Annotated in this window: 50 protein-coding genes and 1 pseudogene (1 of these 51 cut by a window edge); 19 read left to right on the plus strand and 32 right to left on the minus strand. The window is 64.3% G+C overall.

The genetic code is table 11. From position 1 onward, the window contains the following. Window positions 1–5: 5 nt before the first annotated feature. On the minus strand, window positions 6–1688 hold the full coding sequence (locus D1Y85_RS09015; protein ID WP_124150789.1) for a long-chain fatty acid--CoA ligase: 1683 nt from the start codon (window positions 1686–1688) through the stop codon (window positions 6–8). A 141-nt stretch (window positions 1689–1829) separates the two neighbouring features. Continuing rightward, the gene (locus D1Y85_RS09020; RefSeq protein ID WP_124150702.1) at window positions 1830–2021 is read right to left on the minus strand and encodes a hypothetical protein; all 192 of its coding nucleotides are present in this window, start codon (window positions 2019–2021) and stop codon (window positions 1830–1832) included. Window positions 2022–2524: 503 nt separating this feature from the next. On the opposite strand from D1Y85_RS09020, the gene D1Y85_RS09025 reads away from it, so the two are divergent. The 3 genes from D1Y85_RS09025 (at window position 2525) to D1Y85_RS09035 (ending at window position 6772) form a co-directional block, all read left to right on the plus strand. Then, window positions 2525–3745, plus strand: coding sequence for an MFS transporter (locus D1Y85_RS09025; protein ID WP_124150703.1), 1221 nt, complete (start codon window positions 2525–2527; stop codon window positions 3743–3745). Window positions 3746–3988: 243 nt separating this feature from the next. Continuing rightward, complete coding sequence (locus D1Y85_RS09030) at window positions 3989–5749, plus strand: AMP-binding protein (RefSeq protein WP_124150704.1); 1761 nt, start codon at window positions 3989–3991, stop codon at window positions 5747–5749. 114 nt (window positions 5750–5863) lie between these two features. Next, window positions 5864–6772 carry a DUF1571 domain-containing protein gene (locus D1Y85_RS09035; RefSeq protein ID WP_124150705.1) on the plus strand — a complete coding sequence of 303 codons (909 nt, stop codon included), beginning with the start codon at window positions 5864–5866 and terminating at the stop codon, window positions 6770–6772. On the opposite strand, the gene D1Y85_RS09040 is transcribed toward D1Y85_RS09035, so the two are convergent. Genes D1Y85_RS09040 through D1Y85_RS26980 form a run of 5 tightly spaced genes read right to left on the minus strand, consistent with a single transcriptional unit; the run spans window position 6735 to window position 10331 of the window. Beyond that, window positions 6735–7112, minus strand: coding sequence for a hypothetical protein (locus D1Y85_RS09040; protein ID WP_124150706.1), 378 nt, complete (start codon window positions 7110–7112; stop codon window positions 6735–6737). The genes D1Y85_RS09035 and D1Y85_RS09040 overlap by 38 nt on opposite strands. A gap of 14 nt (window positions 7113–7126) precedes the next feature. Next, window positions 7127–8770, minus strand: a complete 1644-nt coding sequence (locus D1Y85_RS09045; RefSeq protein WP_246024828.1) for an FAD-binding oxidoreductase — start codon at window positions 8768–8770, stop codon at window positions 7127–7129. Next, complete coding sequence (locus D1Y85_RS09050; protein ID WP_246024829.1) at window positions 8764–9639, minus strand: anti-sigma factor family protein; 876 nt, start codon at window positions 9637–9639, stop codon at window positions 8764–8766. The genes D1Y85_RS09045 and D1Y85_RS09050 overlap by 7 nt, the downstream gene beginning before the upstream one ends. Beyond that, the gene (locus D1Y85_RS09055; RefSeq protein ID WP_124150707.1) at window positions 9636–10175 is read right to left on the minus strand and encodes a sigma-70 family RNA polymerase sigma factor; all 540 of its coding nucleotides are present in this window, start codon (window positions 10173–10175) and stop codon (window positions 9636–9638) included. Before D1Y85_RS09055 ends, D1Y85_RS09050 begins: the two co-directional genes overlap by 4 nt. A 12-nt stretch (window positions 10176–10187) precedes the next feature. After that, window positions 10188–10331, minus strand: a complete 144-nt coding sequence (locus D1Y85_RS26980) for a hypothetical protein (protein WP_185218936.1) — start codon at window positions 10329–10331, stop codon at window positions 10188–10190. A 542-nt stretch (window positions 10332–10873) separates the two neighbouring features. Here D1Y85_RS26980 and hfq point away from each other — a divergent pair. Both hfq and D1Y85_RS09065 read left to right on the plus strand, forming a co-directional pair. Further along, on the plus strand, window positions 10874–11338 hold the full coding sequence (gene hfq, locus D1Y85_RS09060) for an RNA chaperone Hfq (RefSeq protein WP_124150708.1): 465 nt from the start codon (window positions 10874–10876) through the stop codon (window positions 11336–11338). 224 nt (window positions 11339–11562) lie between these two features. Further along, entirely contained in the window at window positions 11563–11742 is a 180-nt protein-coding gene (locus D1Y85_RS09065) for a hypothetical protein (RefSeq protein WP_124150709.1), read from the plus strand. A 443-nt stretch (window positions 11743–12185) separates the two neighbouring features. On the opposite strand, the gene D1Y85_RS09070 is transcribed toward D1Y85_RS09065, so the two are convergent. Continuing rightward, window positions 12186–12947 (minus strand): DUF2968 domain-containing protein, encoded by a 762-nt coding sequence (locus tag D1Y85_RS09070; RefSeq protein WP_124150710.1) that lies wholly within the window; start codon window positions 12945–12947, stop codon window positions 12186–12188. Between the two features lie 1144 nt (window positions 12948–14091). On the opposite strand from D1Y85_RS09070, the gene D1Y85_RS09075 reads away from it, so the two are divergent. After that, the gene (locus tag D1Y85_RS09075) at window positions 14092–14577 is read left to right on the plus strand and encodes a DUF2147 domain-containing protein (RefSeq protein WP_124150711.1); all 486 of its coding nucleotides are present in this window, start codon (window positions 14092–14094) and stop codon (window positions 14575–14577) included. A 106-nt stretch (window positions 14578–14683) separates the two neighbouring features. On the opposite strand, the gene D1Y85_RS09080 is transcribed toward D1Y85_RS09075, so the two are convergent. The 6 genes from D1Y85_RS09080 to typA all read right to left on the minus strand — a co-directional run bounded on the left by D1Y85_RS09080 (window position 14684) and on the right by typA (window position 24502). Beyond that, window positions 14684–15136, minus strand: coding sequence for a transposase (locus D1Y85_RS09080; protein ID WP_124150712.1), 453 nt, complete (start codon window positions 15134–15136; stop codon window positions 14684–14686). 134 nt (window positions 15137–15270) lie between these two features. Then, window positions 15271–16368 (minus strand): cell division protein ZapE, encoded by a 1098-nt coding sequence (gene zapE, locus D1Y85_RS09085; protein ID WP_124150713.1) that lies wholly within the window; start codon window positions 16366–16368, stop codon window positions 15271–15273. A 141-nt stretch (window positions 16369–16509) separates the two neighbouring features. Next, window positions 16510–17940, minus strand: a complete 1431-nt coding sequence (gene lpdA, locus D1Y85_RS09090; protein WP_124150714.1) for a dihydrolipoyl dehydrogenase — start codon at window positions 17938–17940, stop codon at window positions 16510–16512. A 118-nt stretch (window positions 17941–18058) separates the two neighbouring features. Next, window positions 18059–19324 carry a 2-oxoglutarate dehydrogenase complex dihydrolipoyllysine-residue succinyltransferase gene (gene odhB, locus D1Y85_RS09095; RefSeq protein WP_124150715.1) on the minus strand — a complete coding sequence of 422 codons (1266 nt, stop codon included), beginning with the start codon at window positions 19322–19324 and terminating at the stop codon, window positions 18059–18061. 149 nt (window positions 19325–19473) lie between these two features. Beyond that, window positions 19474–22338, minus strand: coding sequence for a 2-oxoglutarate dehydrogenase E1 component (locus D1Y85_RS09100; protein ID WP_124150716.1), 2865 nt, complete (start codon window positions 22336–22338; stop codon window positions 19474–19476). 337 nt (window positions 22339–22675) lie between these two features. Beyond that, entirely contained in the window at window positions 22676–24502 is a 1827-nt protein-coding gene (gene typA / locus D1Y85_RS09105; protein ID WP_124150717.1) for a translational GTPase TypA, read from the minus strand. Window positions 24503–24967: 465 nt separating this feature from the next. On the opposite strand from typA, the gene D1Y85_RS09110 reads away from it, so the two are divergent. The 4 genes from D1Y85_RS09110 to D1Y85_RS09125 all read left to right on the plus strand — a co-directional run bounded on the left by D1Y85_RS09110 (window position 24968) and on the right by D1Y85_RS09125 (window position 30099). Continuing rightward, window positions 24968–25486 (plus strand): MarR family winged helix-turn-helix transcriptional regulator, encoded by a 519-nt coding sequence (locus D1Y85_RS09110; RefSeq protein ID WP_124150718.1) that lies wholly within the window; start codon window positions 24968–24970, stop codon window positions 25484–25486. 101 nt (window positions 25487–25587) lie between these two features. Continuing rightward, the gene (locus D1Y85_RS09115; RefSeq protein WP_124150792.1) at window positions 25588–27162 is read left to right on the plus strand and encodes an efflux transporter outer membrane subunit; all 1575 of its coding nucleotides are present in this window, start codon (window positions 25588–25590) and stop codon (window positions 27160–27162) included. Between the two features lie 77 nt (window positions 27163–27239). Then, entirely contained in the window at window positions 27240–28505 is a 1266-nt protein-coding gene (locus D1Y85_RS09120) for an EmrA/EmrK family multidrug efflux transporter periplasmic adaptor subunit (protein WP_124150719.1), read from the plus strand. A 28-nt stretch (window positions 28506–28533) separates the two neighbouring features. After that, entirely contained in the window at window positions 28534–30099 is a 1566-nt protein-coding gene (locus D1Y85_RS09125) for a DHA2 family efflux MFS transporter permease subunit (protein WP_124150720.1), read from the plus strand. 100 nt (window positions 30100–30199) lie between these two features. Here the strand turns inward: D1Y85_RS09125 and truB are convergent, their stop codons facing one another. From truB to D1Y85_RS09170, 10 genes are all read right to left on the minus strand, one after another. Further along, complete coding sequence (truB, locus tag D1Y85_RS09130; protein ID WP_124150721.1) at window positions 30200–31162, minus strand: tRNA pseudouridine(55) synthase TruB; 963 nt, start codon at window positions 31160–31162, stop codon at window positions 30200–30202. Window positions 31163–31265: 103 nt separating this feature from the next. Continuing rightward, a complete protein-coding gene (rbfA, locus tag D1Y85_RS09135) occupies window positions 31266–31634 on the minus strand; it encodes a 30S ribosome-binding factor RbfA (protein WP_124150722.1) in 369 nt (122 codons plus the stop codon). A gap of 125 nt (window positions 31635–31759) precedes the next feature. Beyond that, entirely contained in the window at window positions 31760–34729 is a 2970-nt protein-coding gene (gene infB / locus D1Y85_RS09140; RefSeq protein WP_124150723.1) for a translation initiation factor IF-2, read from the minus strand. 170 nt (window positions 34730–34899) lie between these two features. Further along, window positions 34900–36375 (minus strand): transcription termination factor NusA, encoded by a 1476-nt coding sequence (nusA, locus tag D1Y85_RS09145; protein ID WP_124150724.1) that lies wholly within the window; start codon window positions 36373–36375, stop codon window positions 34900–34902. Continuing rightward, a complete protein-coding gene (rimP, locus tag D1Y85_RS09150) occupies window positions 36372–36830 on the minus strand; it encodes a ribosome maturation factor RimP (RefSeq protein WP_028216619.1) in 459 nt (152 codons plus the stop codon). Before rimP ends, nusA begins: the two co-directional genes overlap by 4 nt. Window positions 36831–36835: 5 nt before the next feature. Continuing rightward, a complete protein-coding gene (locus D1Y85_RS26870) occupies window positions 36836–37150 on the minus strand; it encodes a hypothetical protein (protein ID WP_148089144.1) in 315 nt (104 codons plus the stop codon). 235 nt (window positions 37151–37385) lie between these two features. After that, on the minus strand, window positions 37386–39185 hold the full coding sequence (rluB, locus tag D1Y85_RS09155; RefSeq protein WP_124150725.1) for a 23S rRNA pseudouridine(2605) synthase RluB: 1800 nt from the start codon (window positions 39183–39185) through the stop codon (window positions 37386–37388). A 146-nt stretch (window positions 39186–39331) separates the two neighbouring features. Then, window positions 39332–40273, minus strand: a complete 942-nt coding sequence (gene scpB / locus D1Y85_RS09160) for an SMC-Scp complex subunit ScpB (protein WP_246024830.1) — start codon at window positions 40271–40273, stop codon at window positions 39332–39334. A gap of 270 nt (window positions 40274–40543) precedes the next feature. Next, window positions 40544–41761: a pyridoxal phosphate-dependent aminotransferase gene (locus D1Y85_RS09165; protein WP_425466908.1), complete on the minus strand. Its 1218-nt coding sequence runs from the start codon at window positions 41759–41761 to the stop codon at window positions 40544–40546. A 93-nt stretch (window positions 41762–41854) separates the two neighbouring features. Next, window positions 41855–42763: a LysR family transcriptional regulator gene (locus tag D1Y85_RS09170; RefSeq protein WP_124150726.1), complete on the minus strand. Its 909-nt coding sequence runs from the start codon at window positions 42761–42763 to the stop codon at window positions 41855–41857. Window positions 42764–43187: 424 nt separating this feature from the next. Here D1Y85_RS09170 and D1Y85_RS09175 point away from each other — a divergent pair. Next, window positions 43188–43583 (plus strand): annotated as a pseudogene (locus D1Y85_RS09175) (transposase); the annotation flags it as partial. Between the two features lie 803 nt (window positions 43584–44386). On the opposite strand, the gene D1Y85_RS09180 reads toward D1Y85_RS09175, so the two are convergent. Beyond that, entirely contained in the window at window positions 44387–44701 is a 315-nt protein-coding gene (locus D1Y85_RS09180) for a hypothetical protein (protein WP_124150728.1), read from the minus strand. Between the two features lie 292 nt (window positions 44702–44993). On the opposite strand from D1Y85_RS09180, the gene D1Y85_RS09185 reads away from it, so the two are divergent. The 3 genes from D1Y85_RS09185 to D1Y85_RS09195 all read left to right on the plus strand — a co-directional run bounded on the left by D1Y85_RS09185 (window position 44994) and on the right by D1Y85_RS09195 (window position 46575). Beyond that, window positions 44994–45692 (plus strand): YdcF family protein, encoded by a 699-nt coding sequence (locus D1Y85_RS09185; RefSeq protein ID WP_246024838.1) that lies wholly within the window; start codon window positions 44994–44996, stop codon window positions 45690–45692. A 171-nt stretch (window positions 45693–45863) separates the two neighbouring features. Beyond that, entirely contained in the window at window positions 45864–46091 is a 228-nt protein-coding gene (locus D1Y85_RS09190) for a hypothetical protein (protein WP_124150730.1), read from the plus strand. Window positions 46092–46317: 226 nt separating this feature from the next. Beyond that, window positions 46318–46575 (plus strand): DNA-binding protein, encoded by a 258-nt coding sequence (locus D1Y85_RS09195; RefSeq protein ID WP_124150731.1) that lies wholly within the window; start codon window positions 46318–46320, stop codon window positions 46573–46575. 269 nt (window positions 46576–46844) lie between these two features. Here D1Y85_RS09195 and arfB read toward each other — a convergent pair whose 3' ends face one another. Beyond that, a complete protein-coding gene (gene arfB, locus D1Y85_RS09200) occupies window positions 46845–47249 on the minus strand; it encodes an alternative ribosome rescue aminoacyl-tRNA hydrolase ArfB (protein WP_124150732.1) in 405 nt (134 codons plus the stop codon). Window positions 47250–47487: 238 nt separating this feature from the next. On the opposite strand from arfB, the gene D1Y85_RS09205 reads away from it, so the two are divergent. Continuing rightward, entirely contained in the window at window positions 47488–48129 is a 642-nt protein-coding gene (locus D1Y85_RS09205; protein WP_124150794.1) for a VC0807 family protein, read from the plus strand. A 116-nt stretch (window positions 48130–48245) separates the two neighbouring features. Further along, complete coding sequence (locus D1Y85_RS09210; RefSeq protein ID WP_124150733.1) at window positions 48246–50645, plus strand: FUSC family protein; 2400 nt, start codon at window positions 48246–48248, stop codon at window positions 50643–50645. 32 nt (window positions 50646–50677) lie between these two features. Here the strand turns inward: D1Y85_RS09210 and D1Y85_RS09215 are convergent, their stop codons facing one another. Then, on the minus strand, window positions 50678–50872 hold the full coding sequence (locus D1Y85_RS09215; RefSeq protein WP_124150734.1) for a hypothetical protein: 195 nt from the start codon (window positions 50870–50872) through the stop codon (window positions 50678–50680). A gap of 89 nt (window positions 50873–50961) precedes the next feature. Next, window positions 50962–51429 (minus strand): Lrp/AsnC family transcriptional regulator, encoded by a 468-nt coding sequence (locus tag D1Y85_RS09220; RefSeq protein ID WP_124150735.1) that lies wholly within the window; start codon window positions 51427–51429, stop codon window positions 50962–50964. Window positions 51430–51556: 127 nt separating this feature from the next. Between D1Y85_RS09220 and D1Y85_RS09225 the strand changes: the two genes are divergently transcribed. Further along, a complete protein-coding gene (locus tag D1Y85_RS09225; RefSeq protein ID WP_124150736.1) occupies window positions 51557–52240 on the plus strand; it encodes a cysteine dioxygenase family protein in 684 nt (227 codons plus the stop codon). A 34-nt stretch (window positions 52241–52274) separates the two neighbouring features. Here D1Y85_RS09225 and D1Y85_RS09230 read toward each other — a convergent pair whose 3' ends face one another. The 3 genes from D1Y85_RS09230 to D1Y85_RS09240 all read right to left on the minus strand — a co-directional run bounded on the left by D1Y85_RS09230 (window position 52275) and on the right by D1Y85_RS09240 (window position 56205). Continuing rightward, window positions 52275–54635 (minus strand): mechanosensitive ion channel domain-containing protein, encoded by a 2361-nt coding sequence (locus tag D1Y85_RS09230; protein WP_246024831.1) that lies wholly within the window; start codon window positions 54633–54635, stop codon window positions 52275–52277. A 590-nt stretch (window positions 54636–55225) separates the two neighbouring features. Next, window positions 55226–55678 (minus strand): BCAL1086 family glycoprotein, encoded by a 453-nt coding sequence (locus D1Y85_RS09235; protein ID WP_246024832.1) that lies wholly within the window; start codon window positions 55676–55678, stop codon window positions 55226–55228. A gap of 8 nt (window positions 55679–55686) precedes the next feature. Beyond that, the gene (locus D1Y85_RS09240; protein WP_124150738.1) at window positions 55687–56205 is read right to left on the minus strand and encodes a GNAT family N-acetyltransferase; all 519 of its coding nucleotides are present in this window, start codon (window positions 56203–56205) and stop codon (window positions 55687–55689) included. Window positions 56206–56264: 59 nt separating this feature from the next. On the opposite strand from D1Y85_RS09240, the gene D1Y85_RS09245 reads away from it, so the two are divergent. Both D1Y85_RS09245 and D1Y85_RS09250 read left to right on the plus strand, forming a co-directional pair. Further along, the gene (locus D1Y85_RS09245) at window positions 56265–56846 is read left to right on the plus strand and encodes a DJ-1/PfpI family protein (protein ID WP_124150739.1); all 582 of its coding nucleotides are present in this window, start codon (window positions 56265–56267) and stop codon (window positions 56844–56846) included. Window positions 56847–56973: 127 nt separating this feature from the next. Then, window positions 56974–57312 carry a hypothetical protein gene (locus D1Y85_RS09250; RefSeq protein ID WP_124150740.1) on the plus strand — a complete coding sequence of 113 codons (339 nt, stop codon included), beginning with the start codon at window positions 56974–56976 and terminating at the stop codon, window positions 57310–57312. Here the strand turns inward: D1Y85_RS09250 and D1Y85_RS09255 are convergent. Beyond that, window positions 57309–57671, minus strand: the 3' portion of a protein-coding gene (locus D1Y85_RS09255; RefSeq protein ID WP_124150741.1) for a sensor histidine kinase. The gene runs 1428 nt beyond the window's last position; 363 of the gene's 1791 nt are visible here — the last part of the coding sequence; the start codon falls outside the window, past its right edge; the stop codon is at window positions 57309–57311. The two genes, D1Y85_RS09250 and D1Y85_RS09255, sit on opposite strands and share 4 nt — an antisense overlap.

Here is a 57671-nt window from a genome sequence, read left to right on the forward strand (position 1 = left end):
GCGAATCAGGCGCGTGCGAGCGCCTCGTCTTCCTGCAGCTTGCGCCACAGGATCTTGCCGCTGCCCGCCTTTGGAAGCGCATCGACAAACTGCACGATGCGCGGCACCTTATAGGCCGCCATGTTGTCGTGCGCCCATACGATGATGTCGTCCTCGTTCACGCTACCAAGCTGCATTGGATCGATCACGACATAAGCCTTCACGGTCTCGCCGCGCCGTTCATCCTTCGCGCCGATGACGCACACCTCCTTGATCGCCGGATGGCGATACATCAGCGCTTCGACTTCCGCCGGCCACACCTTGTAACCCGATGCGTTGATCATGCGCTTGAGACGGTCGGTCATGAAGTAGTAGCCTTCCTCGTCGCGTCGAACAAGGTCGCCCGTGCGCAGGAAGCGCTTTCCGTCGCGTTCGATGAACGCCTCGCGCGTCGCCTCCGGATTGCGCCAGTAGCCCTGCATCACCTGCGGCGCGTGCATGATCAGTTCGCCCGACTCCCCGTCCGGCACTTCTTCGAGCGTATCGGGGTCGATCACGCGCGCGTCCACATCGAACACCGGAATGCCGAGGCACTGCGGCTTCGCACGCTGCGCCGGGTTGATGTGTGTAGCCGCCATCGTTTCGGACATGCCGTATCCCTCGACGTACTCGAGTCCCGTGAGATCGCGCAGTTTCTTCACGACCGCGTCGGGCATCATCGCACCGCCGCCGCGCATCCACGCGAGACTCGACAGATCGTATTCGCCGATGCGCGGATTCGAAATGAAATCGACCACCATCGTCGCGATCGCCTGCCAGCCGGTGATGCGGTGGTGTCCGATTGCGCGTGCCGCGGCGTCACGGTCCCAGCGCGGCAGGATGACGATGCTCGCGCCTGCGTAGAGCGGACTGTTCATGCCGCCCTGCATGCCGGTGACGTGAAAAAACGGCAACGCGGAAAGCAGTACGGCGTCCTGATTAGTACCAAACCAGTTGCAACCGCCCACCGCCGTGCTCATTACGCTGCGGTGCGTATGCATGCAGCCTTTGGGCTTGCCCGTCGTGCCCGACGTATAGGGCATCACGCACAGGTCGTCCGCGCAAGCGGTCAGCGGACCAGGCGCGCAACGGGCGTCCAGCACGTCGGCCCAGTGAATGACGCCCGGACCGGCGACCTGGCGCGGCGCCGTCACGAACTGAGGCGGCGACGACGACGGCTCGCACTTGAGGTAATCGCCGTAAGTGGCGACCAGCAGATGATGCAGCCCCGCCCCACCACCCTCACTAACTAGCGGCGCAATGCGCGAATACAGATCCTGAGCCACAAACGCAGTCGTTGCGCCGCTGTCTTCGACGTAATGCGACAGTTCGTCGGACAGGTTCATCGGATTCACGGGCACGACCACGGCATTGGCGCGCAGGATGCCGTAATACGCGATCACCCATTGCGGACTGTTCTGCATGTAGAGCAGCACACGATCGCCTGCCTTCACCCCGCAGTGCTGTTGCAGATACCCCGCGACGCGTTCGGCCTCGTCCTTGAATTGCGCGAACGTGACGGGCGTGTCGTAGAAATAGATAAAGGGTTTGTCCGGAAAGCGGGCCGCAGAAACTTCGGCGTTATGGAACAGATTCGTGGCCGGAATCGTGAGGTGCGGCGAGAGATGTCGCGGCCAGTGTGGCGACGGCAACCGCGCCCGGGCGTGCATCCCAGCTTGCGAAGCGGATTGTGCTGACGTGGACATGACGGACTCCGTCCCGGTGAACGCGCGCCACAGTCACGGCGCGCCAGTGGTGCAATCGGTGCATGCGCCATGTTCGGCGCAACGCACCCCGGCCGCGATGTTACGTCAAACGATGCACGCGCCGCCATCGACAGCCAGGTACTGGCCGGTGACATCGCGCGAAGCGGCGCTTGCGAGGAACGCGACGCGGGAACCCATCTCGCCCAGCACCTCAGCCAGCTTCAGCGCACGGCCGCGCGAGCCGCCTGTGACGAGCGGCACCTGATCGCCCAATTCGAACATGTCCCTGATGTGCATGCTTCGTTCCCCCTGAACTTCTCTGCCGCGCGCGGAACGCGCGGATGTGGTTCCACAGATTTCTCGCGATGGCGACCGATTCTAGCGACGCCCTTCCATGACGTAAACAAGGAGAAGCACGATCGTTCGCCCACCACGGCCGGTACTGCCGACCACTGGCGGCAATGGTTTGCCAGTCCTCGCACGGTTGCGATCGCGGCCCGAATGCCTTCAAAAACACGATCCAGTAGCATGAAGCGACGAGGTGCAGTTTGCGAACATGCTGATGCTGAACGCGTTAATTTATGCCTTCTTTTTAATTACATATTAATTACTATAAAAGCCTGATTACTTTCACGATGAAAGAAATCGCCCAGGGATTAGCCCGAAGTTACCCCCGACAACCATGCAAATGTTTAATCCCGGGCGTACACTCGGCGCAACCTCGTAGCGCGGGACATACGGGTTGTACGCGATAAGGCCGCAAAAGACGGCGTTGCATTCGAATATCAGGAGAACAACATATGAGCTGGACGCGGGAACAGAAAAACGTCACGATCGCCGCCTATCTCGGCTGGACGCTTGATGCATTCGATTTCTTTCTAACGGTTTTCGTTCTAAAAGATATTGCCGCCGAATTCGGCACGAAAATTCCGCAAGTTGCATTCGCGATCACGCTCACGCTGGCCATGCGCCCGATTGGCGCGCTGATCTTCGGCCGCCTCGCCGACAAGTACGGCCGCCGCCCCACGCTGATGGTGAACATCGCGTGTTACTCGGTGCTCGAAGCGCTGACTGGCTTCTCGCCGAACCTCATGACTTTCCTCGTCCTGCGCGCGCTCTTCGGCATCGCGATGGGCGGCGAATGGGGCGTAGGCTCCGCGCTCACGATGGAAACCATCCCGCCGAAATCGCGCGGCGTGGTGTCGGGCCTCCTGCAGGCCGGCTATCCGAGCGGCTTTCTGCTCGCCTCGATCGTGTTCGGCCTGCTGTTCCAGTACGTAGGCTGGCGCGGCATGTTCTTCATCGGCGTGGCGCCTGCGCTGCTCGTGCTCTATATCCGCTCCAGTGTGCCGGAATCGCCCGCATTCAAGGAGATGGCAAAGCGCGCGCGTCCGAGCCTGATCACGACGCTCAAGCACAATCTCGGGCTTTCGATCTACGCGATCGTGCTGATGACCTGCTTCAACTTCTTCTCGCACGGCACGCAGGATCTGTATCCGACGTTCCTGCGCGAGCAGCACCACTTCGATCCGCATACGGTCTCGATCATCACCATCGTGCTGAATCTCGGCGCGATCGTGGGTGGTCTCTTCTTCGGGTCGTTGTCGGAGAGGATCGGCCGCCGCAAGGCGATCACGATCGCCGCCCTCATCGCGCTGCCGGTGCTGCCGCTGTGGGCGTTCTCGACTGGCCCGGTCCTGCTCGCGGCCGGCGCGTTCCTCATGCAGATTTCCGTGCAAGGCGCCTGGGGCGTGATCCCGGTGCACCTGAATGAAATTTCGCCCGATGAAGTTCGCGCAACGTTCCCAGGCCTCGTCTACCAGCTCGGCAACCTGTTCGCGGCGGTCAACGCGACGATGCAGGCATCATTCGCCGCTTCGCATGACGACAACTACGGCCTCGCGATGGCCGCCGTGGCCGGTACCGTGGCGGTCATCATCGCGGTGATGATCCAGTTCAGCCGCGAGCGCCGCGGCGTCGACATGACGCAGTCGGCCAAGGAAGTGTCGAGCGTCGCCTGATCGCCCCTGCATAGAGCGGCGCCGCGCTGCTCTACGGCGACATGAGGCCGCGCCGGACCTGGGTCCGCGCGGCCTTTGCTTTTGGACGCGACATGCGGCACGCTTACCCGCCTGGCCGCTGCATGGCACGATCCGGACTGACGAATGGCAATTCGTCGGGGGAAAACCCGCTGCCCTTCACGCGACACTCCGTGCATGATGAGCGCGCCACATACTCAAAATAATCCGCCAGGGAGAGACCTCATGACCGACACGCCCCGCCCCCTCTCGACAGTCTGCGCGACCGCGACCGCAGCGCCCGACACCGACGGCACCTGGTACGCGTCGTATCCCGCGCATGTTCCCCGCGAAGTCGACGTGCATCAATACGCCTCGCTCGCCCAGTTTTTCGACGACTGCACGGCACGCTTTCGCGAGCGCGTCGCCTACGTGAGCGCCGGCTCGCCGATGACCTACGCCGCGCTCGCGCGCAAGGCGACCGCGTTCGCATCGTGGCTGCAGGGTGCGGGCGTGAAGCCGGGCGATCGCGTCGCGATCATGCTACCCAATACGCTCCAGTATCCCGTCGCGCTCTTCGGGGCCCTCAAGGCGGGCGCCGTCGTGGTGAACGTGAATCCGCTCTACACCGCGCGCGAACTCACCCATCAGCTGAAGGACAGCGGCGCGCAAACGATCGTCGTGTTCGAGAACTTTGCGAAGACGCTGCAAACCGCACTGCCCGGTACGCAAGTGAAGAACATAGTCGTGACGGCGCTCGGCGATCTGCTCGGCGAGGGCCTGAATCTCAAGGGCCACTTCATCAATTTCATGCTACGGCACGTTGCGAAGCTCGTGCCTGCGTATAGCCTGCCGCACGCATTGAAGCTCGTCGACGTGCTCGCACAAGGCGCGCGGCGCCCCGTCGCGCCCGTCAACGTCAAATCCGGCGATCTCGCGTTCCTGCAGTACACGGGTGGCACGACGGGCGTCGCGAAGGGTGCGATGCTCACGCACGGCAATATCGTTGCGAACCTGCTGCAGGCGAAGGCATGGACCGCGGGCCAGCTCGGCGCCGACCAGGAAACCGTCCTCACGCCGCTGCCGCTCTATCACATCTATTCGCTGACCGTGAACGCGATGATCTTCATGGCGCTCGGCGGCCGCAACATCCTGATCGCGAATCCGCGCGACATCAAACGCGTGATGAAGACGATCCGCCACGAGAAGTTCAGCTGCATCTCGGCTGTGAACACGCTCTACAACGCGCTGCTCGATAACGAAGAGTTCCGCCAGCGCGACTTCTCCGGCCTCAAGCTGGCGATGGCGGGCGGCATGGCCACGCAGCGCGCCATTGCGGAGCGATTCAAGGCCGTGACCGGCACACCGATCTCCGAGGGCTACGGCCTGACCGAATGCTCGCCGATCGTGACGATGAATCCTGTCGACGTCAATCAGGTGCACGATTTCGACGGGACGATCGGCCTGCCCGCGCCCTCGACACAAGTGCGCTTTCGCAAGGACGACGGCACGTGGGCGAACATCGGCGAGGCCGGTGAACTCTGCGTTAAGGGTCCGCAGGTCATGCAGGGCTACTGGAACCGCCCCGACGAAACCGCCAAGGTCCTCGACGCCGACGGCTGGCTCGCGACCGGCGACATCGGCGTGATGGATGCGCAAGGCTATGTGCGGCTCATCGACCGCAAGAAGGACATGATCCTCGTATCGGGCTTCAACGTGTATCCGAACGAGATCGAGGACGTCATCGCCGCGCATCCGGGCGTGAGCGAAGTGGCGGCAATCGGCGTGCCCGATCCGGTGCAGGGCGAGCGCATCAAAGTGTTCGTCGTGCGCCGCGACCCGACGCTCACCGAGGACGCGCTCATCCACTACTGCCGCGAGCAGCTCACGGGTTACAAGGTCCCGCGTCTCGTCGAGTTCCGCGATGCGCTGCCGCAATCGAACATCGGCAAGATCCTGCGCCGCGAGTTGCGCAACGAAGAAATCGGGAAGAAAGCGCCGGCCTGATACGTTCATACCGTGTTGCTGCCGCGCTTACGCCGACGCGCGCGTTGACGTAGCGCAGGCGCCGCTTTGCGGCACCTGCCGGCAAGGTCTGACGAATTCGTGGAGCGTGCGCCGATGAGGTTCCGCACAACGCCGCCAGCCTGTCTCCTGACCCTCTGCGCCGCGCTCGCCCTGGTTTGCGCAAGCGCGCAGTCACTTCCTGCGGCGGACGCCGACGACGCGCCCGCCACAGCGCAAGCCGACCAATCCACTGCCGACGTCGCGCACCTGCCGCTCGACGAGCAGGTTCGCTGGCTGCAGCACACCGCGCAGAACGGTGCGCTCGCGAAGCTCGACGACGCACAGCTCGTCACTCTCTTCTCTTCCCTCGATCCGCGTGCGCTGCCGCGCTACATCGCGGCGGGCCCGCACGGCTACGCGTCGTGCGAGTTCGTGATGCTGCGCAGGGAACGTATCCACGGTCGCTGGCCGGCCGCGCCCGATCACATGCTCGTGCGGATCGCGCACGATCCGCTGCGCATCTACGCAAAATGGCTGCCCGACGGCGCCCACGCGGGCCAGGAGGTGCTCTACGACGCCACGCGTCGCGGTGACGAGATGTACGGCCACCCCGGTGGGTTTTTCGGCATGGTGTCGATGTGGGCGCGACTCGACGGCTCGTTCGCGCATGCGCAGTCGCGCCATCGGTTGACCGATCTCGGCACCGAATTCATCGCGCACCGCTTTGTCGATGAAAACACGCGCCTCGAACAGGCCGGCCTCGTGCGGCCGGCGCAGATCGACGTGAAAACGGTGGATGGCGTGCGCGTCGTCGCGTTCACCTGGGAGGCGCCGCGCGGCGTGAACGGGTTCTACGCGAGCAAGGAGACGCTCGGGCTCGACCTGCGCCATCCGTGGTTCCGCACTGCGCAGTCATACGACAGCGAAGGCCGGCTCTTCGAAGAAGTCGTGTTCGAGCAGATGGAGCCGAAGTCCTTCGACGCCCTCACGTTCGACTCGAAGAACCCGGACTACCGCTTCTAGCCTGGGCATCGAGCGCCAGCACGACGGCACCGCGTGATGCCGCGAACCGCGTCAGCACGAATTGATCGGAGGGCCGCAGCGCGGTGATCATCGGCGTGAGCGGCCCGGCGCGGCGCGCGAGCTTTGCGTGCCAGAGCGTGCCGATGTCGTCGGTGGCTGGCCACGCTGCGATGCCTGCGCGTGCCGCGTAGCCAGCGAGCACCCGACCGGATGCCAGCGCCGGATCGAAAACCGCGACGCGCGCGCTCGCGCGCACCGCAACCGTTCGCGCAAACGGAACGTTGCACGCGGCGCCGAGCAGCGTGCCCCCGGTCTCGCACAGGAATGTCCGCCGATCCATCGCGCCCTCCCCGCTCAGGTGTAGCCGCGCTCGTGCCGCCACACCGCCGGCCACACGCCCTGCTTGCCCGGCGACAGCACGCCCTGGGGATCGAGTGCGTCCTTGAGCGTCTCTGCAAGACGCAGCAATGCGCCATCGTTGAAGCTGTATTGTGCTGCCGCGAAGTCCATGTACAGCAGATGCGACCGGTACACGCCATAACCGGCCGCACGCGCGTCGCTCATCAGTGCGCGCAGCAAGTCGCCCGCGCGCTCGGCATCCGCGCGTCTTTCGCGTGCAAAGATCACCGCGAAAACATGATGCAGATGCCGGCCCGCTGCTGTGAAACCGCCGTAATAGTCGAAGCCGTATTCGGCCGCGCGCGTCTTTACGAGCATGTACTGACGCATGGCGTCGCGGCCGTCGGCTGGACACAGCGGCGAAAAGTCGACATGTGCGCCCTGGCCACCCAGCCAGTCGAGCATGCGAAAAGCGCTCATCGTGGGGATGCCCGCCAGATTGCGGTCGGCACCGCCTTGGGGTTCGTCATAGGGCTTGTCGTTGTGCTCGTCGCTCCGCTTGTCGCCCGTTACATAGCGCGTGGCAGTGACGCGCGCACCCGGCACCGCCGCGAACGCGCGCTCGACCACGCGCCGCTCGGCGTCGATCACTTCCGGCGCGCCGTAAAGGCCGAAGTGCAGATTCCAGCGTCCGATCCCCAGATCGCGCTGCATCGCCGACACGACAGGCTCGGGCATCGGCCCTGCGCCGTCGAACCAGCGCGTACGCAGCGCGATGCCGGCCGCGCGCCGGATCGCGCCTTCGATCGCCGCATGATTGCGGATCGTGCCGTCGAGCTGCAGCACGCGCAGCGTATCGACGAGCGCGGCCAGATCCGCTTCGTTCGGCACCTGCACCTCGCCGAGCAGATACGCCTGCGGCGCGGGCATCAGCCAGACGCCCATCTTCGTGACGACGCCGTAGTTCGACTGGGTGAAGAGCGCGTCAAAAGCGGGGCCGTAGCCAGGTCGGTAGAGCTGCCATGCTGTGCCGGTATCGATCGCGCCCATGCCGGTGCGCACGAGATCACCGTTCGCGAGCACGATCTCCATGCCGCACTGCGTCGAAGCGTGATCGCCGTAAGGTGTGGTGCCGAAACCGCGTTCGAGCGAATTGCCGATCACACTGCCCCACCCGGCCGCGGGCGGATCGACCCACAGCCGGTAGCCGCCATCGCGCAGATGCGCATACAGATCGAAGTAGCTGACGCCCGGTTCGACGAGCGCATAAGCGAGCCGTTCGTCGACATGGAGAATCCGGTTCATTCGCTGCAGGTCCAGCACGACCGAACCTGATAAACGCGGCGCCGCGCCGCCGTAGGCAAAGTTGCGCCCCGTCGAGACCGTCCAGAGCGGCACGCGCATTTCGTTCGCGACTCGCAGGATCGCGCGGATTTCGTCGACGTTCGCTGGCAACAGCGCAGCAGACGGCGCGAACGCGCGCGGATTGGCCGCCGGCATGAACGGATCGAGATACAGTTCTAGCGCCGCGCCACCGCGACACACATTGGGCGCGCTGACGATCGCTTCGAATGCCGCCAGTGCGCGCTCGAAGTGCGACTCGCTCATGCCTGGCGGCAAAACGCGCGCGGCATCGCCCATCGTGCCGCCCGTCACCATTGCGACCGATCGCCGCCCAGCGCGCCGCAGACTTCGTATGCGATGGTGCGCAAGTGGCCCTCTGTGGGCGGGCCGGACAGCGCATAGCCCATGCGGTCGGTGGTCCAGTAGAACGTGCGCCGATTGCCGTCGCTCAGGAGGCGCACCTTACTGGTGTCCTTACCCGACGAGCCGACGTACAGCGTAAGACGCTCGCCCGCATCGTTCTCGTACATGAACTGCGCCGCCGGCCCTGAGGCGCCGGGCAGCAGCCGTCCACCGACGAGCGCGTACCCGTACTCCTGCAGCGACGGAACCGAAAGTGGCTTGCCAAGCCGCTTCGACAGCCACGCGACGAGATGCGCCTCATCGGCCGCACCCACTTCGACCGGATGGCGCTGCTCCGGCGTGTAGACCGCGTAGGCGACGTCCGCGCGGCGTGCGAAGGTGTCAGGCTCGCCAGTCGCAAAGACGCTGCCCACGCCCGAGTCACCCGAACCGCCGCGCGGCACAAACACGGTCGCCGCGAGTGCGACGCCGGCGCCCGCCAGACACCACGCGGCCGCCATGCCAAAGCGCCACCACCACGGGTCGCGATGCCGGAGCACGAGATACGGCGACGGCGCCGGGTCCTCGCCGCTCGTACGGCAAAGCGCCTGCAACGCCGACTTCTGCGCGCAATACGCGAAAACACGGCTTGCGGCGAGAGGATCGCTCGCGAGCCTTGCGTGCAACACCGTTTCGTCAACCGGCGGCAGCTCGCCGTCCACGAACGCCGAAAGCGTGACGAGATCGGCGTCAGTCCTGTCTTCAGGCAGCACGCCGCCTGCACCATCGGCCGCCGTGTGCCCGGCACGATCGCGATTCTTTTGGCTATCGTCGTGATTCATCGCGTTGTCCCCACCACCCTGAGCGATGCGGTACGCCGTCCAGGATCCTGGCCGAGCAGCACCCGCAGATGTTCGCGCGCGCGAGAAAGGCGCGACATCACGGTGCCGGACGGCACGCCCAGCACCGCCGACGCTTCTTGATAACTCAATTCCTCGACGCACACGAGCAGCAACACCTCACGCTGTGCGACGGGAAGCAGATAAAGCGCGCGCTGGAGATCGCGCAATTCCAGTCCGTCGACCTCGCCGCGCGGCGCCTCGAGCGTGCGCCATGGCGCGCTTTCGTCATCGACCGTGATCTCACGACGCCCGCGCAACTGGTCGATGTAAAGGTGACGCAGGATCGTCAACAACCACGCGCGCAGATTGCTGTCGGGCCGAAACGAATTCCAGCGCGACAGCGCGCGTTCCGCCGCGTCCTGTACGAGGTCGTCGGCCCACGCGACGTCGCCAGTCAGCGAGCGCGCATAGCGCCGCAGTGGCGCGAGCTGCGCCACGACTTGCGCCTCGAACTCCCGCGTCGGGGGGCGGGGCACGCCATCCGCCCGTCAGTAGCCGCCGCTACCCGAGCTGCCGCCCGAACTGCCGGCGGACGAACTGCCGCCCGAATTCATGTCGCTGCACGCGGTCATTCCTGTCGAGGAGACAGCAGCCAGAGCCACCAACACCAGAAATTTGCGAAACCACTTCATCGTCACCTCCTGTGCAGGATGAGGATGCGCCCCGCCGAGTCGTCCCGAAAATCTTGCAAAGCGCGCGCCCAGGCGTTCCAGGCGCCGACACCGATATAAACGTGTCGATGGGGTTGGTTATTCCCGGCGTGTGCTGCGCACTTGCCCTCTTGCACATCATGCGGTTCTGCGTATTAACGGTGCGATCGGGTCCATCGTTCGTGTGCGGCGGCGCACGGAAACAATGGGGTACGACCGACGAGAATCGCGTGTACCCCAAAATGAAGGCTGTGCGTCGGAAACGCACCCGAATCGGTCGAGCACAGGCCGCCGCTTTGCACTACGCTGTTAGGGCATGTGCCGCGAATGCGGCGTACTGACACAGAGTGGGTGCGGTGTCCGGTACTACCGGACACCTGAGGCGCCCGAGGCAGGTCGAGTCGGTATAGTCCAGCAATGGCCAATATTCACGCACGCGCGTCTCGCCGACACAGGGTAGAATCCCTCGCGAGCAAACGTTTCCAACTGAATGCGGCATCGAGCCGCCAGGTCTAATTTCGTCCATGCCTTCCGCAGAATCACATCCTCAAAACGACTTCATGAATGCCGCGCGCAAGGAACGCAAGCGCGTCGAAATCTATCTGGTCAACGGTATCCGCCTGACCGGATGCATTGAGTCGTTCGATCAGTACCTCGTGATGCTGCGCACGCCTGTCGGCCTGCAAGGCATCTACAAGCGTGCCATCTCCACGATCCAGCTCGACACCGGCACGCGGCCGGGTCCGCGTCCAGCGCGCCCGGCGCACGCTGGCGAGCACACAACCCGCGGGGCCCACGGGATCCACGGCGGCCACGGACCGCGCGAGTCCCGCGAGCCGAGAGAACCGCGTGAATCGTGGCCCGCGCCCGCGCAGTCGGGCGATCGCCCTTCGCAGGATGGCCCGGTGGTCGTCACGCGCCGCCGCCGGCTCTACGGCTCCGTCAATAACGGTGGCAATAACGGCGGCGACGGTTCCGGCAACACCTGAGCTACGCACGCAGTACCCGCGCGCTTGTGCTGCGCCCGGTAACGCGCTCGCGGCCAGGGCGCGGCGGCGTCATGCACGCCGCGCTTGCCCGAGGGGGCATGGTTGCCGCGCACGGTTCCTCTTTCCACATCGGGCCTTGGTGTCGCTGCAGTCCGCAGCAGCCAGTGCTCACGTTCGCCCGTTGCGATATGCTGGGACGCGTGATCCCCGCAACGGAGAACATCATGAGCGCGTCGAAAACTCCCCCCAGGCAGCCACCCGTTGACCCGCTCGACGAGGCGCTCGAGGAAACCTTCCCTGCCAGCGATCCAATCGCGGTCGATCCCCCGCCTCAAAAGCGAGCGCAAGCCGCCGACGCAAAGAAAAAAGGACGGGAAGCCGGCCACCACGGCGGCAAGCATTGATCCACACGAGATTCACCGCCGCCTTCGAGGTGGGGGCGGGTTCGCCTGCGTTCATTTTCCGACCAGTGGCATAGCCTGACGACCTGCTTGCGACAGGTGCGCTCACGACTACTTTGCTGATCGCGATGGTGACTTGGGAAGGTCTGCCAGGCCAACGCGCGGTTCACGCGTGCCGCTGAGTGCGCAGCGGACGATAAACGATACCGGCAGCGAATGATGGAAAGCGCCGGGACGTGGCGGCACGAGCCCCTGAAGCAGAGGAAAAGGGACAGGACCGCCAAGGGCTGCGATTATTTGACGCAACCGCAAAAAAACAACACAACGGCGTCGCAGCAGAGCGCCCGCGTGTGGCGAAGTCAGACCGGCGGCGCATCGGCGACGCCCGCCAGCCTTGTCACTTCGACAGTTTCACGCCGCTGCGCGCTGCTGCGGCAGCACGATGCTTACTGCGTCGGCAAGCCGCCTTCGACCTGACGTTGCAGTTCCCGCACCTGACGCTGCACGTCGCGCAACTGACCCTGCGCCGCCGTCTTCTGGGCCTGCAGTGCATTCGCCTGGTCGCGCGTCTGCTTCTGCTGGTCCATCACGAGCGCCTGCTGCTGACGCGCAATCGTGAGGTCGGCCTGGAGCCGGTTAGCGTGGTCCTGAGTCAGAGCAATCATGCGCTGCGTGAACGCCTTCTGCGCTTCCAGGCGGATCCGGCGGATCTCCACGTCAGCAAGCTGTTGGCTTTTCGCCGCGAAATCGCGGTAGATGGCTTCGGCGCGTGTTTCGTCGCTCGTCTTGATGACGCGCCAGAACATCTTGTTCTGGAAGAGCGTGACGTAGTACGTCATTTCCTTGCCATAAAACAGCAGGCTTGCACCGTACGAGCCGTTGTAGGTCGTGCGTAGCTCATTGAGTTCCGACCCGCGGAGCATCTGCTGAAGCTCGGCCACATTCCCCGCCGCGTTTTGCTGCGCTTCGTCCGGCGTGAGCACGGTCGCCTGGCTCGGCGCTGCCGTTTGTGCAGCCGCCGATGCCGCGTCGGCCGGCTGAGCCGCCACGGTCACCGAAGCCGCGTTCGTCGCGTCGGCACCTTGGGTTTCTTGCTGGGTGGTCGGTCCAGCGGATTGCGGTATCGGCTGCGCACAGCCCGCCTGAGTACCCCCGAACAGCACCATTACCGCCAGTGCTGCCTGTCGAACTCTCCGGTTGTAGTCCATTTAGTTCCTGCTTTGAACAGTTCTAGTTTTGGCAAAACCATCTAATTATTACTCACTTTCCTAGGTTTCGGGATCTCCATTGCAAATTTGATGCTTGTGTATCGTTTCTCACAACACTTCGCAGCCAATACCAGGAAACCGAGCCGCGTTTTCCCTCAGACGGCTGCACTGATCCGGTGCGGCGAGCAGGCGGCTGCGCCAGGGCAGGTTCGGGTAGGCAGCAGCGAGTTTGCCACGTCCCCGACGCCCATCGCGGCGCGCCCTCGCCGATACGCACCGCGAGATTGTGCAACTCGCGAAAATTGCCTGGGGAAATCCATGGCAGATACCGAATGACGACTTACCGAATGGGGAGCGGGAACGCGGCGACACCCGCCCCGCGATTGCGACGAACGGCCACAGCAACGTGGCGACCGTAAACCGTGTAAACGCCCCGGTCAGGCTCTCCGTGTCGGTCCGCGTTCTCCGTGCGCGGCACATTTGCCTCCCCATTGGCGACGGCGTTGATCGCGTCGGCTGGTGCGTACGTGGACCGGGCTTGCGTGACAAGCACGACTCGATCACGGTCTGCACCTGATGCGCGAATAACTGAAGGACGAAAATCGAAACGATTTTGCGCAGTTCTGCGCATGTAAAGGCCGGCGGCAGGACGTGCGGATGCCCGGAGGGACTTCCCACAAGGCGCGGTTCACATCATGTGTGGAAAGACCGTGTCCCAAGCGGAAAGTCCGCAGGAGAACGCGGCAAGCACTGGCAGACGGTGCTACTAACCAACCTGAGGATCTTGACTCCGTTAATAATCAGGATGCCTACGTACATCACGCAGTCGCGTTCGACGCCCTGGCATCGACTGTACGCGCCCAACGGCTTTCAGCGATACGCGAACGTACAGTGGGGCCAGATTCACACGGCAAGCATTAGCGGGACAAAAGCGCGCCAGGATGCACTGGTCGAGCCCACACGCGACCGCGGCCCTCTCATACCGGACACCCCGAACCCGACGCGCACAGCGCAACTAGAGTCCCCCCTCTCCAACGACCGGAATGCTTTCGCGTATGCTCCCTAAACCGGCGTGCGCATGTGGCTCAACACGCGCGGTCTGCACACAATCACGAACGACAACACAAACAGTGGAGGACGACACATGAACCGGAGCAACGGACGCACCGCTGCATTCGCCGCGCGCGCGGCAACCCGGCTGGCGCTCGCGGGCGCCCTGCTCGGCGGCGCGATCGCCGCGCAAGCACAAAGCACTACGCCTGTCGGCGTGTGGCACACCATCGACGATCAAACGGGCAAGCCGAAGGCAGTCGTCCAGATCAGCGATGACGGCAACGGCCAGCTCAACGGCAAGGTCATCAATGGACTCGACCCCACCTCAAAGCCGGACCGCAAGTGCACGGCATGCACGGATGAGCGCAAGGATCAGCCGATTATCGGCATGACGATCATCGACGGGATGAAGAAGACCGGCGACGGCTGGGACGACGGACACATCCTGGACCCGGAAAACGGCAAGGTGTATCGCTGCAAGATGCACCTTGAGGACAGTGGCAAAAAGCTCGTCGTGCGCGGCTATCTGGGCATTTCACTGCTCGGCCGATCACAGACTTGGACGCGCGAGCAATAAAAGGACTGCCGGCGCGAATGGGGCGAAGCGGGTACGCAGCACATCTTCAGCAACCCGCCGACACCCGCGCCGGCACGCTGACAAAAATCCGGACTCAGGCGCGCACTCAGGCAGTGTGACGGAACAGCGTGCGCGGGTACGCGAACGGCTGCGGCACGGCAGGCGGAACGCTGCCATACAGCGGACTCGTTGGCTGCGACACAGACTGCTGCTCGTTGCGCGCTTCCTTTTCCTCGCCGCTCAGATGCTTGCGCATGCGCGTTTCGATTGAATCGCAAAGCGCAACGCCTTCTTCGCCGAACAGTTCGATCATGACGCGCTTGAGCACGCCGTCGTCATACCATGCCTTGAACCGGCGATGGCAGGTTTGGTACGAGGGGTAGCGGCGCGGCATGGCTGACCAGGTGGCGCCGCTATACATCACCCACAAGACACCGTTGAGCACCGACCTGGTGTTGGCGAGCGGACGGCCACGCAATTCGGCACGGGGACGCAATTCGGGGAGCAGTGGCAGGACGCGTTGCCACTCGTCCTCAGTAATATCGCGATGCGGGGTCATGGTCTTCTCCAATGTCGAAACGTACCCGACAAACGATAGCGACTTGACCACGCGGCGAATATCAGATGTGTCTGAATCCTGAAATAGTGACGAAAAATCCTTTTTGAGATGTCATCCTGGGGACGGATTCATTCTCAGGTGAGCGATGTATCGACGATACGGCGCGGCGCCTCAAGATATTCCTTCGACTGCATTTCGACGATCCGCGAAACCGTGCGCGTGAATTCATTCGCCATCGGGCCTTCGACGTACAGTTCCTCCGGTCTCACTGCCGCCGACATCAGCAGCTTCACCTTGTGGTCGTAGAACACGTCGATGAGCCACGTGAAGCGGCGCGCTTCGGACTGCATGCGCGGGGTCATCTGCGGCACTTCTGACAGAATCACGGCGTGGAAGCGGCTTGCCAGTTCCAGATAGTCGTTCTGCGAGCGCGGTCCGCCACACAGGGTCGCGAAATCGAACCAGACGACGCCGTCGGCGCGACGCAATGCCTTCAGCTCGCGCTTCTCGATGTGGAGAAGCGGACTCTCGTCGGGCACGGCCGCAAGTTGTGAGAACGAGTGACGCAGCGCTCGATCGGCCTCGGCCCCGAGCGGTGTGTGATAGATCTCGACCTGCGCGAGCGTACGTTGGCGGTAGTCGATGCCCGCATCGACGTTTAGCACGTCGAGCTTGTCCTTTAGCAGCGCGATCGCGGGCAGCATGCGGTCGCGGTGCAGGCCGTCCGGGTAGAGCGTGTCGGGATCGTAGTTGGACGTCATCACGAACTGCACACCGTTCGTGAAGAGACGGTCGAGCAGTCGATACAGGATCATTGCGTCGGCGATGTCCGAGACGTGGAATTCGTCGAAGCAGATCAGGCGATAGCGCTTCGCAATGCGGCGCGCGAGTTCGTCGAGCGGATCGGCCTGGCCTTTCAGTTCTTCCAGTTCGCGATGCACCTCGCGCATGAACTCGTGAAAGTGCAGGCGCGTCTTGCGCTGCACGGGCACCACCGCGTAGAAGCTGTCCATCAGGAAGCTCTTGCCGCGGCCCACCCCACCCCACATGTACACGCCGCGCGGCAGATCGGGGTGAATGATGAGCTTCTTGAACGCGTTCGAGCGGCGCGCCTTGTACGCGACCCACTCGTCAAAACACCGCTGCAGCCGGTCGATTGCGGCGCGCTGAGCCGCATCGGGCTTGTATCCCCGGTTCTGCAGTTCTTTCTCGTAGTATTCGGCGACGTTCATTACATGAACCACAAATGAGTAAAGGCGGGAGGGATCGACCCCACCCGCCTCTTTGTTGTGATGCAAACTACCACGCGGCAGGACGCCGGCCGGAATCGGCTAAAACCGGTCGGCTAAAACCGGCCGCTCTGCCCGCGCGCGTTACATGTTGAGGGCGCGCTTGTCGGTGGCGAGCGCTGCCTCGCGCATGACTTCGGAGAGCGACGGGTGCGGATGGCAGATGCGGCCGATGTCTTCAGCGGCAGCCTTGAATTCCATCGCCACCACGGCTTCCGCAATCAGGTCCGATGCGTTCGCCGAGATGATGTGCACGCCGAGCAGCTCGTCGGTCTTCGCGTCGGCGATCATCTTCACAAAGCCGTCGGCCTTGTTGATGCCAAGCGCGCGGCCGTTCGCCATGAACGGGAACTGGCCCGTCTTGATCTCGCGGCCTTCGGCCTTCAGTTGCTGCTCCGTCTTGCCGACCCATGCGATTTCCGGCTCGGTGTAGATCACCCACGGAATGCAGTTGTAGTCGATGTGCGGCTTCTGGCCGTCGATGATTTCGGCGACCAGCACGCCTTCGTCTTCAGCTTTGTGCGCGAGCATCGGGCCACGCACCACGTCGCCGATCGCATACACGTTCGGCAGCGCCGTACGGCAGTGGTCGTCGATGTCGATGAAACCACGCTCGTTCGCCTTCAGGCCGATCGCTTCGAGGCCGAGGTTATCGGTATTCGGCACGCGACCGACCGACACGATCAGGCGGTCGGCTTCGAGCTTCTGCGCGTTGCCGTCCTTGTCGGTGTAGTTGATCGTGACGTTCTTGTCGGTCGTCGTGACTTCACCGACCTTCACGCCAACGTGAATGTCGAGACCTTGCTTCTTGAACAGCTTGGCGGCTTCCTTCGCGAGTGCCTGGTCAGCGGCGCCGAGGAATTCCGGCAGCGCTTCGAGGACCGTGACGTCTGCGCCAAGACGGCGCCACACCGAGCCGAGCTCCAGGCCGATGACGCCCGCGCCAATGACGGCGAGCTTCTTCGGCACGGCGTCGAACGCGAGCGCGCCTTCGTTGTCGGCGACGATCTTGTTGTCGACCGGAATGCCCGGCAGATGACGCGCCTTCGAACCCGTCGCGATGATGACGTTCTTCGCCGAGACGACTTCGGTCTCGCCTTCACCGCTCACTTCGATCTGCACGCCGGCGTCGTTCTTGCCGACGAACTTGCCGTGGCCCTTGAGCCACGTGATCTTGTTCTTGCGGAACAGGAACTCGATACCCTTCGTCATCTTTTCGACGATGGCGTCCTTGCGGCCCATCATCTTCGTGACGTCGATCTTGACGTCCGACACGCTGATGCCGTGGTCTTCCAGGTGATGCTGGGCGTTCTCAAACTGCTCCGACGAAGCGAGCAGCGCCTTCGACGGAATGCAGCCGACGTTCAGGCAGGTACCGCCGAGCTTCAGCGTGCCGGCCGGGTTTTTCCACTTTTCGATGCACGCAACGGACTTGCCGAGCTGCGCGGCGCGAATCGCTGCGATGTAGCCGCCGGGGCCGGCACCGATCACGACGACGTCAAATTCTTTGGACATGGTTATCCTTTCGTGACTTGGGCGCGGCGCGCGGGCGGCGGCTTCCACCGCCCGCGCGCGAGAGCGCCCAGAGTGAGACTTGATGCTTCGGGACTGAATAGCCCGATAAGCGACCCGATTACAGGTCGAGCAGCAGGCGAGCCGGATCTTCCAGCGCGTCCTTCATCGCGACCAGCGACAGGACAGCTTCGCGGCCGTCGATGATGCGGTGGTCGTACGACATCGCGAGGTAGTTCATCGGACGGATCACGATCTGGCCGTTCTCGACAACCGCGCGCTCCTTCGTGGCGTGCACGCCGAGAATTGCCGACTGCGGCGGGTTGATGATCGGGGTCGAGAGCATCGAGCCGAACACACCGCCGTTCGAGATCGAGAACGTACCGCCCGTCATTTCCTCGATCGAAAGCTTGCCGTCCTTCGCCTTCTGGCCGAATTCAGCAATCTTCTTCTCGATGTCCGCGAGGCTCATTTGATCCGCGTTGCGCAGGATCGGCACAACGAGACCGCGCGGCGAGCCGACAGCGATACCGATGTCGAAGTAGCCGTGATAGACGATGTCGTTGCCGTCGATCGACGCGTTCACGAGCGGGAACTTCTTCAGCGCGTGGACAGCCGCCTTGACGAAGAACGACATGAAGCCGAGCTTCACGCCGTGTTCCTTCTCGAACTTGTCCTTGTACTTGTTGCGCAGGTCCATGACCGGCGCCATGTTCACTTCGTTGAACGTCGTGAGGATGGCGTTGGTTTGCTGCGACTCGAGCAGACGCTCAGCGATACGCGCACGCAGACGCGACATCGGCACGCGCTGTTCCGGACGGTCGTTGAGGAACGTGGCAGCCGATGCCGGTGCGCCGACTTGCGGCAGCGACGGCTTCGCGGCAGCAGGCTTCGCAGCCGGTGCGGCAGCGGGAGCGGCCTTCGGCGCGCCGGCGCCGAGCACGTCCTGCTTCGTGATGCGGCCATCGCGGCCCGTGCCGCCAACGTCCGAACCCGACAGGCCCTTCTCGGCCATCAGCTTCGAAGCGGCGGGCGAGGCAACGGTGCTGCTCGCGCTCGACGCCGCAGCGGCGGCTGCCGGAGCAGCAGCGGGTGCAGCGGCCGGAGCGGCAGCAGCAGCCGGAGCGGCAACGGCGCCAGCCTTGGCTTCCGTGTCGATCTTCGCGATCACCTGATCGGCGACGACGGTGTCACCGTCATTGGCGACGATCTCGGCCAGCACGCCGGCGGCCGGTGCGGGCACTTCGAGCACGACCTTGTCGGTCTCGAGTTCGATGAGGATTTCGTCCTGGGCAACAGCTTCGCCCGGCTTCTTCTTCCACTGCAGCATGGTGGCTTCCGAAACCGATTCCGAAAGCTGGGGGACCTTGACTTCAACAATAGCCATTTGAATTTCCTGAATACGTGTCTAGGACGAACCGGTTCGCGCACGTGATGAGTGCGGGAAAGCGCGTGTCAGTTGGTACACGCCTGGTACACACTTTCCCGGTTCGATTTGCTCTATCTAGCGTGGCAACTGCGGCTTAATACGTTGGCTTACTTCGCGACCTGCGCGCCCTTCAGGCGGCCGAACGCACCTTCGATCAGCGCCTTCTGCTGCTCGTAGTGCTTCGCGTAGTAGCCGACGGCCGGCGAGGCAGATGCAGGACGGCCGCTGTACGCGAGCTTCTGTCCTTCCTTCATGCCTTCCTTCAGGTGGTGCTCGATGTAGAACCACGGGCCCTGATTCTGCGGCTCGTCCTGCACCCAGACCACTTCGGTCGCGTTGTCGAACTTCTTCATTTCCGCTTCGAACTGCTTGTGCGCGAACGGATAGAGCTGCTCGATACGAAGGATCGCGACGTCGTTCGCATTCGCTTCGCGGCGATGAGCGACCAGGTCGTAATACACGCGGCCCGAGCAGGCCACGACGCGCTTGACCTTCTTCGGATCGATCGACTCGTCCGTTTCGCTGAGGACCGGCTGGAACGAGCCCTTCGCCAGTTCCGACAGATCCGACACGGCTTCCTTGTGACGCAGCAACGACTTCGGCGTGAAGACGATGAGCGGCTTGCGGAAGAGGCGGATCATCTGGCGACGCAGCAGGTGGAAAATCTGCGCCGGCGTGGTCGGCTGGACGACCTGCATGTTGTGATCGGCGCACAGCTGCAGGAAACGTTCGATACGTGCCGACGAGTGCTCCGGACCCTGACCTTCATAGCCGTGCGGCAGCAGCATCGTGAGACCCGATACGCGGCCCCACTTCACTTCGCCCGACGAGATGAACTGGTCGATCACGACCTGCGCGCCGTTGACGAAGTCGCCGAACTGACCTTCCCACGCGACGAACGTGTTCGGCTCAGCGGTCGAGTAACCGTATTCGAAGCCCAGCACTGCCTCTTCCGACAGCACCGAGTCGATCACCGTGAAGTTCGCCTGGTTCTCGCTGACGTTCTGCAGCGGAACGTACGTGCCGTCGTTCCAGCGCTCGCGGTTCTGGTCGTGCAGCACCGCGTGACGGTGCGTGAACGTGCCGCGGCCCGAGTCCTGGCCCGTGAGACGCACGGCGTAGCCCGAAGAAACCAGCGACGCGAACGCGAGGTGCTCGCCCATGCCCCAGTCGAGCTTCGCTTCGCCCTGGCCCATCACACGACGGTCCTTGATGACGCGCTCGACGAGCGGGTGAACCTTGAAGTTCTCCGGAATCGTCGTGATGCGTTCTGCGAGGCGCTTGAGTTCGGCGAGCGGCACAGCCGTGTCGGCAGCATCGGTCCACTTGCGGTTCAGGAACGGCATCCAGTCCACCGCGTACTTGCTCTTGTAGTTCGAGAGCACCGGGTCGACCGTGTGATGGCCTTCGTCCATCGCCGCGCGGTATTCCTTGACGTAGTTGTCCGCGTCGGCTGCCGTGATCACGCCCTGCTGCACGAGCTTCTCGGCATACAGCGCACGGGTGCCCGGGTGCTGCGCGATCTTCTTGTACATGAGCGGCTGCGTGACCGCCGGCGTGTCCTGCTCGTTGTGACCCAGCTTGCGGAAGCAGACGATATCGACGACGACGTCCTTATGGAACTGCATCCGGAAGTCGATGGCGATCTGCGTGGCGAGCACGACGGCTTCGGGATCGTCGCCGTTCACGTGCAGCACCGGCGCTTCGATCATCTTGACCACGTCGGTACAGTAGAGCGTCGAGCGCGCGTCACGCGGGTCCGACGTCGTGAAACCGATCTGGTTGTTGATGACGATGTGCAGCGTGCCGTGCGTGCCGTAACCGCGCGTCTGTGCGAGGTTCAGCGTTTCCATCACGACGCCCTGGCCCGCGAAGGCCGCGTCGCCGTGGATCTGGACCGGCAGCACTTGCAGGCCGTTGTCGTCGCCACGGCGGTCCATACGGGCCTTGGCCGAGCCTTCGACAACCGGGTTGACGATTTCGAGGTGCGACGGGTTGAACGCGAGCGACAGGTGGACCGGGCCGCCTTCGGTCGCCATATCGGACGAGAAACCCTTGTGGTACTTCACGTCGCCTGCCGGCAGGTCGTCGACGTGTTTGCCTTCGAATTCGGCGAAGAGGTCAGCCGGCATCTTGCCGAGCGTATTGACCAGCACGTTCAGGCGGCCGCGGTGGGCCATGCCGATGACGATTTCCTGCACGCCCTTGGCGCCTGCGTGGCGTACGACTTCATCCATCGAGGCGATGAAGCTCTCTCCGCCTTCGAGCGAGAAGCGCTTCTGGCCGACGTACTTGGTATGCAGGAAGCGCTCGAGGCCTTCGCCAGCCGTCAGGCGCCGCAGGATGTGCTTCTTCTTGTCGCTGGAGAAGTTCGGGGTCGAGCGGATCGACTCCAGACGCTCTTTCCACCAGCGCTTCTGTTCCGGATCGCTGATGTACATGTATTCGGCACCGATCGTGCCGCAGTACGTATCGCGCAGACCCTTGACGATCTCGCGCAGCGTCGCACGCTCGAAACCGAAGTACAGGTTCGTCGCGCTGAACGTCTGGTCCATGTCGGCTTCGGTGAAGTCGTAGAACGCAGGCTCGAGCTCGGGGATATTCGGACGTTCGCGGCGCTTGAGCGGATCGAGGTTGGCCCATTGCGAGCCAAGGAAACGATACGCGCCGATCAGCGACTGAACGTAGACTTGCTTGCGCGCCGTGGCGAGATCTTCGCCGCCGCCGCGCGGGAGGAATGCGTTGGCCTTGGCACGCTGGGCAAACGACTCGACGATCGGCCCGTGGGCGACGTCGCTGTCGGCCGTGCCACTCGACGACGGCACGTTTTGCAGTGCGTCGAAGTATTCACGCCAGGTGTCCGGAACGGACGCGGGGTTATCAAGATATGCTTCGTATAGCTCTTCGACATACGGAGCATTACCGCCGAACAGGTAGGAGTTCAGCTGGAACTGCTTCATCGTTTCCGACATTTACGCTCACCTTTCTTCGAGTTTCTCGAGAAATAGCGGGTTACTCAACCTTCCGCGCCACGGCCTGACCGTTTAGCGGATTGCGAATCAAGTCTGCTTGGAAGGACCTAAATCATGCATCCGCGGAGGATATCACATAAGTGATATCCCCTAAAGGATGCAATGCGGCACAGGATCGCACGCAAACCCTTTGTACATGGGCCTTTGCGGCGATTGCGACACACTCTTTCTGCACCGCAACACAATTCCCGCCGGACGCAAAAAAGCCGCCCCCATAGGGGCGGCTTCCTCGCTGCGTCCTTACTTGCATTGCGGTGCGCAAAATCGCTGGCCCGACTTAATCGGCAGCGCCTTCGCGGCTCGCGCGGCGACGCTCGTGTTCCTTCAGGTGGCGCTTGCGCAGACGGATCGACTGCGGCGTCACTTCCACGAGTTCGTCGTCGTCGATGAATTCGACGGCGTATTCGAGCGACATCTGGATCGGCGGAACGAGGCGCACGGCTTCGTCGGTGCCCGACGCGCGGACGTTGGTCAGCTGCTTGCCCTTGATCGGATTCACGACGAGGTCGTTGTCGCGGCTGTGGATGCCGATGATCATGCCTTCATACAGCGCGTCACCCGGCTTCACGAACATGCGGCCGCGGTCCTGCAGCTTCCACAGCGCGTAGGCAACAGCCGCGCCGTCGTCCTGCGAGATCAGCACGCCGTTGCGGCGCTCGCCGAGCGTACCTTCCTTGATCGGACCGTATGCGTCAAACACGTGGCTCATGAGGCCCGTACCACGCGTGAGCGTCATGAACTCGCCCTGGAAGCCGATCAGGCCACGTGCCGGAATGCGGTATTCCAGACGCGTGCGGCCACGGGCGTCCGAGGCCATGTCGAGCATTTCGCCCTTGCGGCGGCCCAGCTCTTCCATCACGCCGCCCTGGTGGGCGTCTTCGACGTCGACGGTCAGCATTTCGTACGGCTCCTGCTTTACGCCGTCGACTTCGTGCAGCACCACGCGCGGACGCGACACGGCCAGCTCGTAGCCTTCGCGGCGCATGTTTTCGATCAGGATCGTGAGGTGCAGCTCGCCGCGGCCCGACACTTCGAACGTGGTTTCGTCGCCGGTGTCTTTCACGCGCAGCGCGACGTTGTGGTTCAGCTCCTTCGTGAGACGGTCGCGGATCTGGCGGCTCGTCACGAACTTGCCTTCCTTGCCCGCGAGCGGCGACGAATTCACGAGGAAGTTCATCGTGAGCGTCGGCTCGTCCACCGTGATCATCGGCAGGGCTTCGGGGTTGTCGACCGCGCAGATCGTGGCGCCGATGCCGATGTCTTCAATGCCGTTGATCAGCACGATGTCGCCGGCTTCCGCCGATTCGACCTGCACGCGCTCCAGGCCGCTGAACGACAGCACCTGGTTGATCTTGCGGTTCATCACCTCGCCTTCCGGGCCGAAACGCAGCGCCACGGGCTGGCCCGGCTTGATGCGGCCGCGCTTGATGCGGCCCACGCCGATACGGCCGACGTAGGTCGAAAAGTCGAGCGACGTGATCTGCAGCTGGAGCGGACCTTCCGGATCGGCGTCGCGCACCGGCACGTGTTCGAGGATCGCCTCGAACAGCGGGCGCATGTCGCCGTCGCGCGCATCTGCGCTGAGCGACGCGTAGCCGTTCAGGCCCGACGCGTACACGACCGGGAAGTCGAGCTGCTCTTCGGTCGCGCCGAGCTTGTCGAACAGATCGAACGTCTGGTTGATGACCCAGTCGATGCGCGCGCCCGGACGGTCGATCTTGTTGACGACGACGATCGGCTTCAGGCCGAGCGCGAGCGCCTTCTTCGTGACGAAGCGCGTCTGCGGCATCGGACCTTCGACGGCGTCGACGAGCAGCAGCACGGAGTCGACCATCGACAGCACGCGCTCCACCTCGCCGCCGAAGTCGGCGTGGCCCGGGGTGTCGACGATGTTGATGTGGGTGCCTTCGTACTCGACCGCGCAGTTCTTGGCGAGAATCGTGATGCCGCGCTCTTTTTCGATGTCGTTCGAGTCCATGACACGTTCGGCGATCTGCTGGTTGTCGCGGAAGGTGCCGGACTGGCGCAGCAGTTGGTCGACGAGCGTGGTCTTGCCGTGGTCGACGTGGGCAATGATGGCGATGTTGCGAAGGGCGCGGGACATAGGAACCTGGGTACAGTTAGGTGCGCAAGGGGGCGTCGGGCATCACTATTCGGGAGCGCTACGACTTCGATGCCCCGACGTTGATACCCCATTCGTCCGCTGTCATTGGCCCGGCGCCGGATGGACCGGCACAACCCGAGGCAAAAGCACACTCTTGGGAACCTGAAATTATAGCATGTGCAGATGACTCTCTCTGACACATGTCTTCACGGCGCCCTGCAATGCAATGGAGGGCGTGGCGGAATAACGGCGATGAACGCGTGGGGATGAAGTGCGGTGGGGCAAAGACGGGGCGAAACCAACTATTAACCCCACTGGTACCGGGGATTTTCCCATACGACCCCAAGATGATTAAGCCCCGATTCTGCAAAGGTTTTTCAGCAAACGCGTAATTGACGCTTGCCGCGTCAAGTAACCGCACTCTATAATCCCTGCCTGGTCAACCATTGCAGGCGCAGCAGAATCATGACGGACCCGACACCTACACCACTGTCCGAAGTCGTCGAATACGACTTCGGAGAAAGCGTCGGCTATCTCATCTCGCGCGTGAAATCGACCATGTCGAACCTGATCAACCAGCGCACCGTCGCCGAGTTGGGCGTGACGGTTCAGCAGGCAAGCGTGCTGTTCATGGTCGCGAGCGGCAAGTGTGTGCTCGCCGCGGAACTCGCGCGCGAGTACGGGATCGACGCGAGCGCCGTGACGCGCCTCGTCGACCGGCTGGAAAAGCGGGGGCTGCTCAAACGCGTGCGTAGTTCCGAGGACCGCCGCGCAGTGCGCCTCGCGCTCACGACCGAGGGACAGTCCATCGCCGCGCGTATGCCGGCGATCTTCACCGGCATCGCCGCAACGCTCCTGAACGGCCTCTCGCCCGAGGAAGTCGGCTTCCTGAAGAGCATGCTGCGGCGGGTACTTGCGAACGGCTGCGAGGCCAGCCAAAACACAAATCAAAACCCAGGCCAGAACGCGCCCACCAATTCATGACGGGGCAATCAAATTTGAAAGCGTCGCAAAATAAAATCGCTGCAGCGTCCAGTATCACTTTCACTTCTCACGCGTCGAGACGAGCAATGAACTCCCCTTTCATGTCCCGGATAGCGCTATCACGGCCAGTGTCGTGCCGGGCTGCCGTTGCCGCCGCGGTAACGGCGTTGGCCCTTTCGGGATGCGTGAACTACTTCGGCATCCGGAGCGACAAGACCATCGCCCAGCCGCAGCAGTTCGAGACCTCGCAGAGCATTCCCTCGCAGGGCGGCCAGTGGCCCAGGCTCGAGTGGGCCAACCAGTTCGGCGACCCGCAGTTGCCGAAGCTGATCGACGAAGCGCTCGAAGGCAGCCCGACGATCGCACAGGCGCAGGCTCGCATCGCCAAGGCGTCGTCGTACATCGAGTCGTCGAGGTCCGCGCTCTTCCCGAAGGCCAGCGCGAGTTACTCATGGACCCGCGAACTGTACTCGGCCAACGCGCTCTTCCCGCCGCCCTACGGCGGCACGTGGTATAGCGAGAACAATGTGCTCGCGAGCGCCTCCTGGGACCTCGACCTCTGGGGCAAGAACCGCCAGCGCCTCGCGCAGGCGGTCTCCACACAGAGAGCCACGCTCGCCGACATGCAGCAGGCGCGCATCACGCTCGCCGCCTCGGTCGCGCGCACCTATAACCAGCTCGCGCAGCTTTACGCGCTACGTGACATCGCGGTGAGCGAGATCGACAACCGCAAGACGATCGGCACGATCACGAACGGGCGCGTCGTAGCGGGCCTCGACACCAACGTCGAACGTCAGACCGCGAACGGCAACATCGCGACGAGCCAGGCGAACCTCTCGCAGATCGACGGCCAGATCGAGTCGGTGCGCTACCAGCTCGGCGCGCTGCTCGGCAAGGGCCCGGACCGCGGCCTGCAGATCGCGCAGCCGGTGCTGAACCCCGCTGCCAACCTCACGCTGCCCGACAACCTGCCCGCCGACCTCGTGTCGCGCCGCCCGGACATCGTCGCGGCACGCTGGCAAATCGAAGCCGCGATGCACGACGTCAAGGAAGCCAAGGCCGAGTTCTATCCCGACGTGAACCTCGCGGCGGGCTTCGGTTTCGATGCATTCGGCTGGGGCAAATTCCTGACCTCGTCGAGCCGGCAAATTCAGTTCGGCCCGGCAATCCATCTGCCGATCTTCGACGCGGGCGCGCTGCGGGCGCAGCTGAGAGGCCGTTACGCCGACTTCGAACTCGACGTGGCGAACTACAACCAGACGCTCATCGGCGCGTTCCAGGACGTCGCGACCCAAGTGTCGTCGATCCGCTCGGCCGACCGGCAGCTCGTCGACGCACAGCGCGCGCTCGACGCATCGACGAATGCGTTCCAGCTCGCCGTGATCCGCTACAAGGCGGGCCTCTCCGAACAGCTCCAGGTCCTCAACGCCGACCAGAACCGCCTCGCGGCCGAACAGACCGTAGCGAACCTGAAGGCCCAGCGGCGCGACGACCAGATGGCGCTCATCAAGGCGCTCGGCGGCGGCTTCGACGCACAAAGCTCGGACCTCGTGCCACCGACCGAAATCGGCAGCGAGGCGAAGGGGCCGAACGGTGCGCCGTGGAGCGGTGTGCCGTGGAGCGGCACGATGGTGCCCGCCCAAAGCGCAACGGCGGCAGCAACGCCGTCGAACTGAGACCGCACCCGCACGATTAATACAGCCTCGATCGAATCATCGACCGAACAGCAAGAGAGAACCCGGAGATCATTTCCATGAGCACCCCCCAGCAACCGGCAGCCAATCCGCAGCCGAGCGCAGGCAACGGCAAGCGCCGCCGCATGATGACGATGCTGATCCTCGTCATCGCGATTGCAGCCATTGCCTACGGCCTCTATTACTTCCTCGTCGCCCGTTTCTCGGAAAGCACCGACGATGCCTACGTGAACGGCAACGTCGTGCAGATCACGCCGCAGGTGACCGGCACGGTCGTCGCGGTGAAGGCCGACGACACGCAGACCGTCAAGGCCGGCGACCCGCTCGTGCTGCTCGACCCTGCTGACTCGCGCATCGCGCTGCAGCAGGCCGAAGCCAATCTCGCGCAGACCGTGCGCCAGGTGCGCGGTCTTTTCGCCGGCGACAGCCAGTACCAGGCCCAGGTCGCAGTGCGCCAGGCCGACCTCTCGCGCGCGCAGGACGACCTGCGCCGCCGCATGCAGGTCGCGCAGACGGGCGCCGTTTCGCAGGAAGAAATCTCGCACGCACGCGATGCCCAGCGAAGCGCCGAAGCCGCACTGGAAGCCGCGCAGCAACAGCTCGCCGCGAACCGTGCGCTGACCGCGAACACGACCATTTCCAACCATCCGAACGTGCTGGCCGCCGCTGCGAAGGTCCGCGACGCGTACCTCGCCAACGCGCGCAATACGCTGCCCGCGCCGGTGACGGGCTACGTCGCGAAGCGCTCGGTGCAGGTCGGACAGCGCGTCGCGCCGGGCACGCCGCTGATGTCGGTCGTGCCGCTGAACGCTCTGTGGGTCGACGCGAACTTCAAGGAGGTGCAGCTCAAGCACATGCGCGTCGGCCAACCGGTCGAGATGAGGGCCGATGTGTACGGTTCGTCGGTGGTCTATCACGGCACGGTGGCGGGCTTCTCGGCGGGCACGGGCTCGGCCTTCTCGCTCTTGCCAGCGCAGAACGCGACGGGCAACTGGATCAAGGTCGTACAACGCCTTCCGGTGCGCATCTTGCTGGATCCGGCTGATCTCGAGAAGCACCCGCTGCGTATTGGCCTCTCGATGACGGTAGACGTGAACATCAAGGACGACACGGGCAGCCAGCTCGGCAACGCGCAAAACACCGTCTATGAGACGGATGTGTTCGACAAGTACGGCAAGGAAGCCGACGACACGATCGCTCGCATCATTGCGGAGAATGCCGGCACCAATGCGTCCGGTTCGGGTCAAGGCGCGGGTAAGAGCACGAACAAAAGCGCTGGCAAGGCGACGGTGTCGTCGGCCCCGCACGCAGCCAAAGTGATGTAAGCCGCACGAGCCCACAAGAAGCGAAGTAATGGCAGAACAACAAAGCGCAGTCCATCCGCCGCTGCAAGGCGCGAAACTCGTGTTCGGCACCATCGCGGTGTCGCTCGCGGTGTTCATGAACGTGCTGGACACCTCGATCGCCAACGTGTCGATTCCGTCGATCTCGGGCGACCTCGGGGTGTCGTCCGATCAGGGCACCTGGGTCATCACGTCGTTCGCCGTCGCAAACGCGATCTCCGTGCCGCTCACAGGATGGCTCACCGACCGCATCGGTCAGGTGCGCCTCTTCATGGCGTCGATCATCCTGTTCGTGATCTCGTCGTGGATGTGCGGTCTTGCGCCCACGCTGCCCTTCCTGCTCGCTTCGCGCGTACTGCAGGGCGCCGTGGCGGGCCCGATGATCCCGCTGTCGCAGACGCTCCTGCTCGCGAGCTATCCGCGCGCGAAGGCGCCGATGGCGCTCTCCATGTGGTCGATGACCACGCTCATCGCACCTGTGGCCGGGCCGATTCTCGGCGGCTGGATCTCCGACAACATCTCGTGGCCGTGGATCTTCTACGTGAACATCCCGGTCGGCATCGTGGCCGCGTTCGCCACGTGGTCGATCTTCCGCGACCGCGACTCGGTCATCAGGAAGGCGCCGATCGACGGCGTCGGCCTCGCCTTGCTGATCGTCTGGGTCGGTTCGCTCCAGGTGATGCTCGACAAGGGCAAGGACCTCGACTGGTTCTCGTCGACGACGATTGTCGTGCTCGCGCTGACCGCCGTCATCGCGTTCGCATTCTTCGTCGTGTGGGAACTGACCGAGAAGCACCCGGTCGTCGATCTCTCGCTCTTTGCGCGGCGCAACTTTACCGGCGGCACCATCGCACTTTCGGTGGGCTACGGCCTCTACTTCGGCAATCTCGTGCTGCTGCCGCTGTGGCTGCAGACCGACATCGGCTACACCGCAACCGACGCAGGCCTCGTGATGGCGCCCGTGGGCTTCTTCGCGATCATGCTCTCGCCGATCACGGGCCGCCTCCTGCCGCGCACCGATCCGCGCTACATCGCGACGTCGGCGTTCATCGTGTTCGCGCTCTGCTTCTGGCTGCGTTCGCGTTACACGACCGGCGTGGACACGTGGGCCCTCACCTTGCCGACGCTGATTCAGGGCATCGGCATGGCAGGCCTGTTTATTCCGCTCGTGTCGATCACGCTGTCAGGACTGCCCGGCAACCGCATTCCAGCCGCATCGGGTCTTTCGAACTTCGTGCGGATCATGTGCGGCGGCATCGGCACGTCGATCTTCGAAACGGCGTGGGATCACCGCACGACGTTTCATCACGCGCGCCTCACCGAGCAGGCCACACCGACGAGCCCGATCTTCAACCAGTCGATGCAGCAAATGCAGAACGTGGCCGGTCTCGACCCGGCGCAGGCACACGGGCTCTTCGACCGGATGCTGTCGCAGCAGGCCGCGCAGCTCGGCGTGAACGATCTGTTCTACATTTCGTCGGCCATTTTCATCGTGCTGATCGCGCTGATCTGGATCACGCGCCCCGAACGCGCGGGCAGCGCGGACGCGGGAGCAGCGGCGTCGGCAGCACACTGAGTCGTCGATCCGGCGGGCGCAACTCACAGCGCCCGCGCAAACGAAAACGGCACGCCGGTTCAGACCGGTGTGCCGTTTCTCTTTGAGCCCCGCGAGACGCCTACGTGGCTGCGCTCACCACCAGCCGCTCGGGCGCGAGCACGCCGTTCGCGGCCTTCGCGACGCCCAGCAACCGGGCGTCGTCGCCATAGACGCGCACGCGCTGCACCTCGCCCCATTGCGCCCGGTCCGCCACAAGCTCATTGAGCGGCAAGCGCTGACCGTGCATGAAACGGCGCGATGCCTCATCGTCGAGCGTCACGGCCGGAAACGTCGAGAGCAACGCGTCGACCGGCTGCAGCCACGCATCGCGGGTGGCATCGTCGGCATCGGAAAGCGTATCGAGCGTCACCGCGTGCTCGAGCGTCAACGCACCTACGCCCGTACGCCGCAGCATCACGAGATGCGCGCCGCAGCCGAGCGCCTCGCCGATATCCTCGGCGAGCGTGCGTACATACGTGCCCTTACTGCACGTCACGCGAAACGTCACGTCCGGAAGATCACACGCGATCATCTCCAGCGCGAGGATCGTCACCTGACGCCCTTCACGCTCGACGACCTGTCCCGCGCGCGCGTATTCATAAAGCGGCTTGCCATCGCGCTTGAGCGCGGAGTACATCGGCGGCACCTGCACGATATCGCCGACGAACTTCGTCATCGCGTCGCGCACAGCGGCTTCGGCGCATGTCACGTCGCGGGTCTCTACGGCATCGCCTTCGGCGTCGCCGGTCGCCGTGCGAATGCCAAGGCGCATGGTCGCCTCGTAGGTCTTGTCGGCGTCGAGCAGATCCTGCGAGAACTTGGTCGCTTCGCCGAAACAAAGCGGCAACAGCCCCGAAGCGAGCGGATCGAGCGTGCCGGTGTGGCCCGCCTTCTTCGCGCGATAGAGCCGCTTCGCACGGATCAATGCGTCGTTGCTGGAAAGACCGACGGGTTTGTCGAGCAGAAGCACGCCGTCGAGCAAGCGACGCGGGACCTTCGGCCGGCCCGAGCCGGCTTGTGTGGGAGAAGAGGATGCTGTCATGTCAGGCAGAACAGACAACCGGACGAATCGCTGACACAAAAGCGCGCCGCCATCCGGCGGGCGTCGCCCTGATGCACGCGCGCGCGCGCCCGGCCGGCCGCGCTTAGTCTTCCTTTGCGCGCGTCGAATTGGCTTCGTCGATGAGGCGCGACATCTCGACGGCCCGCTCGACCGTCTTGTCGTAGTGGAAATGCAGCGTCGGCACGGTATGAATGTGCAGGCGCTTGAAGAGCAGGTTGTGCAGATGGCCCGCTGCGTGGTTCAGCGCATCCTGCGTGGCGTGCGGGTCTCCGGTGAGCGTCGTGAAGTAGACCTTCGCGTGTGCGTAGTCCGGCGTCAGCTCGACGCTCTGGATCGTGACGAGCCCGATGCGCGGGTCCTTCACTTCGCGCGACACGAGTTCGGAAAGATCGCGCTGGATCTGGTCGGCGATCTGCACGTTGCGATTCGGAGAGGAACGTTTTTTCGTCATGATTTATCCACCCAGTTTCGGCGGCCTTAAAACCGGACGGCTTCGCAAACAAAACCGTCCGTACAAAAACAAACGGGCGGGGCTGGCCAGCGCCCGCCCCGCCCGTCTAGCGTCGCGCCTGTTCGTTACAGCGTACGCGCGACTTCCGTGATCTCGAACACCTCGAACTGATCGCCTTCGACGATATCGTTGAAGTTCTTGATCGACATACCGCACTCGAAGCCCTGCTTGACTTCCTTGACGTCGTCCTTGAAGCGCTTGAGCGAATCGAGTTCGCCGGTGTGGATGACCACGTTGTTGCGCAGCACGCGCACCGACGACGAACGCTTGACGATACCGTCCGTGACCATACAGCCGGCCACCGCGCCGACCTTCGGCACCTTGAAGACCTGGCGCACTTCCACCATGCCGATGATGGTCTCGCGCTTTTCCGGCGGGAGCATGCCCGACATCGCGGCCTTCACCTCATCCACAGCGTCATAGATGATGTTGTAGTAACGGATATCGACGCCGTTTGCTTCGGCCAGCTTGCGCGCCTGAGCATCGGCACGCGTGTTGAAGCCGATGATGACCGCCTTCGAAGCCGTTGCAAGGTTGACGTCGTTTTCGCTGATGCCGCCAACCGCGCCGTGCACGATCTGCACGCGCACTTCGTCGGTGGAAAGCTTGAGCAGCGCGTGAACGAGTGCTTCCTGCGAGCCCTGCACGTCGGCCTTGACGATGAGCGGCAGGTACTGCACTTCGCCTTCGCCCATCTGCTCGAGCATGTTTTCGAGCTTCGCGGCCTGCTGCTTCGCAAGCTTGACGTCGCGGAACTTGCCCTGGCGGAACAGCGCGATTTCGCGCGCCTTGCGCTCATCGGGCAGCACGATGACTTCTTCGCCGGCAGCCGGCACTTCCGAGAGACCCTGGATTTCGACCGGGATCGACGGACCCGCCGACTTCGTCGGCTTGCCGGTTTCGTCGAGCATGGCACGCACGCGACCGTAGGCGCTGCCCGCGAGGACAACGTCACCACGATTGAGCGTACCCGAACGCACGAGCACCGTCGCAACCGGACCCTTACCCTTGTCGAGCTTCGCTTCGATCACGAGGCCCTTCGCGGGTGCTTCGACCGGCGCCGTCAGTTCCAGCACTTCGGCCTGCAGCAGCACGTTTTCGAGCAGATCGTCGATGCCCGCGCCAGTCTTCGCCGACACCGGCACGAACGGCGAATCGCCACCGTACTCTTCCGGCACCACGCCTTCCGCGACGAGTTCCTGCTTCACGCGATCGAGATTCGCGTCAGGCTTGTCGATCTTGTTGATCGCGACGACGAGCGGCACGCCGCCTGCCTTCGCGTGGGAGATCGCTTCCTTCGTCTGCGGCATCACGCCGTCGTCGGCCGCGACCACGAGAATCACGATGTCGGTGGCCAGCGCACCGCGTGCACGCATGGCCGTAAAGGCCTCGTGACCCGGTGTGTCGAGGAACGTGATGACGCCACGCGGCGTTTCGACGTGGTAAGCGCCGATGTGCTGCGTAATGCCGCCCGCTTCGCCCGCGGCAACCTTCGCGCGACGGATGTAGTCGAGCAGTGACGTCTTGCCGTGGTCGACGTGACCCATGACCGTCACGACCGGCGGACGCGGCAACTGCTCTGCATCCGTCGCCGTTTCCTGGCCTTCGACCAGCAGCGCTTCCGGATCGTCGAGCTTCGCGGCAACCGCACGGTGGCCGAGTTCCTCGACGATGATCATCGCCGTTTCCTGGTCGAGCATCTGGTTGATCGTGACCATCTGGCCCATCTTCATCATCGCCTTGATGACTTCCGATGCCTTCACGGCCATCTTGTGCGCGAGGTCGGCCACCGTGACGGTTTCCGGCACGTGCACTTCACGCACGATCGGCTCGGTCGGCGCCTGGAACGTCGAACCGTTGTCCTGATGCTTGCCGCGGCCCTTCGGACCACCGCGCCAGCCACGGTCGACACCGCCCGAGGAATCGCCACGCGTCTTGATGCCACGACGCTTCGCGGCGTCGTCCTGCCAGCCGCCCTTGCCTGCGCCCGGCTTCTTGTTGCGATCGCCCGCACCGGCGCCCGGTGCACCCGCGGCGGGCGCAGCAGCAGTCGTCGTAGTCGGCTTCTTCGCCCCAGCGCCAGCTGCCGGACGTGCAGCACCTTCCGGACGCGCCGGCTTGTGCAGCGTGCCCTTCGCTTCGGCGGGCTTCGCCGGCTCAGCGGGCTTCGGCGGTTCGACCGGCTTGGCCTGCTGCGCCTTGCGCGGCGTGTTCATCATTTCGCGGATCGCGCGCGCTTCGGCCTCGGCGGCCGCGCGGCGGCGCGAGATCTCTTCCTGCTCCTGGCGCGCCTTTTCAGCGGCCTCGCGCGCGGCGGCCTCGGCCTTCTGCGCGGCTTCGCGCTGGGCAGCACGTTCGGCAGCGGCGCGCTGCTCGTCCTGTTGTTCCTGCTGGACCTGCGATTCCTGCTTCGACTGTGCCTCGGCCGCGGCGCTGCGTTGCGCCTCGACGGCTTGCGCAGCCAGTTCGCGGGCGGCTACGTCCGCTGCGGACTTCTTCTTTGCAGCCTCTTCCTCGGCGCGACGGCGCTCGGCCTCGGCCGCTTCTTCGCGTGCGAGGCGCTCGGCCTCTTCACGGGCGAGAAGCTCCTGGCGCTCCTTGAGCTCCTGAGCCTGACGTTCGAGCAGCTCGGCCTCACGGCGAGCTTCTTCTTCGCGGCGCTGCAGCTCCGCCTCTTCGGCGGCAGCGGCTGCGTCGGCTGCATGATTCGATGCCTCCGCCTGATCGGCGGATTCGTCACGGCGGACGAACGTGCGCTTCTTGCGCACCTCAACCTGAATGGTGCGAGCCTTACCCGTCGCGTCGGACTGCTTGATCTCCGACGTATGCCGGCGCGTCAGCGTGATCTTGCGCTTGTCCGCGTCGGTCGAGCCGTGTGACTTGCGCAAGTGGTCGAGCAGACGCGCCTTGTCGGTTTCCGACAGGGCATCGTCCTCGCTCGCTTTCTGGACGCCCGCCGCCTGCAGCTGCTCAAGCAGCACGCCTGCAGGCATTTTCAGTTCCGCGGCAAATTGGGCTACGTTGTTACTCGCCATTCATTCCTCTTAATGCAAGGAGCGATTCCTTGCGGTTGACATCGGTTCATGCGGCCCTTGTGGTCCCGTTAGGTACTGTGAGGTCCCGTAGGACCTGCACCAAAAACGGAACCGGCCGCGATCAGTTCAGTGGGTCATGGTCGTTTCCTGCTCGTTCTTCACTGGGTTCATTACTGAAACCAGTGTTCACGTGCCTTCATGATCAACGCCTTCGCGGCGTCCTCTTCCATTCCCGTCATTTCGGTCAGCTCGTCCACGGCCAGCTCGGCGAGCTCGTCGCGGGTGTGAATCTCGTGCTGAGCCAGCTTCGCAAGCAGATCCTGGTCCATGCCGTCGAGGCTCTTCAGATCCAGCACGGCGCTTTCGACTTTCTCCTCGTTCGCGATGGCCTGCGTGAGCAGCGCGTCGCGCGCGCGGTTGCGCAACTCGTGCACGGTGTCTTCGTCGAACGCCTCGATCTCGAGCATTTCGTTGAGCGGCACGTAGGCGATCTCTTCGAGGCTCGTAAAGCCTTCGTCGATCAGGATGTCGGCGACTTCTTCGTCGACGTCAAGACGCGCCATGAACAGATCGCGCAACACGGTGCGCTCCTGATTCTGCTTCTGCGCGCTTTCGTCCGGCGTCATGATATTGATTTGCCAGCCGGTCAGTTCGCTGGCGAGACGCACATTCTGGCCGCTACGGCCAATGGCAACCGCAAGCTCGCCTTCGTCGACGACGACGTCCATCGAGTGCTTTTCCTCGTCGACGACGATCGACTGCACGGCAGCCGGCGCGAGCGCGCCAATCACGAACTGGGCGGGGTCTTCCGACCATAGCACGATGTCGACGTTTTCGCCACCGAGCTCGTTCCTCACCGCCTGCACGCGCGAACCGCGGATGCCGACGCAGGTGCCGATCGGATCGATGCGCTTGTCGTAAGCGACGACGCCGATCTTCGCGCGCACGCCCGGATCGCGCGCAGCCGCCTTGATTTCAAGGAGACCCTGCTCGATTTCCGGCACTTCCATTTCGAAGAGCTTCATCAGGAACTCGGGCGCGGTGCGCGAGAGTTCGATCTGCGGACCGCGTGCCGTGCGGTCGACCTTGCCGATCCAGGCGCGCACGCGGTCGCCCACGCGCAGGTTTTCCTTCGGGATCAGCTGGTCGCGGCGCAGCAGCGCTTCGACACGGCCCGATTCAACGATGAAGTTGCCCTTGTCCATGCGCTTGACCGTGCCGGTCATGATGCTTTCGCCGCGCTCGAGGAAGTCATTGAGAATCTGCTCGCGCTCGGCGTCGCGCACCTTTTGCAGGATGACCTGCTTGGCGGCCTGCGCACCGATACGGCCGAACTCGACCGACGGCACCGGTTGTTCGATGAATTCGTCGATCTGGATGTCGGGATTCTGCTCGCGCGCTTCGAACAGCAGGATTTCCTGATCCGGCTCCTGAAGACCCGCTTCGTCGGGCACGACGCGCCAGCGGCGGTACGTCTCGTGCTCGCCGCTTTCGCGGTCGATGTGCACGCGGATGTCCGCATCTTCGTCGAAGAGTTTCTTGGAGGCGGATGCGAGCGCCGCTTCAAGGGCGGCAAACACCACGTCCTTGTCGACATTCTTCTCGCGTGCCAGCGCGTCCACCAGCATCAACACTTCGCGACTCATTGTTTGCGGCTCCTAAAGTCAACTTTGGGGATAAGGCGAGCTTTGTCGATGTCCGCGAGTGTGAAATCCAGCATCGCGGGACCTGCCTTCCCTTCGAATTCCAGACCGATGGTCTCGCCCTCGGGTGCATGCACGATGCCCCGGTACGATTTCCGTCCGTCCAATGGCTTTTTCAGCGTGATGACCGCCTCGCAGCCTGCGAAGCGTTCGAAGTCCGCCAGTTTCTTCAGCGGACGGTCGAGGCCCGGCGACGAAACTTCGAGTCGCTCGTAGTCGATGTTCTCGACCGTCAGAACGTGCTGCAGCTGACGCGTGACCTTCTCGCAGTCCTCGATCGCGATGCCGGCAGGCTGATCGATGTAGATGGTCAGCATGCCGCGCCCGGTGCGCTCCAGGTCAACCAGCTCGTAACCGAGTCCGGTGACCGTGGTTTCAATCAGTTCCGTCAGTTGCACAATGCCTACTCCAGATATTCGCGCGGCAGGCCTGCAACTTCCAGAAAACCGGTTTCGCGGGCCGCGCGCCAAGTGAGCGCGCGCTCTTGCACATTGCCTGCCCCCCCGGGCGACACACCCTGCGCGACCCGATCCGGGCCCTGCGCTTTTCGGCCTGCTTCCAGTCCGCCAGCAATCCGGCGCCAGTCTGCTTTCAGCGCTTGAGTTTTGCTTGAGGCTCGCTTTAGCCTCGCTTGAAACCCGCGCGAGACTGTATGCAAACTGCAAAACGGCCGGACCAAAAAAAAATGGGCGAAACGCCCATCTTCTTTTATTGCCAAGGTGGTCGCACCTGGGGCGCAAATAAAAGCCGCACGCCCAGCGACCACGAGATTCTAGCCTTTTTTCGACATCAACGCAATCCGACGCGCGCTAAATGCCTGTCGGGAAAGGCTTGATGCGAGTCCGGCGTGCATCTTGCGGCATATCTTGCGAAACGACACGAGCGCCGCATTAGCGATCCCGGATATTCGTGACGGCGCCCGCTGCTTCTGCCGCAGCGGCGCCGTACGCTGCTTAGTGACCGCGCGTGCGATTGCGCGGCGTGCCGCGCTGACCGCCACGGTTGCCACCCGCCGGACGGTTACCGCCGGCGTTGGCGCCAGGGTTGCCCTTGCCGCCCGGAGCGCCGCGGCGATTGCTATTGGGGTTGGCGTTCGCGTTGCCGCCCATGCGCTTGCCCGTGCCAGGCGCGCGATTTCCATCGACATCCCGGCCGCCCGTGCGGTTGCCGCTGCGACCGCCACCAAAGCCTGCGCCCGCGCCCGCGCCGAACCCACCGCCCATGCCGCCAAAACCGCCCGCGCCACCCGCGGCGCCGCGACGTCCGGTGCGCGGCTGCCCCATCGCACCATGGGAACTCAGCACAGGCTCGCGGTTGATGAAACCCATTGAGGTCTGCATCGGATCCGGCTGACGACGCTCTTGCGCATTGCCACCGCGACCGCCCTTCTCCTCGGCCGGGGCCTTAAGGCCAACGGACGCCATGAGCGTACGCACCTGGTTGTCCTCCAGTTCCTCCCAGCGGCCGCGCTTCAGTCCGCGCGGCAGCGCGATCGGGCCGTGACGCGTGCGGATCAGACGGCTCACCATCAGGCCAACCGCCTCGAACATGCGGCGCACTTCACGGTTACGGCCTTCGGCCAGCGCGACGTGATACCAGTGATTCGTGCCCTCGCCGCCGCCGTCGCGGATGCGCAGGAAGTTCGCCGGACCGTCTTCGAGTTCGACGCCCTTCAAGAGCTTCTGGCGATTCCCTTCCGTCAGTTCGCCGACCACGCGCACGGCATACTCACGCTCGACGCTGTAACGCGGATGCATGAAACGGTTGGCGAGGTCGCCCGAAGTGGTCAGCATCAGCAGACCTTCGGTGTTGAAGTCGAGACGGCCGACCGCAAGCCATTTCGCCGTCTTCATCGGAGGCAGTCGGTCAAACACCGACGGACGGCCTTCCGGGTCAGCATGGCTCACGATCTCGCCGGTCGGCTTGTGATAGAGCAGCACGCGCGGCGGCTTGTTCGGCAGTTTGCGCTTGATCGGCTTGCCGTTGATGCGCACCTGGTCGGTCGGCAGAATGCGCTGGCCGATGTGCGCCGGTTCGCCGTTCACCGAAACACGCCCGGCGATGATCAGCTCTTCCATGTCGCGGCGCGAGCCCATGCCCGCGTCTGCGAGAACCTTGTGCAGCTTCGGTGCGTCGTCGTCCGCGCTCAGTTCGCGCTTTGCCTGCTGCACGCGGCCGCGGCGCAGCATCGGCGCACGCACGCCGGCCCCGCCGGTATTGTCGGCGTCGAAGGCAGGCGACGTCACGTACAGGAACAGGTCGTCGGGCGCGCTCCCCGCCGCGGCGGGCGAGGTGTCTGTGCGACCATGGCCCGGTTGCCCCGCCTGTTGACCCTTCCGACCCTTGCCCGTGTGTTTCCCAGCCCCAGCCCCGGCGGCGGCCTGATCGGCCTGCGCGCCCTGGTTGCGACGGCCCGGCTTCTTCGCTGCGCCTTCCTTGCGCGGTGCGCGCGGTTGCGCGGCGACCTCGCCTTCCGGCGGCGTTTCGGTCGTGGACGGAACGCCTTCCGCGGGTACGGCATCCGTGGTCTTGGCCTTCGCGCCCGCACGGCGGCGCGCGATCAGGCTACGCGGCCCCCGGCGCAGGCCGCGGCGCGGACGGTCCTCGCCCTCGCCTTCGCCGCCACCGGACGTCGGCACCTCGGCGGCGTCGCCACCGGTTTCACGGGCACGAGGTTCGTCGGCACGCGCGGAAGCCGCGCGGCGCGGGGATTCGGACGCGTCGGTCGAATCGGTGTCGTGGATATCAGTCAAAACAACCTCAAAATGTCAGGTTGCGCGCCCCATTGCGGGGCGCGTCAAAAATGCTCTTTGCATCAGATGCCGCGTTGGGCGGCTTCGTCGTCCGTCGTCGTGACGGAGTCGTCCCGCGCCGCGTCGCGGCGCCTTCCTGTTCGCTCTCAGCCTTCGCCTTCGGGCGTGGCGACCGGATACGGCCAATACGCCTTCTGGGCGGCGCGCTCGTCCTGCTGGACGCGGGGCGATTCCTCGTGTCCTTCGCGTTGCGGCTCAGCGGCTACAACGCTTTCTGAATCGTCCGGCGCAGCGGGTATCTCGCGCTGATCTTCCTGCGCGCTGTCCACTTGCACGGGATCCGCGACCGGTAACGCTTCGGCCAGTGCGGGCTCCTGCGTCTGCGTTGCAGTCGTCTCGTCGGGCTCGTTCGCGACAGCAGCCTCGGCAACGTCCTCGCGCGCCTCGACGGCATCGGCCACAGCGGCCGGCACGTCACCGCCGGATTCGCCACCGCCAGCCGCGAGTAGTTGCGCCACCTCGCTGTCCGGGAACTCGATGGCATGTTGCGCGAGCAGTTGCTCACCGATCTGCGAGGACGGGTCGCCGAGCGGCGGCAACTCGTCGAGCGACTTCAGACCGAGGTCATCGAGGAACTGCCGTGTCGTCGCGTAAAGCGCCGGGCGGCCCGGCACATCGCGATGTCCGATCACCTCGATCCAGCTCCGGTCCTCGAGTTGCTTCACGACCTGCGTGTTCACCGTCACCCCGCGGATTTCCTCGATATCGCCGCGCGTAACCGGCTGCCGGTACGCGATGATCGCGAGCGTTTCGAGCACCGCACGCGAATAGCGCGGCGGTTTTTCGGGGTGCAGGCGGTCCAGATAGGTCCGCATCTCCGGTTTGCTCTGGAAGCGCCAGCCGGACGCGAGCCCCACCAGCTCGACGCCGCGCCCAGACCACTCTTGCTTCAGATCTTCGAGCAGATGCCGAACCGTGTCGGCCGAAATGTCATCGACGAACAATTTGCGCAGGTCGCCGATCTTCAGCGGCTCTTGCGTGCAGATCAATGCAGTCTCGAGGACGATCTTCGCCTCTTGGGTATTCATGCAGCCAGGTCAGACCTTAAGTCGGGTTCAGGGAACCGGATCAGACAGAGACGATATGGAACTGGAGACGCGCTCGCCCGATTCTGATCGGTCATATTGATGGGAGCACGCACCGGGGGGTCGCAATACAGGCACTAGAGCCTGACCCAGCCGGGGAGCCGCGAAAATCCCGTAGGGAATCGCAAGACTAAGCGCCATATTACGCAAAAACACCGGGTGCGTAAAGACGCTCTCGCGCGTTGGCCCAACGCGCCGCCATGCGGCACACGCTCAGCGCACGCCCCGCGCCTTGAGATAACCCGCGAGACGTTCGACACCTCTATCGAGGCGCGCCGGATCGCACGCGTAACACCACCGCACGAATCCCTCGCCCTCGCGGCCGAATGCGCTGCCCGGCGCGAGCCCAAGGCCGGCGTCGCGCACGAGTGCCTTGCACAGCGAGAGGCTTTCCTGGGCGCCCGGCAGTCTGAAAAACAGGTACATCGCGCCGGGCGGCGCCTTCACATCAACGCCAGGTAACTGCGCGAGCGCCGCCGCCAGGTGGTCGCGCGACGCGCGCAGATCCGCAACGAGCGCACGCGTAAACGGCTCGCCGTGCTCGACCGCCGCGATGCCCGCCTGCTGCACAAAAGACGGCGCGCACGACGTGTTGTACTCGACCAGCTTGCCGAGATCGTCCATCAGCGTGGGTGGCGCGACCATCCAGCCGAGCCGCCATCCCGTCATGAGCCACGCTTTCGAAAACGAATTGACGCAGATCACGCGCTCATCGCGCGACGCGAGGTCGAGGAACGAAGGCGCAGCGCGCTCGACTGCCTCGCCGTAGTAGAGCCGCTCGTAGACTTCGTCCGCGACGATCCAGATACCGTGACGGCGGCAGTGATCGAGCACCGCGCGCTGTTCGTCTCGCGTCATCACCCAGCCGGTCGGATTGTTCGGCGAGTTGATCATCAGCAGTTTCGTACCCGGCGTGAGCGCGGAGAGGAGCCGCTCGAGGTCGAGCGTCCAGCCGCGCTCGCCATACGAGAGCGACACCGTCTCGACCGTCGCGCCGAGTATCTTCGGGATCTCGACCAGATTCGGCCACAGCGGGGTGACCGCGACCGCGCGGTCGCCCGCGCCGGTCACGAGTTGAGCCGCGAGCATCAATGCATTCACGCCCGCGCTCGTCACGGCAATGTTCTCGACCGATGTGGCCCCGTGCAGCCCGCTCACGTATCGGGCGAGCACCTCGCGTAACGGCGCGATGCCGAGATTGTGCGTGTAGAACGTGTCGCCGCGCCCGAGCGCTTCTGCGGCGGCCTCGCGGATAAACGGCGGCGTCACGCGATCGGATTCCCCGAACCAGAACGGCAGCACGTCGGGCACGCCGAAACCCGCGTTCGCGACCTCGCGGATCTGCGACGAGCGCAGTGTCCGCACGGCATGGCGCGCTTGTGGTGAATCGGAGGTTGCAGTCATAGTCGAAGGCAGGACGGGATCGCTCATCGAGGGGGCTTCCTGGGCGTTCGGCGGTTGCAGAAAAACGCAGTGTAGCGCGCGCACGTCACACGTGGAGGCCTCGACCACCGAGCGACGCTGTTACGCCCCGCGCAGTTCCTCCGGACGCCCGCCGATCTGGTGGATCAGCGCCCAGACGGCCTCTGCGGCCGGGGAAAGCGAGCGGTCGCGGCGCCGCACCAGTTCGACCGTACGCTCGGCGCGTGGCACGAGCGGCCGTGCAAGCAGTGACGAGCCGGCGGGCACGGGTAGTGCAAGCCACGGCAGAACGCTGATGCCCACACCCGCCTCGACAAGCCCGAATACGGTCGCCGGGTGCCCGAGTTCCTGGACGACCCGCGCGTGCACGCCTTGCTCGCTCATCACCGTGTCGATCAGCGGCCGGCTGCCCGAAGCGTAGTCGAGCATCACGAGGCGCTCGCCGTCGAGCTCATGCCAGCCCACCTGCTCGCGCCTCGCGAACGCGTGATCGCCCCGCACGACGACGCAGAACGAATCAGTAGTCAGCGTCATGGTTTCGAGATCCTCCGCTGCGAACGGACCGATGATCACACCGAAATCAACCTCACCCGAGCGGACCTTGCGCACGACGTCGCTCTGCACGTCGTCGCGCAATCCGAGCGTGACGTAGGGGTATTGCAGCCCGCATTCGGCGACGACCTGCGGCATCAGGCGACAGGCGACAGTCGGGCTCGCCGCGACCACCACGCGCCCGCGCCGCTGCTCGCCGATCTCGCGAATCTCCTGCAAGGCGTCGTCGAGATCGTTGAGCAAACGCCCGACGCTCGCGATCAGGTTGACACCGACGTCTGTCAGCTGGACTTCGCGGGTCGTCCGGTCGACGAGCTTAACGCCGATTTCCGTCTCGAGTTCGCGCACACACCGGCTCACTGCGGACTGCGTGAGCCCGATTTCGACACCCGCGCGGCTGAAGCTCCGCAGGCGGGCCACCTCGATGAACACCCTCAGTTGCCGCAACGTCACATTCATCGCTTATTCTCATCAATCATGACTTCTCATGCGATTTTATCCCCGCCAGCGTCGATTGCGGCATCTTGATATACCTCAACGAGCATCGTTTCCGCAGCGCAGCAATGCAGCGCAGGCGCACGTCTGACGGGCCTGACTGCACAAAATTGGTGATTGTCCTGATTTCCGCACCCGGTAATTTCTAGTCTCATACGGCCCTGGCAAGCACCTGCGCGGGCTTGATGTCCCGCGGCTTCGAAACGAAAGCGTATGAGTTGGCACGCTTTTCGCATCTGGGCATGTACAGGATCGGCGGACGTTGCGGAGCGTTCAAATCCGGCAACGTACCCAGATCCCGCCTGGCACTCCGTCACCCTGATGGAGTGCTTGAAGAGTGCGCAGCGCGGGGCAGCGCACCAGAGATAGCTCGCTGAGGTGAAACATGATGCTGTTCGACGATTTAAGAGATAACGAATGGGCGCTGGTCGAGGCGTTGTTCTGTGCGGAACCCGCGCGGAGCGAACGGCGCGGACGGCCTCGCGTCGAAGCACGAGCCGTGGTCAACGCAGTGCTTTGGGTACTGTCTACTGGTGAGGGCTGGTCGAAGCTGCCCGGACGTTACCCGTCGCCGCCCACCTGCCGACGCCGTTTCGACGAGTGGCAAACCGACGGCACCCTGGCCGAAATCGTAAAGCGCCTCAGTTCGAACGGTCGCGAAATTTCGCTTCGCGGACGTATCGGCGCAACGGCGACCAAACCGCCGGCACCGCCGAGCCGCGACCGTCTGCGCGGCGCGTTCTGGACCAATCCGGAGTCGTGGCGCGCTCCGGTCAAGATGGCCTGAGCGGATCACCAGGTTCGCTGCTGCCGGGCGTCCACGCGTCCGGCAACGCCGGACTCCCTCCCCGGCGCTCCCCTATGCACGACGCACTCGCGCCTTGGCGCGCGCAGCGTCCGATCGTCCCGTTCACCCCGCTTTCCCTCTGTACACGGGCGGGCGAAACATCTCTTTACCAATATTCACAACCCCGTGTCGCGTAAGACGTTAGGGTAAGACCATGTCTACGAACGTCGACGGCCCGCATTAACGGGAAACTGCCATGAAGTCCATGCCGCTGCTCCCTCCGGGCATCATGGTTTCGCTCGGCGTCCTCGCCCTGATTGCATCGATCGCATCGTCCGGCGCGTCTGCCCAGCCGCCGCGCCCCGGCTCGCCGGGCTGGTCCATGCCCCGCGTCGCAACTTCGCCGCCCAATGGGGCGCCTCGGCAGGGTGGCCAGAATCCAGCTGTACCGCGCGGGGACCTGCGCGGCGACATCACCGATCACGCCCGCCAGCGAGCCTCCCCATCCCGACCAGCATCGCCGGAACAGCGACGTCACTGAGCGCCGGATATCGCCGGACATTCCTCTGGCCGGTTCGCACGACGCATGCAGTTGAACGCCAGATAAAGCGTTTGCCACGCGCCGGCGCACCGAACGAAAAGACCGGGAACCACTGCGCCTGCCTCAGGTCTACCCTAAGCCATTAAGCACAGCGTGGCAGCAGTAATTCCGGTTAGCCCGTATCGTCCGATGCGGGCTTCTTTTTTTCCGGGGGACCCGGGCTGCCGGAGCGAGGCGGCAACCGGGTTTATCGGCAGCCTTACTGAGGGGTTTCCAGCCCGGCTTGCGCCACGCGTTGCAGCGCGTAGTCGGCGACGCGGTGCGCGGACCACTGGAGCGTGCGCTCGTCGCGTGCGAGGCGCGCAAATTCGGCGCGGCCGCGCTCGGTCAGGACGGCGATGTCGACGGGCGCGTGAAAGCCGGGCGCAGGCGCGACGGTGCGCTGTCTCACCGTGTCCATCAAACCCAGATCGCGCAGATATTGAAAGACTTCAGGACGCCGCGCCCAGGGGACCTGCCGGTACTGCACCCGCCGCAATGCTTCGAGTACTGCTTCGTTGGAATACGTATTCATCTCGCTTCTTTCTTAAAATGCAGCCTTCGAACGGTTATGCCCGGCTACGCACAAAGGCGAAGTGAGCAGCCCACCGTAACCGGCTGTCGACGCGCGTCCGCCGCCGGACAAGCACGCGGCAGATCTGCAGATGATCCGGGCCCCCGTGAGAGTGGCAAGCCGCTCCCCGCACCGCCAGCGCGGCGCCACGATCGCGGCGCAAAAGCGCAAGGGTGCCACATCCCGAAAACCATACGTTACCTTATTCAAATTGATTCTATTCGTTTTCTTTGTGGCATTTATTGCAGTGTCCTTGCTGTGGCGCAGCGCCCGCACGGCCATCGCTGTCATCACCGGCGTCCTATTCTGGCTGCTTGCTTCAGGTTGGCTGACAGGCATGCTGCTCGATCTGGCCCAACCCGTGATATATCGCACTCCCTATGACCCTGCGCAGGAGCTGCCGGCACCGTTTGGTTTGCGGACGGGCATCGTCGTGTTGGGAGGCGGCACGCGAACCGGTGACGACGGGGTGCTCGTGCCAAAGCGCGACGTTTACGCGCGCCTCTCGGCCGCCGCTTCCCTCTACCGGCAATGCAAGCTCGCGGGTGGCGTCTGCCGCGTCATCGTGAGCGGCGGCAATCCACAGCGCCATACGGCCACGGAGGCCGACACCTACGCGCCCTATCTCCTGCGCGCTGGCGTTGCGAGCGTCGATCTCGTCCTGGAAAACACGAGCCTCACGACCTGGCAAAACGCGCGCAACGTGATGTACCTCCAGCGCGCACAACCGGACGACATCCTGTTTCTCATCACTTCGGCGTATCACATGCAGCGTGCCCTGCTCGACTTCCAGCGCTTCGGTGCAAATCCCGTGCCGGTGGTGTCAGGCGTGCGTCATGCGCAGACCGGATGGTGGCCCCGCCTTGTCAATCTTTGCGGCGCGCAGATCGCGCTCCACGAGTTGTTCGGCATGGTCCAGTTTCATGCTTACCGCATGATTGGATGGTTCTGACAGCATCGCATCGCGACACCATGAGTAACAAGATGTAACACCGCGCACGCAGACGCGCACTCAGAAATACGCGCCGTCATCTGGAGCGTATATTTGTTCACTAGGATGGCATGGCCATTCCGTCTGGACAGGCAACGGCTGGGTCCTCAAACCGCTCCCACGGAGGTAAAGATGAACAAAGTGTCCCTCGCAATTCTGATTTCGCTTTCCGCGCTGACGGGTGCCGTCCACGCGCAGACGGAAGGCGGCGTTATCATGAGCACCGATCCGCAAAAAGTTGCGCAATTCGAGCAGCACGCGCAGGAAGTGCAGGCGCAGCAGCAGCAAGCGGCTCAAGCGCCAGCGATGCCAATGAAGGACCATACGAAGCACCATCACCAGAAGAAGGCTGCGGAGTGATGCTGCGCGCCGCGTTACATAGCGCGGCGCGGCTCACGCGTGTCGCATCCGGCCCATCTCCACGGGCGACGAGGCCGATGCCGGAGCCACCGGCGTCGGCCTTCTTTTATCGCCCGCGCGCGTCGTGCGCGCCGTCGCCGCCCGAACGGATGCCGCGCCGCGGTATGCTAAAGTCGCGCACCTCGATTTGACCCACCCACTGTGCGCCCCTCGCGCGGAGAACAGAATGAGCAACATTCAGCTCGACATCGAATGGACCGAAGCAGCATCGCGCAAGATCGAAAAATTGATGCCGCGCGACAAAGAGGACGCATTCCTCGCGTTGCCGCCGATCGAATGCCTGCCCATGGAAGGCGACGTGCTGTTCCTCGGGCCGCAAGGCAAGCAGCAGCCGTTCATCGTCGCCGAGCGTCAGTATCATCACGAAGGCGACGCCGACTGGACCATCATCCTGATTCTCGACGTACCCAATTCCGCACATTGATCCCGGCGCGGCCGCCGCGCGGATGCTGAACCGCGCAGGACGGCCAGAACGACGATGCGCCAATGATGCCAGGACCGCCCGGTATGCGCTGTATGCGCCGGGACGCATCGTCGTGTTCCCTGCATGTCCCTCCAACGATTGCAAACGCAACTGCTGTGTCGCCAGCACGCCCGGCTTCGCCCGTGCGATGCACATGCTGTGCGGCTGTGTTTCACCTGCCCTTCCTGAACTAGCGAATTCTGCCGCAAAGCCGTTGCCCCAGCGCAGCGTCACTCGACCACGCGCCGCCGCGCCACCTTCACCTCACCGCGATGCGCCTTGCCGTCGAGGCGTCGCAGCTTCGAGGCGCGGGTGGGCCGGGTCGACACGCGTGCCTTGCGGGTCACACTCACACTGTCGACGAGTTCGTCGAGGCGTGCGAGCGCGGCTGCGCGGTTCTGCTCCTGCGTGCGGTACTCCTGCGATTTGATCACGACTACGCCCTCGCGCGAGATACGCCGGTCGTTCAGGCAGAGCAGCCGCATTTTCACCACCTCGGGCAGCGACGACGCCCGAATGTCAAAACGCAGATGAATCGCGCTCGACACCTTGTTCACGTTCTGCCCACCCGCGCCTTGTGCACGAACGGCGACCAGTTCGACCTCATGTGGGGCGATGGGATGGCGAGTGGTCATGTCGGGCAGTGAATCGGACTGGAGTACAAGGGGGTGGAATGGTGTGCGACGGCGGGCATGCGATGACGCATGCGCGAGTGTCGCACAGGCTCCGACTCGCAGACATGTTTCCGGGCATGCTCGACGCAAGCTTCACCGCGCGTTCCGCGAAGACGCCGTTTGCTCGCCGTTTGCCGATCGGCAGTCCTTCGGCCATACTTTCTCCAACGCCCGAAACACTGACTGGAGCATGCGTCTGATGAAGCTGCGCCCGGCATTCGTCGCCGAACTGGCGGTCAATCTGCTCCTGCCCTGGGTGGCCTACTCTCTCGCGCACCCGCGTTACGGCGAATTCGGTGGGCTCGTCGCTTCGGCCGTACCGCCGCTTGTCTGGAGCATCGTCGAACTCGTGCGCTTCAAGCGCGTCGACGCGCTCTCCTCGATCGTGCTGCTCGGCATCGTGCTCTCGCTCGTCGCGATGGCATTCGGCGGCAGCCCGCGCGTGCTGCTCATGCGCGAGTGTTTTGCGTCGGGCGCCATCGGCGTTACCTTCCTCGTGACGCTCTTCGCGCGCCGACCGCTCGTGTTCTACCTTGCGCGTGCAACCGTCGCGCGCGAGACACCCGAAGGCGTCGCACGCTTCGAGCGGCTCTGGAGTGAGCGCCGCGAGTTCGCGACGGCGATGCGCATGCTCACCGTCGTCTGGGGTATCGGCATGACCTTCGACGGCGCGCTGCGCGCCTGGCTCGCCGCGACCTGGCCGATCGAGCGCTTCCTCATCGTCTCGCCGATCCTCGGCTACAGTGTGTTCGGCGGTCTGCTCGCGTGGACGTTCTGGTATCGCACACGCATGCGGCGCATCCATGGCACCAACGGACTGCTCGGCGACCCAGCCGCCTGACACGGCACGCCGCGCCCGTGCGCGACGCCGTTCATCACGTTGCATGTGGGGGTGATCTGGGCGTGGTTGAAATCAGTTAGACTCACCGTCCGCTCCCGAACTTTCACCGGCAGTCGATGCGCTACTCGGTAGAAATCCGCAAGTTTCTCTACAGCCAGTACTTCTACGGCGGCCTGCGCATCGCGATCGGCATCTCGCTTCCGGCCATCCTGTGCCTGCTCGTCTTCGACAAAAGCGAACTCGGCTTCACCATCTCGACCGGCGCGCTCGGCGCGTGTGTCGTCGACATGCCCGGTCCGCTCAAGTACAAGCGCAACGAAATGCTCGCGTGCAGCGCGATCGGTTTTCTGGCCGCTTACGCCACGGGCCTCGCGACCGTCAATTCCATCGCGCTCTGGGCCACCGTCGTGCCGCTCACGTTCGTGCTGTCGCTCGTCGTGGTCTACGGCAACCGCTGGCCGCAGATCAGTTTCGCGACGCTCTTCATGATGGTGATGACGCTCGAAGAGCACTTCACGCCGCATCAGGCGCTCGTCAACGCGCTGTGGATCCTGCTCGGCGGGCTTTGGTACACGGCCTGGTCCACCCTCGTGAGCCGGCTCATGCTCGATCGCATCGAGCAGCAGGCGCTCGCGGAAAATGTGTTCGCCTGTGCCGACTATCTGCTCGCGCGCGCCCAGTTCTACGACCTCGACAACGATCTCGACGACTGCTATCGCAATCTCGTCGCGAAGCAGATCGCGGCGGTCGAGCGCCAGGACGCCGCGCGCGATATCGTGCTGCGCAATCTGCCGAAGTTCAGGCGCGGCAAGCCTGATCCGCACCGCGCGATGCACTTCAATCTGTTCATCAACACAGTCGATCTGCACGAACTCTTCGTGGGCGCGCACACCGACTACCCGCTCGTGCGCAACACGTTCGGCGGCTCCGATCTGCTGGTGTTTTACCGCGATCTGATCCGCAAGGCCGCCGCCGATCTCGAGGACATCGGCCTCGCTGTGCTGCAGAACCAGGTGCCGCGCGCGAGCGTCAACGTGAAAGCCGAGCTGCGCGCGATCGAGTACGAACTGGAGCTGCTCAAGAAACGCGATCTGCCCTCGACCGATCCCGAGGCGTATTCGGCGATCTCGGCGTCGTTCCGGCGCATCTGGAGCGCAACGCGTCTCATCGATCGCATGCGCCGCAGTCTTGCTAGCGAAGTGCCGACCACGGAAACCGAGCTGCGCATCGACGCGGCGCTGCAGCGTTTCGTCACGAGCCGCAACGTGTCGTACATGCAGATCTTCTCGAATCTCACGATGGCCTCGCCGAGTTTTCGGCACGCGCTGCGCGTGACGATCGCGGTGGCGGTGGGTTTCTGGCTGGGGCGACTCCTGCCGCTCACGAACGCGTACTGGATAGTGATGACGAGCATCATCATCCTGAAGCCCGGCTACTCGCTTACACGCCAGCGCAACGCGCAGCGTATCGTCGGCACGTTGATCGGCTGCGCGGCGAGCGTCGCCATGATTCTGCTCGTCAAAGAGCCGCTCGTGCTGCTCGTCTCGATGTTCGCCGCGATGGTGATGAGCTACAGCCTTCTGCTCTTCAACTACACGGCGAGCGTGGTGTTCACGTCGTCCTATGTGTTGCTGATGTTCCATCTGCTCGCGCCGGGCAACATGCGCATCATCGGCGAACGCGCGATCGACACCGTGGTGGGCTGCATGATCGCGATCGCTGCGAGCCGTCTGTTCCCGTACTGGGAGTACCGGTTGATGGGCAAGCTCGTGCACGACATGATCGCCTCCATGCGCCAGTATCTTGACGCGAGCTGGTGGGGGATCGGTACACGCGGGGCGTCGCTAGCCGGGGCCGACGCGCTCCCGGGCGCAAATGCAACGGCCGGCGTCGACGCCACCACACACACGAACAGTCCCGCCACAGCGAGCGGGGAGGCAGCCATCTCCTCTGGCGTGACGCGCGGCCTCACCGCCGCTGCGCCGGGCGCAAAAGCGGGCACGCAGGGAAGCACATCGGCGAATGCAGTCGAGAGCGACTACCGCTACCGCCTCGCCCGCAAGAACGTCCACGTCGCGTTTGCGAATCTCGGTCAGGCCTTCCAGCGAATGATGCTCGAGCCGAAGTCGGCTCAAAAATTCGTCGCAGAACTGAACGACTTGCTGGTCCGCAGCCACGTGCTGGCATCGCAGATCACGGCAGCGGCTCCGCTCCTGCGCAGCGCGGCGAAGCCCCGACGCGCCGTGCCACTCGACGCGCTGGAACGCGCGCTCTCATGCGTGAGCGAGAACCTCGGCGCGGCCGAAGCCGGCACGCCCGCCCCCGCCGACCAGCTCGACGCGACGCGTCGGCTCACACGCGATCTCGATGCCATGGTGGTCAGCGCCGAGCGCACGCTCGGGGCGTACGGAGAATTGACGCAGGAATTGAAACTGCTTTCGCATCAGTGCAAGCAGATGATCGCGGCGTCGTGGATCATACGCAAAGATGCGAGCGTGATCCGGCTTCCGGAATGACGCGCCGCGTGGCCGCACGAATGGCCGCCACGCTACTGCGCGGCGCCGCTCGCGTGTGAAACGGCTTCGCTCGCGGCCTCACTGGCGGGCTGCGGCTGGGTGGCTTCTTCGTATTCGCGCTTGTCGCGAACTGCATTGAAGAGCACGGTTCCGATCACCAGAAGCACCACCACCACGATGAAAACACCTACGCCAAAGACGGGGTTCTTCTTGTGCGGATCGTTCATGGCTTACCGGAGCGATAAAGGGCGAGCGGGCATTCTACGCCGCGGCGCCTTGCAGACAGCTTGCGGCGCAGGTGCTGCGCGCCGCCGGCTTATTCCATTCGCGTGGCCCGCACCGGCAGCGCCGTCGAGTATTTGAGCTGCTCCATCGCGAAGCTCGAACTCACGTCGGAAAGCGGCACGGCACGAATCAGTTGCTTGTAGACGCGGTCGTAGTCGTCGATGTCCGCCACCACGACGCGCAACAGATAGTCCGTCTCGCCGCTCATGCGGTACGCCTCGACGATCTCCGGGATGTCCTGCACCGCGCGCGTGAAGGTCTGCGCCCACGCCTCAGTGTGCTGGTTCGTGCGCACCGCGACGAACACGGTCGTCCCCACGCCTAGCTTCTTCGGATCGCACAGCGCCACCTGCGCGCGGATCACGCCCGTCTCTTTGAGACGCTGCACGCGCTTCCAGCAGGGCGTCTGCGAGAGGTTCACCCGCTGGGCCAGTTCGGCGACCGGCATCGTGGCGTCTTGCTGCAACAGCTCGATGAGCTTTCTGTCGATGACATCCATTTCTGCTCTTCCCCAGTTGTAGTAATTTTTTCTATTCAGAGACGGTACAGCGAAATTATATGGAAACTCTTTCTCGACGCAAGCGGGTATAAACAGGTTTATCCGGACCATCCGTGCGAGATCGACGATGAACTCCCCTGCCGAACCTGCTTTCCTGCGCGCCGCGTACGCCATCGAGGACCATGCAGCGGCAGTGGCCGGCCTGCACGCAGCGCTCGATGCCGCCTTCGACGCTTGCACAACGCCCGCCGATCCGTCGCAGTGCCCCGCTTTTGCGCGCGGCATGCGCGGCGCGCTCGCCGTCGCACTCGCCGAGCCGGCGATCATCCTGGCCGGACAACGCGAAGGCAGCAGCGAACGATATCGCCGCCACGTTATCGCCGCCGACCCCGCGGGCCGCTACACGGTCGCGGCGCTCGTCTGGCAGCCGGGCCAGGCAAGTCCGATTCACGCGCACCACACCTGGTGCGGCTTCACGGTGCTCGAAGGCACGTTGACCGAAACGCTCTACTCGTGGGAAGCAACGCGCGGCGGCGCGAATGCCGTGCGCGACCATCTGCGTGCGCCAGGCACGGTGTCGTTCGTCGGAAGTGGGTGTAGAAGCGGAAGCGGTCACGGCGGCATTCACAGGCTGTCGAACGACAGTCATGCCAAAGCGGTCTCGCTACATGTCTATGGCGTGGACGCCGAGCGCATCGCGACGCACGTGAACGACGTACTGCCACTCGCTACACCAGCGCCGTGCGCGGTTCGGGAAGTCAACGGCGACGCGCGTGCGCACGACGTTTCGCCACGCATCGCACGCGCCTAGCCGCGGCTAACCACGCACGATTAACCGCGCACGACTAACCGCGGCTTCCCGAGCCGCCCGCAGTCGGAATCTGCGGCGGCGAGCCGTCGGGACCGGAGGTCGTCGGGGGAGCGGGCCGCGGCTCGTGCGAAGCGTCGCGCGGCACGCCGGCCCTCGCCGCCTTTCGCGGCAGCGCCAGATCGTCGTCGAGCGGCGCGGCTGGCTCACCGGGCGACGACATGTGAACCTGCATCTGCGGCACGGGTATCTCGATCCCGGCTTCGTCCATGCGTCGCTTGAGGCGCGCGTTGAACGCGCGCGCGACGCTCCATTGCTGCAGCGGCCGCGTCTTGATCTGGCCTTTGACCACCATCCAGTTCGGATCGAAGCGATCGAGGCCCCACACTTCGACAGGCCCGAGAATTTCGCGCCGATAACGAAAATCCGCGACCAGTTCCGCACCCACGTCGCGGATCATCCGCGTAACCGTATCGAGTTCTACTGAAAACGGCACGCGCACCTCGAACACCGCGAACGCAAAGTCGCGCGACAGGTTCTTCACGATCTTGATCTGCGAGAACGGGATGGCGTGGATCGCACCCTGGCCGTCGCGCAGACGCACGGTGCGGATCGAAAGATGCTCGACGGTGCCAGCGTGGCCGTTGTCGAGGTCGATCCAGTCGCCGACCGATATGGTCTCCTCAATGATGATGAACAGACCTGTGATGAGGTCGCTCACGAGCGACTGTGCACCGAAGCCGATCGCAAGGCCGATGACGCCCGCGCCCGCGAGCAATGGCGTCACGTTGATGCCGAGTTTGGCCGCCGTGACAATCCCGGCAATCGCGACGATCGTCACAAGCAGCGCATTGCGTGCGAGCGGCAGCATGGTGCGCGCACGCGTGCTGGGCGCACGGACTTTGCCACGCGGGCTGCTCGGATTGAGCGCTTCGAGCATCGCAGTGTCGAGGATGATCCACACGAGCCACGCGAGAAACAGCGTCGCACCGATTGCGAAAATCGCGTGCGCGATGCCGCGCGCGGCCACGTTCGCCTCGATGATGCGCGCAATCGAGATGTCCCACAGGCGCGCGCACGACTCAAAATAGGCGAGCCAGATAAAGACCGTGAGGAGCGTACCCGCGAAGCGCAGGAGCCGCCACAGATACGGCGAGCGCCGCCGCACGCGCTTGGGATCGGGCCGCGTGATGCGACGCACGATCGCCGAAAGGAAGAACGCAAGCACGAGCAAAAGCGCCATGACGATCGAGTTCTGCAGCACGTTCGAACCGCCATTGACGCCGCCTATCGTCGCAACGATCGAGGCGACCGCGAGGACCAGCATCGGTACATGCCAGAGCGAGGCGAGCACGTCGAAGATTTCGGTGAGTGCCTTGTGGTCGTGGCGCAGCACGTAGCTGCGATTGCGGATCAGTTGCGCGACGGGCCGCCTGAACGCGACGGCGAAGGTGGCAGTCATCACGGCGGCGCACATGTTTGCGAATGTGGACACGAGCGCGGCCAGATTCGTGCCGATCTGAAATGCGATTTCGTAGTTGGTCGCCGCATCGCCTAGCGCGCTGAGTACGCCGATCGCGAAGAGCGGCCGACGCCCGCGCGCGATCAGGATGCGCACGGCGGCACGCCGGTGCCCCGAGCCAAACAGCGAAAACATGGTGAGGCAGATCGCCGAGAACACCGCGCCCGCGACGATTGCATACGCAATCACAAGTCCTATCGTGCGGCCGACAGCGTCGGGCAGCGCGCGCTCGACGATGAGCACCACGAAGAACGCGACGATAAACGGACCGACACGATGCAGCGCGAAAACGACAAGTTCGAGCGTGGTCGGATTGGGCTGCAAATCGGTTGCGACCGAGAAACGCCGCAGCAGGCGGTGCACGAGCCAGAGCAGCGCGGCAGCGGTTATGCCCCAACCTGCCAGCATCTCGCCCACGTCGAGCATCAGTTGGCCTGTATTCGCTTCGCCCTCGCCCACGGCGAGCGTGACGAGTTCGTTGCCGGCCGCGGAAAAACGCCCTGTCCAGTAACGCAGCGGGTTGCGGCCCTGCCGCGCGTCGGCTTCGACTGACGTGATTCCCGACGCGATCGCGCCGAGCAACCCGGACGCCCCGGCGACGCCGGAAGCCGGTGCCGGCGCGGCGTTGCTCGAAGTTTCGCGCAGCTTCTTCAACTGGGTCACGAGCGCGTTGCGCTGGCGATCGTTCTCGAGCGTGGTGATCACGCTGTCGAGCGAGTGAGCGAATTCGGCCGCGCTGGCAGGACTCGGCGCGGACGCAGCTTCGGCCGCCGATGCGTCCGAAGCCGCAGCAGGCTTGCCCGTGATAACGCTCTTCAGTGTCGGCAACAGGGGCGCAGGTGCAACCTCGGCGACGGCGGGTCTCGTACACGCCATCGCACATGCCAACGCGACCGCTAGCCACGCAAACACGACCGGCGCACGGCGCAGGCGCCTCAGCGCCGCGCACGCGGTTCGCAAGCCGGGAGTCGAACCCCTGGCGGGCGGCACAGCATGCCGCCAACGCGCGCGCGTATCGTCCCGTCCGGAGCGTGAAGTCATGGTGAAAGGGGCGAAGTCGGATTGCACCAGTCTAGCCGCACTACGCTGAACCGCGTGGCGCGCGTGCGTAACAGAATGTCAGCGTCCACTCGCGTAGCCTCCGTCGCAGCAGTCAGCGGCCTGGGCGACCCGGTGACTAAACCGGTCGACTCCAGTTCGTCGACGAACTCGACCAGGTCGGTTTGTGCCTGGATGCGGCCCGAACATCTTGCATCGGCGATCGGTCCATCCGCGCCAATTCGGTGCTGGCTGTATAAGCAAGTTACATATTCAAGGACCGAGCGCCCGCCTGCTGCATCCGCCACGTACGCGCAGCGCGACAGCATACGCAAAGTTGGCATCTGCACTCGCGGCGGACCCGCACCGAAAACGCGGCCGTTGCGATCACGCCCAATCTGAGCCTCGAGCGCCGCACTTCGAATTGGCTAGTCGCCAGCGTCCGAGGCCGGAGCCGGTACCGCATTGACGGCAGGGGCCGGAGCCGACGCCGCCGCGCCGCTCGCCCACTGCTGCAGCGAACGTCCGGCCACTTCTAACCCCGCGCCGGTGGCCGCCGCAGCGTGGCCGAGCATGGCCTGTCCAGCGCTCGCCGCGTCGCGCAACTGGCCCCGTGCGGAAGAGGCGAGTTCCGCCGTCGAAGCACTCGCGCCCGCCGTCTGCGACGAAGCGGCATCGATCTGCCGGTTCACGAAACTCGCCGCCTGATCGAGCCGCTGGGCGGCCTGTTGTGCGGCCTGCTGAACCGCCTGCTGCGCGGCCGCGGCGGATTGGCCTGCACTGCTGCCGGGCGCCGATGCATCCTGCTTGCTGCATGCGGCGAGCACCGCGCAGGCCAGAACGGGCACGGCGGCCCGGCGTATCGAGGCGTGCAAAGACATGGTCGTCCTCAAAGATCAGTCCCGTGAAGCGGCTTGGCGAGGTGAAAACGAGACAATGATACGCCGCCGCGCCATACCGTCTGCGCTGAAACGAGCGAGAAGCCCGCGCGCTCGAACACGGGCCGCGCGAGCGCACTGGCATCGGTACCCAGTACGCTCGCACCCTGTTCGCGCGCCAGGCTCTCGAGCCGTGTCAGCAACGCCGTCGCAAGCCCGCGCCGCGTCCACCCGGGCGCGACGTAGAGCATCTCGACGTGATCGACCGGCCAGAGCTGCCCGAATGCGACGGGGACGCCATCGCGAACCGCGACGAGCGTCGTGCCGCGCACGAGGCTCGCGCCGAACGACGCGACGTCATCGGCCGACGACGCCCACGCCGCACGCTGCGCGGCATCGTAGTGCGCGGCAGTGAGCGCCGTCACCGATGCGCGGAAGAGCGAGGCAAGTGCTGCCGCATCGCGTTCCGGCACATACGTGCGCAATTCGATGGATGGCGACGGAGAGTCCCGAACAATAGCGTCAGACATGGTGAGGTAGACTGCGTGAGCATCCGATGCGTTCCACTAACCAACCCAGGAGTCAGACGATGGCAGTCAAGAAGATTCTCTTCCTCACCGGCGACTTCGCCGAGGACTATGAAACGATGGTGCCGTTCCAGGCGCTGCAGGCCGTCGGCCACCGCGTCGACGCCGTGTGCCCCGGCAAGAAGGCTGGCGAGCGCATCAAAACCGCCATTCACGACTTCGAGGGCGACCAGACCTACACCGAAAAGCCGGGCCACCAGTTCGCGCTCAACGCCACTTTCGACGAAATCGACCCGGCCAGCTACGACGCGCTCGCCATCGCCGGCGGCCGTGCACCCGAATACCTGCGACTCAATCCGAAGGTGATCGATGTCGTGCACCACTTTGCCCGCGCGAACAAGCCGATCGCGGCCATCTGCCATGCAGCGCAATTGCTCGCGGCGGCTGAAGTGATCCGCGGCAAGCGCATCTCGGCATATCCGGCCTGTGCGCCGGAAGTGCGCCTCGCGGGCGGCGAATACGCCGAGATTCCGATCGACAGCGCCATCACCGACGCCCCTTTCGTCACGGCCCCGGCCTGGCCCGCGCATCCCGAATGGCTGCGCCAGTTCCTGGTACTGCTCGGTACCCGCATCGAACCCTGATTCGTGTAGAGCGGCGAAGCTAATCGAGCGCAAGAAATCGCACCGTCGCTCAACCATTTGGGATCGGTCCTATATCGTCCGGGATAACCGCTGCCTAAAGTACGCGCATGCTTTAGGGATGGTGGTAATGGAACTGACGGACTGGATCGTTGTACTCGCGATCGCCTTGATGGCGATCGCTTTTTATTGCTCACGCTCGAACCGAAACTTCGCGCTGGTCGATCTGGTCGATCGCGCACGGCACCGCCGGGGCACACGGCTTCTCGTGCAAGGCGCAATCGCCCTCTGGAGTGCGCTGCTCACGCTCGATTACAGCCTGTTCTCGCCAGATTCCATGCCGTTCGGCCTGAAGCTCAGCGCACAAGCCGTGCTGGGTCTCGCGCTGCTGCTCTTCGTGGCGGGCGGGAACTGGTCGATGCGCGGCCTGCGCCTGCTCCGGCCACGGCCCCTCTTCAGCGCCTGCTAGAGCTCTTCCGGCGTGCCGCCTGCGCGCCTTCGCGCAGCAGCTAAAACAGTCGGAGGCATCGGCCCGTCGTCGCCGGTTGTCTTGTCATCCGCCGCGTCACCCGACTCACCGGTGTCCCCGGCCGACGCCTGCTCCGTGTCGCCGCTTGTGGCCCATCCTGCAGCGACGGCATGCTCGGCCTCACCCGGCGCGGGCGGCACGACCGCCAGTGCGTCCGGCAGCGACACATAGAACGTCGTGCCCGCACCCTCGGTCGATTCCACCCACACGCGCCCGCCATGGCGCTCGACCACGCGCCGCACGAGCGCAAGTCCGATGCCCTCACCCGGCGCGATATTGCCGTGCATGCGCTGAAACGC

Source organism: Paraburkholderia dinghuensis (genome assembly GCF_003837865.1).
GTDB classification, from domain to species: domain Bacteria; phylum Pseudomonadota; class Gammaproteobacteria; order Burkholderiales; family Burkholderiaceae; genus Paraburkholderia; species Paraburkholderia dinghuensis.

Coding starts and splice junctions, on each gene's coding strand:
- D1Y85_RS09015 (WP_124150789.1), bottom strand. CDS start 1,688: ATGCACGCCCGGGCGCGGTTGCCGTCGCCACACTGGCCGCGACATCTC.
- D1Y85_RS09020 (WP_124150702.1), bottom strand. CDS start 2,021: ATGCACATCAGGGACATGTTCGAATTGGGCGATCAGGTGCCGCTCGTC.
- D1Y85_RS09025 (WP_124150703.1), top strand. CDS start 2,525: ATGAGCTGGACGCGGGAACAGAAAAACGTCACGATCGCCGCCTATCTC.
- D1Y85_RS09030 (WP_124150704.1), top strand. CDS start 3,989: ATGACCGACACGCCCCGCCCCCTCTCGACAGTCTGCGCGACCGCGACC.
- D1Y85_RS09035 (WP_124150705.1), top strand. CDS start 5,864: ATGAGGTTCCGCACAACGCCGCCAGCCTGTCTCCTGACCCTCTGCGCC.
- D1Y85_RS09040 (WP_124150706.1), bottom strand. CDS start 7,112: ATGGATCGGCGGACATTCCTGTGCGAGACCGGGGGCACGCTGCTCGGC.
- D1Y85_RS09045 (WP_246024828.1), bottom strand. CDS start 8,770: ATGGTGACGGGCGGCACGATGGGCGATGCCGCGCGCGTTTTGCCGCCA.
- D1Y85_RS09050 (WP_246024829.1), bottom strand. CDS start 9,639: ATGAATCACGACGATAGCCAAAAGAATCGCGATCGTGCCGGGCACACG.
- D1Y85_RS26980 (WP_185218936.1), bottom strand. CDS start 10,331: ATGAAGTGGTTTCGCAAATTTCTGGTGTTGGTGGCTCTGGCTGCTGTC.
- hfq (WP_124150708.1), top strand. CDS start 10,874: ATGCCTTCCGCAGAATCACATCCTCAAAACGACTTCATGAATGCCGCG.
- D1Y85_RS09065 (WP_124150709.1), top strand. CDS start 11,563: ATGAGCGCGTCGAAAACTCCCCCCAGGCAGCCACCCGTTGACCCGCTC.
- D1Y85_RS09070 (WP_124150710.1), bottom strand. CDS start 12,947: ATGGACTACAACCGGAGAGTTCGACAGGCAGCACTGGCGGTAATGGTG.
- D1Y85_RS09075 (WP_124150711.1), top strand. CDS start 14,092: ATGAACCGGAGCAACGGACGCACCGCTGCATTCGCCGCGCGCGCGGCA.
- D1Y85_RS09080 (WP_124150712.1), bottom strand. CDS start 15,136: ATGACCCCGCATCGCGATATTACTGAGGACGAGTGGCAACGCGTCCTG.
- zapE (WP_124150713.1), bottom strand. CDS start 16,368: ATGAACGTCGCCGAATACTACGAGAAAGAACTGCAGAACCGGGGATAC.
- lpdA (WP_124150714.1), bottom strand. CDS start 17,940: ATGTCCAAAGAATTTGACGTCGTCGTGATCGGTGCCGGCCCCGGCGGC.
- odhB (WP_124150715.1), bottom strand. CDS start 19,324: ATGGCTATTGTTGAAGTCAAGGTCCCCCAGCTTTCGGAATCGGTTTCG.
- D1Y85_RS09100 (WP_124150716.1), bottom strand. CDS start 22,338: ATGTCGGAAACGATGAAGCAGTTCCAGCTGAACTCCTACCTGTTCGGC.
- typA (WP_124150717.1), bottom strand. CDS start 24,502: ATGTCCCGCGCCCTTCGCAACATCGCCATCATTGCCCACGTCGACCAC.
- D1Y85_RS09110 (WP_124150718.1), top strand. CDS start 24,968: ATGACGGACCCGACACCTACACCACTGTCCGAAGTCGTCGAATACGAC.
- D1Y85_RS09115 (WP_124150792.1), top strand. CDS start 25,588: ATGTCCCGGATAGCGCTATCACGGCCAGTGTCGTGCCGGGCTGCCGTT.
- D1Y85_RS09120 (WP_124150719.1), top strand. CDS start 27,240: ATGAGCACCCCCCAGCAACCGGCAGCCAATCCGCAGCCGAGCGCAGGC.
- D1Y85_RS09125 (WP_124150720.1), top strand. CDS start 28,534: ATGGCAGAACAACAAAGCGCAGTCCATCCGCCGCTGCAAGGCGCGAAA.
- truB (WP_124150721.1), bottom strand. CDS start 31,162: ATGACAGCATCCTCTTCTCCCACACAAGCCGGCTCGGGCCGGCCGAAG.
- rbfA (WP_124150722.1), bottom strand. CDS start 31,634: ATGACGAAAAAACGTTCCTCTCCGAATCGCAACGTGCAGATCGCCGAC.
- infB (WP_124150723.1), bottom strand. CDS start 34,729: ATGGCGAGTAACAACGTAGCCCAATTTGCCGCGGAACTGAAAATGCCT.
- nusA (WP_124150724.1), bottom strand. CDS start 36,375: ATGAGTCGCGAAGTGTTGATGCTGGTGGACGCGCTGGCACGCGAGAAG.
- scpB (WP_246024830.1), bottom strand. CDS start 40,273: ATGAATACCCAAGAGGCGAAGATCGTCCTCGAGACTGCATTGATCTGC.
- D1Y85_RS09165 (WP_425466908.1), bottom strand. CDS start 41,761: ATGAGCGATCCCGTCCTGCCTTCGACTATGACTGCAACCTCCGATTCA.
- D1Y85_RS09170 (WP_124150726.1), bottom strand. CDS start 42,763: ATGAATGTGACGTTGCGGCAACTGAGGGTGTTCATCGAGGTGGCCCGC.
- D1Y85_RS09180 (WP_124150728.1), bottom strand. CDS start 44,701: ATGAATACGTATTCCAACGAAGCAGTACTCGAAGCATTGCGGCGGGTG.
- D1Y85_RS09190 (WP_124150730.1), top strand. CDS start 45,864: ATGAACAAAGTGTCCCTCGCAATTCTGATTTCGCTTTCCGCGCTGACG.
- D1Y85_RS09195 (WP_124150731.1), top strand. CDS start 46,318: ATGAGCAACATTCAGCTCGACATCGAATGGACCGAAGCAGCATCGCGC.
- arfB (WP_124150732.1), bottom strand. CDS start 47,249: ATGACCACTCGCCATCCCATCGCCCCACATGAGGTCGAACTGGTCGCC.
- D1Y85_RS09205 (WP_124150794.1), top strand. CDS start 47,488: ATGAAGCTGCGCCCGGCATTCGTCGCCGAACTGGCGGTCAATCTGCTC.
- D1Y85_RS09210 (WP_124150733.1), top strand. CDS start 48,246: ATGCGCTACTCGGTAGAAATCCGCAAGTTTCTCTACAGCCAGTACTTC.
- D1Y85_RS09215 (WP_124150734.1), bottom strand. CDS start 50,872: ATGAACGATCCGCACAAGAAGAACCCCGTCTTTGGCGTAGGTGTTTTC.
- D1Y85_RS09220 (WP_124150735.1), bottom strand. CDS start 51,429: ATGGATGTCATCGACAGAAAGCTCATCGAGCTGTTGCAGCAAGACGCC.
- D1Y85_RS09225 (WP_124150736.1), top strand. CDS start 51,557: ATGAACTCCCCTGCCGAACCTGCTTTCCTGCGCGCCGCGTACGCCATC.
- D1Y85_RS09230 (WP_246024831.1), bottom strand. CDS start 54,635: ATGGCGTGTACGAGACCCGCCGTCGCCGAGGTTGCACCTGCGCCCCTG.
- D1Y85_RS09235 (WP_246024832.1), bottom strand. CDS start 55,678: ATGTCTTTGCACGCCTCGATACGCCGGGCCGCCGTGCCCGTTCTGGCC.
- D1Y85_RS09240 (WP_124150738.1), bottom strand. CDS start 56,205: ATGTCTGACGCTATTGTTCGGGACTCTCCGTCGCCATCCATCGAATTG.
- D1Y85_RS09245 (WP_124150739.1), top strand. CDS start 56,265: ATGGCAGTCAAGAAGATTCTCTTCCTCACCGGCGACTTCGCCGAGGAC.
- D1Y85_RS09250 (WP_124150740.1), top strand. CDS start 56,974: ATGGAACTGACGGACTGGATCGTTGTACTCGCGATCGCCTTGATGGCG.